This window comes from Deltaproteobacteria bacterium, assembly GCA_016874755.1.
In the GTDB taxonomy this organism is placed as follows: domain Bacteria; phylum Desulfobacterota; class Binatia; order UBA9968; family UBA9968; genus DP-20.
The window spans coordinates 1-56,901 of the sequence record VGTH01000025.1; the positions used below are offsets into that span (position 1 = coordinate 1).

Consider the following 56,901-nt stretch of genomic DNA (forward strand, 5'->3'; position numbering starts at 1 on the left):
ACGAACAGCGGCGCTGACCAGTCGCCGGGTCACCCGCTCGATTATACCGCCCCAAACTGCCGCCCAGCATCCGCGTCTACGTATGTGCCGTTGACCGTCGGTGCGGAACCTTAGAGCGGAGTTATGGTCGGTGCCAATCGGTTGACTAAGTAAACATACGTAACTTATATTGCGGTTTCTCAAAACAAACCTGACCACGACAGCAACTTGGGAGATCCTATGCAACCGCCTCGCAGATCACTCCTGTATTATTGCTCGTCTTGACGGCTTTGATTTTGCAGAAACCACTTTTGGAGCGGCGACACCTACGATGCAACCGGAACCTTACATCTTGATTCTACTGGGCGGAGTGCTCATTGTAGTCGCGATCGGTTTGCGCTACTTGATCAAGCGAAAGCACCACGATTCACAGTGATAAGTAGTTGTACTTACTTGGTTTTGTCGATCGGTGCGAGCCGGCGCCTCAGCGTGACAGTGCGTCGACGAAGCCCTCGTCATCGAGCTATTTTACCCAGTGTAAATCCCAAAGAGACATGGGGTTGATGCCTTTACAGTCATATCGCCACCTTTGCTTGGCGCGCAGAAAAACGTGATCTTTTGTCCCTGCTTTGCTCGTTCGTAGACTAACTCCAAGTGTTCGATCATCACATCGGACGCGCCGTTGAAGAGCGACTCCTCAAACTCCGGCTCAGGGTGAATGCGGATCACGTTGACATCTAGGTCGTAATGGCGCTTGGCCATCTCGCGAATGGCGAAAATCACCGGCCGGCGGTCGACGTCGCGGTAGGCTAATTTCAGGCTTTGCATGGCATTCAGTCCGTGTGTTTTTGCGCTGCAGCGAGCTTCAACTTGGAGTCGGTAATCCGCGTGGCAAAACTGATATCGGGACGAACTTTTAGGACGTCGCCTTTAGCCACATGAACGGTTCCGGTCTTGACGCCGCGCGGCTTCTTTACAAAGCGCGCCCGCGTGCAGTGCACCGGCGCAAGCCCCGAGTTGCGCGCCTTACTGTGGTATAGCGCCACTGCCGCTGCCTGGCGCAAGGTCTCGCGGCTTGGTTCTTCGTTGTCTTTAGCTCGTAGAATGACGTGGCTGCCGGCCACGCTGTCAGCATGAAACCAGTAATCGTTGTCGTCCGCCAACTCCGTGCTTAAGAAATCGTTGTCCGCGTCGGTGGCGCCGGCCAGCACCGTCCAACCACCCGGCAGCTCGTAGTGAAACAATCGTGGTGTGAATTCTTTCAAGCCTATTTGCCGTAGAGCTTTTTGAAAAACCCTTCGTCTTCCATGCTCTTCAAGAGCGAGATATCGAGAAACTCGCCGGCTTTTCTGCCTTTGAGATAAGGGTACTGGTTGCTCAAGTCTTCAATGTCGTTCTGGATCGCTTCTTCCATCGGAAAGGGCCGCGCCGGAATCGATCCGAGCAGATAGTTTTTGTGCATCGAGTCGAGCATCTTGGGGTCTTCAAATACTTGCGATATGTGTTAAACCGAGCTTGGGCAGCAGGCGTTGCAGGGCGAGTCGGTGCCGGCACCGGTACGCCTCGAGCCGATGATCTTGCCTTTTAAACCTTGCACCGAGGTAATGCTTTGATGCGCGATCAGTTTGTAAGCGATGTGGCCCAAAATGAACCGCGCGTATCACGTGCGTTTCAGCCATTCTGTGTAGAAGCGCCACAGCGTTTCTGCGCCGCCGCCGCCCATGCCGGTCGATTTGCGCGTAAGAAATTGGTGTTGGTCCTCCGGCGAGATCGCCGGGACTTTGCCGAGTAGCGCGGCTTGCAGATTGAATTTCGCCAGATCGTCGAGCTTGATCGCTTTGATCGTCGCATCCTCGACGCTGCTGCCGCAGACGACCACGCCGTGGCCGCGCAGGATGCAGATGTCGTTGTCGGCCATCACGGCCATCATTTCGCGCACATGCTCCACCTTGTGCAGCGTCAGACTGCTCTGATAGACGGGAATCCCTTTAATCGCCATGCGCATGCCGCGCGGGTCGTAGCCGCCGTAGATCGGCCGCAGCTCGATGCCCGCCTGACTGGCCAGCACGATGGACGGCGGATGGGCGTGGACGATGCCGCCGACGTCGGGGCGCGCTTTGTAAATTTCGCCGTGAATCACCGACTCATTGGGGGTTTTTAGAACGATTTTAGGATTTAGCTTTTGGCCGTTGAAATCCGCCAAGACAACTTCGCTGGGTTTTGTGAACAGCAGCCCGCTTTCTTGTTTGCCGCGGCCGCGAATCCACATGTTCTTGCCGTCGGCGCTGCGCGCGCTCACATGGCCCGTGGTCTCTTTGAACTGACCGAGCTTGGCGAGGATTTGGCAGGAGAGCGCAACTTTTTTGGTGAGGTCGGCGTCAACCTTGGAATTTTGGATTTTGGATTGCCGATATTGGATTGTCGCCCGGCGATAGTTGGTTTTGGTTTTCATGTTCAGTGAACGACGTAGCACGCCGGTTTTTGCCCGTCAACGCGAAGCACGGTAGGGGCAGTCCCCCGTGTCTGTCCGCCTGGACGAGGGGCTGTGAAAAAATCAAATCCCCCTGTATCCCCCTTTTCCAGCTGCGAACTTCGCCAAGCGGACGATCAAGGCGTCGATCCGCAATGGCAATCGCAAGTCGAGGCGCAACGCGAGAGAAAATGGCAGCGGCTTGTCCCCTTCGAGGTCGAAGGGAAGACGCTGGGCATTGTCGGTCTGGGAACCGTGGGTGATGCGCTTTCGCGCGGCAACCGCTGCCGCAAGACTCTGAGCTGTGGAATTTGCCGAATGTGATCGTACGCGGCGCAACGCCGGTATCACCAGCCAAAAATGGCCGGCGGTTTTGCCGGTGTTTAAAGACAATCTGCGGCGTTTTCTGGCGGACGAGCCGCTGAACAATCTGGTCAACAAAGAGTTGGGTTACTGAAGCGCCGCGCCTTGTCGGCGCCAACGGCCTGTAGTAAGTAGAAGGCAACAAAACGCTCAAGGGTAAAACTATGGCATCGATCCTTTATGTCGCATCTGATGAAGGCGTGGTGACACTGAAAAGCGAAGATGGGCGCAATTGGAAACAAGAGTATCATGCGCTGAAAGACTGGCAGATTCCGGAAGTCGCGGTGGCGCCCAACGCGCCGAACAAAGTCTACGCCGGCACCCGCGGCGACGGCGTGTGGATGAGCGAGGATTTTGGTGCCACCTGGAAGAAGCCTTGTTACGGCAAGCGCGGGCCGGGCAAAGTGCGCTGCCTGACTTTCGATCCGCACGATCCCAACACGATCTATGCCGGCACGGAACCGATTGACGTGTTTGTCACCCACGATGGCGCCAAAAACTGGGAGCGGCTCGACTCGGTGTGGAATATTCCGTGGGTGTCGACGATCACGTACCCCGTCGCTGCGGTGGAGCCGCACGTGCGCGACATTACCATCGACCCTAAAGATCCGAAGACCATGTACGTCGCGTTGCAAGTGGGCTACATGTTGAAGACCATCGACGGTGGCAAGAACTGGGAGCTGCTCAATAAGAATCTTGACTGCGACGTGCACACGATCGTGCTCCATCCCGACGACGGCAACAAAGTTTTTATCGCCACCGGCGGCCATGACGCTCGCAAAGCTCAAGCGCCGGGCCGCGCGCTCTACAGCAGCGCCGATGGCGGCAAGAGTTGGGCGCCGATGGCGATGGAGTTCAAAGAAGAATACTCCGTGCCGCTGGCTGTGCATCCGACCAAACACAACGTGCTTTATTCGGCGGTGGCCAATGGCCAACCGGGGCAATGGCGCAAACGCAACGGCGACGCTCAAGCTTTCTTGATCCAATCTACCGACACTGGTAAAACCTGGAAGAAACTGGACGGTGCGGTCTCGCAGGCAAGCCAAAGTTTCGTCGAGAGTATCGCCTTCGATCCAGCCAATGCCGACCGGCTCTACGCCGCCCAACGAAGCGGCGACCTGTTCGGCAGCGACGACAGCGGCGCGAGCTGGTTCAAGCTGAACCTGGGGGTGCCGGAACTCTCCGACATGAAGACGGCGCACGCATAATAAAATCGTTTCGGGTTCCGGGTTTCGAGTTTTGGGTCTTCAGACTCGATCCGGAACCCGGATCAGTTAACCTGAAACCCAATGCGAGACCTTGCCCGATCGACTTAGTCAAGACGAAACCCGAAACGCGGAACTACTATTTATGGCAAATCTCGTCGGCTGCGTGGCCATGTCCCACGCGCCTCAATTGATGCTCGATCCGAGCCACTGGCATTTATTGAACAATCGCCAGCGGGAAAATCTCCCCGACAAGCCGGAGCTCGCCGGTGAGACCGATGATGTGAAGTGGACCAAGTGGAAGGGCTGCATGAGCGCCATCGAGCAGCTCCGGCAGAAAATCGAAGCGCTCAAGCCCGACGTGCTAATCGTCGTCGGCGACGATCAACATGAAAATCTTGTCGACGACAATATGCCGCCGTTTACGATTTTCATGGGCGCCGACGCCGAAGCGAGCCTTAGCTTGCGTTACTTAAATCAAGCCAAGTCGGAGAACCGCACCAAGTACAACATCGACGCCAAGATGGCCGAATCGTTGGTTCACGGTTTGATGGATCAGGGCTTCGATCCGTCCTATTCGAAAAAGACGCGCTACGATGGCGGTTTGGGCCACGCGTTTGCCCGCGTGCTCAAGTTTCTCGTGCCGAAGAACGAATGCCGGGTCATCCCGGTGATGGTGAATACTTATTATCCGCCGGCACCGTCGGCTAAACGATGCCTGCTCTTTGGTCAAACCTTGGCGAAGTTGATTCGCGAATATCCGAGCAACGATCGCGTCGTCATCGCCGCATCGGGCGGTTTAAGCCACACGAAGATCGACGAAGGGCTCGATCAAAAATTCCTCACGGCGCTCAAATCGAACGACACCGCTTACATGGGCGCCATGCCGTCGTCGGTGTTCCGCGAAGGCACATCCGAGATTTTAAATTGGATCGTCATCCAAGGCGCCGCCGATCGACCCGGCAAGCTGGTGGAATACTCGCCGCTCTACAGGACCAAGACTGGGGTCGGTTGCGCTATGGGATTTGCTTACTGGGAGTTGAACTAAGTTTAAGTTTAGCTCCCCGTGAGGTTGCGACAGCCCTCCGTGCTTTCATTTCCTAATCTGGACGACAGCTTTTGCCGAAAAAACCCGAAGAATGCTTCGACAAGTTCAGCATGAACGGATTTTGACGAGCAGGTTTTCTGATTCCGTTCGTCCTGAGATCGTCGAAGGACTCCGGACGGGTTTTCGGGAGAATCGAATACGGAAACTCCAAAAATGAAAAAGAAAATCATCGGCACTCCGACAATCCGTTCCGAAGGCCGCGAGAAAGTTTCCGGCACCGCCGTCTACGCAACCGACGTTGTGCTACCCAACATGCTGTGGGCAAAAGCGCTGCGCAGTCCGATTCCCTACGGCCGCATCAAACGCATCGACACGAGGAGTGCCGCGGTGCTGCCGGGCGTGCATGCGATCGTCACGGGCGCGGACTGTAGGGGCCAGATTATCGGGCGCAAAATCTATGACATGCCGGTGTTGCCTGACGCAGTCGTGCGTTTCGTCGGTGAGAAGGTGGCCGTGGTCGCGGCGGAGAGCGAAGAAGTCGCCGAGGCGGCTTGCGAGCTGATCGACGTCGAATATGAGGAGTTGGAACCGTTGCTTGATCCGTTCGCGGCGGCGCAGCCGGACGCGAATTTGCTCCATCCCAACCTGCAGAGCTATCGCGGCCTTTTGCACGAGATCAAAACGCCGAGCAACGTTTTCGTCGACATGACCTGGACTAAGGGTGACGTCGAAGCGGGCTTTCGCAGCGCCGACATGGTCGTCGAGAACACTTTTACGACGCAGCCAATGCACCAGGCTTACATCGAGCCGCACTCCTGTGTTGTTGCCATCGATTCGAAGGGCCGCGCCGATGTCTGGCACTGCTCAAAAGTCCCATTCGCGTTGCGCGAACAAGTGGCCAGCGCGTTCAAGAAAACCACCGAAGATTTTCTCATGCGGCCTTGCTACATCGGTGGTTGCTTTGGCGGCAAGGGCGATTTTATGGACGTGCCGGTGTGCTACATGTTGGCACTGAAAAGCGGCCGCCCGGTGAAGATGGTGATGGATTATTCAGAGGAGTTTATCGCCGGCAATCCGCGCCATGCGGCCATCGTCAAAGTAAAGACCGGCGTGAAAAAAGACGGCCGCCTCGTCGCGCACAAGATGGAATACCTCTACGACAGCGGCGCCTATGCGGCGTTCAAGCCGCAGGGATATCTGGTTGGGCCGAAGGAAGCCGCTGGGCCGTATAAGATTCCCAACGTCTACGTCAACGAAAAAATCGTCTACACCAACAAAATTCCCTGCGGTCATATGCGCGCGCCGGGCGAGCCGCAGGGCTTTTTCGCCAACGAATCCCAAATGACCCAACTGGCGGGCCACTTGGGGATGGATCCGATTGCGTTTCGCAAAATCAATTTGATGCACGATGGCGATACTTTACCGACCGGCCATGTCGTGCCGCACATTAGGAGCGATGAGACTTTAGCAGTGGCGCTAAACGCATCGGGCTACAACAAACCGAAGCGAAAAAATGTCGGTCGTGGCTTGGCGCTGGCGCAGTGGCTGCCGCTCGGCGGTGAGGGCCACGCGTTTGTCGAAGTGGACATGGAAGGACACATCACGGTTTCGACCGCGATGGTCGATCAAGGCGCGGGCACCTACACTTCGATGCGCCAGATTACGGCGAATGAGTTGCAGGTCCCCATCGAAGAAGTAGGGTGTCGGATTCTCGACACCAGCCGGGCTGCGGCTGACACTGGCGTGGGGGCGAGCCGGGCGACGCGGATTTTTGGCAACTCGACTCATGGCGCTGCGGTGCAGGTTAAGGAGAGACTCTTGCAGGCTGCGAGCGAAATGCTTGGCGCGAGCAAGAATGATCTCACTTTGACGGGAAGCGGCGCAGTACGCGGCATTGGCGGCAAGCAGATCTCCTATCGCGAAATCGTGCAAAAACTCGGCGCGCCGGTACGCTTCGAGGGTGCTTACAAAAACTTCGAAAACGGTCCCGAAGCCGCCCTGGTCGTGCAAGTGGCGGAAGTGGAGGTCGATGTTGAAACCGGACAGGTCGTTCTGAAAAATTTCACGACGACGCACAGCACGGGCACGGTGATCAATCCGCTGATGCATCAGGGACAGATCGATGGCGGCGTGGTGACCGCGATCGGTTATGCGCTGATGGAACAGCTGGTGATCGAACAAGGCAAGGTCGTGACGACCAACTTTGGCGAGAGCAAGATTCCGTCGATTCGTGACATTCCGCCGTTGAAGACCGTCATCGAAGAATTCCCGGTGGGCAATGGACCCTACGGCGGCATGAGCATCGGCGAGCCGCCGGTGCTGGTCGCTGCCGCGGCGATTGCCAATGCTGTGGAAGATGCGGTGGGCGTACGGATTAGGGATTTGCCGATCACGGCAGAGAAAGTGTTGCACGGCTTACTCACCACGAAGAGCACGAAGGACACGACGTTGCCTTCGTGATCTTCGTGCCCTCCTGCGAAAAGAGCATGGTCCGGTTACCGGCAGTGACCGATAGCCCCTTCCGCCGCCTCGGCGGAAGGTTGGGGTGGGGGGCACACGCTTCAAGACGTCCCCACTCTAACTCTCCCTCGAAAACGTGGGAGAGAACCGAATTTTTATGATCCGTTGGCGTGCGTCAGCACATGAATCACTTCGTGGTGAATCCTTCCTTTATGACTCGGCTGCACGCCCGCGCCGTTGCTACGCTGCTCCGTACCTGGTAATGCACTCCCATCTATGAAAGACGAACTTGCCAAACGGCTCGTCAAGAGTCTCAAAGATGCCGGCATTAACTTTGTCACTTATCTCCCGGAAACTAGGTTGAGTCAGATCATTCCTCTGATTCGCGACGATCCTGAACTGGAGCTGATCGCCGTCGCCAACGAATCCGAGGCGATCACCATAGCGGCTGGCGCGACGCTGGGCGGCAAGCAGGCCGCCGTGTACATGGAAAACACCGGTATCTACACGGCCTGCTATCCGTTGGTGACCGTCGGCAATCAGCTCGGCGTGCCGATTCTTTTGGTGATCGCCTATCTCGGCGGCGTGCCCGATTGGCGCAACAGTTTTCTCTACGCCACCATCGGGCGTCACTCGATTCCGGTGCTGAACGGTCTTGGTCTGCAGAATCAAGTGCTCGAAGACGGCGACAAGTTGGAAATCAGAATCAAAGACGCGGTGCGCGCGGCCAACTCGCAGCGCCAGCCCTATGCGCTGCTGTTCGCCGGGGAGTTCTCCGAATGATTCGCTACGAATGTTTGCAACTGCTCGCCAGCAAAATGACCAATCAACTGGTCGTGACTTCGCAAAGCGGCCAGCGCATCGAGTGGTCGCATCTGTCGAAGCATGAAGGCAACTTGCTGGTGGGCATGATGGGCTGCGCCATTGGCGTGGCCACCGGATTGGCCCTGGCTTTACCGCATCGTAAAGTGATTGCGTTGGATTCCGATGGCAGCGTGCTGTTGTCGTTGTTCAATTTGGCGACGCTAGGAAACTTGCGGCCAAAGAACTTGGTCGTCTACGTCTTCGACAACGGCGTCTACAGCGGCAGCCGCATCAGCTATCCGACGGCGACGGCCGGGAATACCGATTTGGCGGTGATGGCTAAAGGCGCCGGTGTCGTTAACGCGCACACGATTCGCGATTTCGCAGACTTCAAAACGCAGGGCATCGAAGCGCTGAGTAAAAACGAATTGTCGTTTTTCGTCTGCAAAGTCGAGGAGAGTTTGATGCACCGTGAGATTCCGCGGCCGGTGACGGATTTGGCGGAGAATAAATATACCTTTGTGCGCTATCTTGAACGGAGCGAGGAGAGAGTGATCCCGTTTGTCGGACGGGGATGAAGAATTGACCGCAAAAAGCGCAAAACGCGCAAAGAGCTGAATATGAAACTGCGAAATCTCTTTTCCTACGGGCTGCTGATTTTTACTGTCATTGTCTCAGCATCCGTCGTTCGCGCCCAAGACTACAAGGACAAAACCCTAACCACTATCGTTGGCTACTCCCCCGGCGGCTCGTTCGATCTTTACGCGCGCGTGCTGGCGCGCTACATCGGCCGCTATCTGCCCGGCAATCCGACGCGCATCGTCGAGAACATGACCGGTGCCGCTGGGATCATCGCGGCGAATCATCTCTATAACCGGGTGAAGCCCGATGGGTTAACCATCGGTGCCTGGGCATCGCCGTTGATTCTGCAGCACATCATGGGGAACGAAGCGGTGCAGTTCGATGGGCGCAAGGTTGGTTATCTGGGTATACCTGCAGAATACGACACGGTCTGTACGTTCAACCAACAGAGCGGGGTCAAGACTTTCGACGATTGGGTGAATGCCAAACGGCCGATGAAGCTTTCGACCATCGGTCCGGGGACGAGCACATCGGATGTTCCCAAGCTTTTGAAAGTGGCGCTCAATTTGCCGATGGACGTGATCGATGGCTACAAGGGCGGCGCCGACGCGCGTTTGGCCGTCGAGTCGGGTGAAGTCGATGGCTATTGCGGTTCCTGGGGAACCGTCGATTCGGTGTGGCGCAGCGCCTACGAAAGCAAAAAGATCGTGCCCATTGTGCAGGGGATGATGAAACCCAACCCCCGACACAAAGATATTCCGGTGGCGGTCAAGTTTGCCAAAAGCGACGAAGCGCGCGAGCTGCTCAAGATCGCCGACGATGTCCATATCGCGCAATTTGTTTTCACTGTGCCGCCCGGCATGGCAAAAGACCGATTAGAATTGCTGCAGCGGGCGTTCATGCGCGCCTTCAAAGACCCGGACCTGCTGGCCGAAGCAACTCGTGCGCAGCTCGAGGTCGCCCCGGTGGACGGCCCGACTGTCACGAGAACACTGACGGGTCTTTACGACCTCAAACCGGCGACGGTGGCCAAGCTGAAAGATATTTTGTTGCCCAGAAAGAGATGAGCTGACCGAAGGGAGCATCCTTCAACAAGCACATGAACGAGTGGCGGTTGTGCTAAGGTCTGTTTTTGTCCGTTCGTCCTGAGCCTGTCGAAGAACTCCGAGTGCATTTTGGAGATCCCATGGCTGACCACAAAGAAAAGAAATTCGTCTTCGACACAGTCGAGCGCAACAGCGAGTCGATCGCGCTTCTCTGCGATAACATCTTCTATTTCGCCGAGCTGGGCATGCAGGAGTTCGAGACGTCCGGACTCATGATGGAGCTTTTGCAGAAGGCTGGCTTCTCCATTGAAAGAAATCTTTCCGGCATGCCCACCGGGTTTGTCGCGACCTACGGTTCTGGCAAACCCGTGGTGGCGCTGCATACGGAGTTCGACGCGACGCCCGCGTGCTCGCAAAAAGCCGGAGTGACAGAACCGACGCCGATCGTCGACGGCGCGCCGGGCCATACCGAAGGACACAACGTCAACGGCGCCGTAATGATCGGCGCGGCGTTCGCGATCAAAAAAGCCATGGATGAGTTCGGGCTCAAAGGCACGCTGAAAGTTTTCGGCGCGCCGGCGGAGGAACAGGTGGTCAGCCGGCCCTATTTCGTGCGCGACGGCTATTTCAAAGACGTCGACGTCGCGCTGCACGATCACATCGGCGTCGGCTTTGGCACGACCTACGGCTTGCGCCAGTACGCCATGATCTCCGCTGAATTCACCTTCAAAGGCCAGAGCGCCCACGCGGCGACGGCGCCGTGGAAAGCGAAGGATGCGCTCGACGCGGTGGTGTTGATGGATTTAGGTTGGGACAAGCTGCGCGAGCATTTAGAACCGACGCAGCGCAGCCACCGCGTCATCACCAATGGCGGCGATCAGCCCAATGTCATTCCCAACAAGGCAACCATCTGGTGGTTTTTCCGCGAAGCGACGGCGGAAAAGACCCGCGCGCTGTTCGACAAAGCCAAGCGTATCGCCCAAGGCGCGGCGATCATGACCGACACGACCTATTCCGTTAACGTGCTCAGCGCGGTGTGGCCGACGCGAGCGAACCGGACATTGGCGGAAGTGATTCAAGCGAACGTCGAGCAGATCGGCATGCCGCAATGGAGCGAAGGCGAGCAAGGCTTGGTGGGCGAGCTGCAAAACAAGTTGAACGTCAACGCGACCGGCATGCCGACCAAGATCACGCCGTTAAAAGAATGCGTGCAGGCGGTCTCCGCCAACGATTCCGGCGAAGTGACGTGGGTCGTGCCGACCGGTTTAATTACATTTCCCTCGAATATTCCCGGTGTGTCGTATCACCACTGGTCGGCCGGTGTGTCGCTGGCAACTTCGATTGCCCACAAAGGCGCAGTGGCTGGCGCAAAAGCGATGGCGGCATCGGCAGTGGATTTGTTCATCGATCCGCAGCTGGTCGCGAAGGCCAAAGAAACCTTCAAAGAAGAAATCGGCGACACAGTTTACGAACCTTTGCTGCCACCCGATCAAAAGCCGCCGCTGGAACTAAACCGCGACATCATGGAGCGTTATCGTGCGGTGATGCGTGAACACTACCTGAAAGACAAGCCGGTGTTTAGTTGAGAAGGTGAAGCGGGGCGACGCTTATACTCCGCGTTCCTTCCCCGATTTTGAGGCGATGTCTTTCTCCGCGCGATTTTCCCAGGGCGCCAAGGCGGCGATTCCGATCTGGATTGCGTTCGTTCCTTCTTCTCTTGCCTGGGGCATCGCGGCTCAATCCCACGGCCTTACCCTCCAAGAAGTTTTCCTGATGTCGGCTTGGGTTTATTCTGGGCCGGCGCAGTTTGCTGTGCTGGTGCCGCTGGCCGAGGGAAAATCGGCTGCCACCGTGTTGATCGCGGGTTTGCTGATGAACTTGCGTTTCTTGCCGATGAGCACGGCGTTGGCGCCGTTTTTCCGCGGCGTGAAACGCTTGCCGCTGTTAATCGCTTCGCATGTTGTTAGCGCGAGCAGTTTCATCGTTCCGTATCTGCAATTCCAAAAAGAGCGCGAGGCGAGCGGTGGCGCGTCGGTGGCAGATGGCTACGGCAATCTTGGTTTTTTCGTCGGCATCGGTGCGACGGCGTTCACCGTTTGGGTCGTGGGGACAACCGCTGGCTTCACCGTCGCGTTGGGTTTTCCGCCGGGGTTCGAAGAGGCGCTCAAGTTCATCCTGCCGGGATACTTTGCCGGCCTATTGGTAGCGGAGATGAAAGGCAAGACAATGCCGTTGATTTGTTTCGTCAGCATCGTCACTGCGATTCCCGGCGCGTTGCTCAACCCCGGTTGGGGTTGGTTGGCGACGGCGGCATTGGTCGCGATCATTGGTTGGGGTTTGGAAAAATGGCTTTCTCGCGCCTAGAGCTGATCTTTATTCTCGGCGCCTCGGCACTGCTACTCCGGGCACTGCCGCAGTTGTTTCTCGTTGGCAAGAGTTTCCCCGAAACTTGGGATCGGCTGCTGCGTTATCTTTCTTACGCGCTGCTCTGCGGTTTGATTTCGATCACGCTGTTTATGTCCGGCGCGCGCTTCGAATCGGACAGAGCACTTTACCGCGGCGTCGCGTTGGCGGTGACAATCGCGATTGCCTACAAGACCAAAAGCGCGGTTACGGGGATGTTGGTGGGAATGGTGCTGGTATTGCTGTTGTCGTGGCTGGGATAAGAAAATATCTCGCGCAGAGGCGCAAAGGACGCAAAGGTTTCAGAATTCCCTTTTTCCGAACTTCGTGCTCTTCGCGTCTTCGTGGTGAAAACCCCCTATCGCCCCTGCTCGCGAACCGCGCCGATTAGAAAGCCATAAATCATCAGCGGCACAGTCGTCGTCAGGATCATCGCCAGAACAATATCGCCGGTGCCGGCGATGACTTGCGCGGCTATGAGCGGGGCGACGACGCCGGCGAAATAGTGCAGCGACATGATGATGCCGCTGGCGGTGCCGGCGTTGCCGGGTGGGGCGGTTTCCTGGGCGAGGGCGACGACGAGGGCCGGCACTGAAGCTTTGATGATGCCGAAGATGGCGATGCCGATGGCAATCGCCAGCGGTGTGCGCAGCCAATAGAAAACGATGAACGCCGCGAGCGCGGCGGGGAACGCGCTCAGTGCGACGACGCGCTTGCGGCCGAATTTATCGGATAGATTTCCTAAACAAAACGAGCCGAACATGTTGGCGATGCTCAGGATGCCCATGATCCAGCCGGCTTGGTTGAGGTCGAGTCCCTTGTCGGTGCGCAAGAGCGTCGGTGTCCACGCCGCCGAGGCCCAGAATACCGAGCCGCCGACGAATTCAGCGAGCGCGAGCAGGAGAATGGAAAACGATAGGGCGCTGCGAAACGAGCCGGTTTGCGCGGCGGTTTGTTTAACATGTTTGTCGCGAATCCAAATGAGCTGCAGCAGCATGTCCGCCGCGGCGATGATGCCGACGCACACAAAAGCCGTGCGCCAGCCGTAGGCGGCGGTGATGCGGCTCGCCAGCATCGCGCCGATGGCGCCGCCGATGCCGTAGGCCACCGAGACAAGACTCGCGCCCAGGCCGCGGCGATGCGGCAGCAAGTCCGACATGATGGCGTAGAGCGACGGCGGCGTGAAGCCGTAGCCGATGCCGGTAACGCCGAGACACAAAAAGTGGAGCAGATGATATTCGGAAAGGCCGGCGCCGGCGAAGCCGATGGCCAATAAGCTCAAGCCCGTGATCAGCACGGTTTTGCGGCCGATGCGGTCCGCCAAGCGGCCGGCGATGCTGCTGGTGAGCGCCGCAATCAGCATCATCACCGAGAACAAACTGCCAGCGGCGACTTCCGAGAGCGAAAAAGTCTGGCGAATCTCCGGCAGCGCGATGCCCAGCGTCGCCACCATCATCGACGGCATCAAGTTCGAGCAGGGGACAATGGCGACGGATAGACGATCGCGTCGCTGCGACTCTGGCGCGCTTGTGGGGTTGATGGAAAATCCTTACTTCAGCGGAATGAAAACGTAGTGGCGCGGCTGGCCGCCGACGACTCTGGTGATGTGCCCATGGCCGGTGGTGTCCTCCGCAAGCATCACATCGCCCGGACCGAAATGGCGGATCGTGCCGTCGCCGGTTTCGATCTCGACTGCGCCCGAAAGCGTGATGACGTACTGGCGGTTGGGGGCAGAGTGATAGGTGCTGTAATGGTCCGCCGGCGCGGTGCGAAACATGATGCCATGGGCCGGTTCGAGCGCCGATGCCATCATGTGCTTGACGGATTTCAGTTCGACTTCGACATCTTCAAAATGGGATTCGTTATCAGCGCCGGTATAGAGTCTGACGATCTTCATGTGCCGGGTTGTAGGAGAAACGCTGTGGAAAAGCAAACACCGTGGACACGCGTTGCGTTACTCGGGGGAACGGGGTGATCTGAACGTTTGAGATTTATTTGATCTCGCCTCGAAAAACTTTAGCACCGTACTCGCGGTTCACCGCCTGCATGATGCCATTGTCGTAAAGCCCATCTTGGGTCGGCCCTCAACAGTTTCGCCCGTACCAAAGATCATAAACGTCCCGATGCGCCGGTTCCCTCCATCAAGAAATCGTGGAGAGTGATTCCTCGAACATGGTCGGTTTCAAAAGGTGTGGAACAGACAACGGTCAACTGGCGTTTGGGAAATATGCCTGGGAACCAGGTGAAATCCATTGGCCCAGCCGTTCCCAATTTCACTTCAATCATCTCCTCGGTATCTGGGATGATGAAATCGATCTCATGCTCAGCCGATTGCCAGAAGCCGATGGTTTCCTCCCATCGCGGCTGACGAAGCGCGGCGCGGCGAAACAATTCTTGAGCTACCATCCACTCCATCAGCTTTGCTTGCTCGGACGAAGGCAGCGTTTCAAAGTCATGGACCTGCCGGAGTCTGAATGGAGAAAACGCAATCGCTGCAGCGAGATTAACAAAGGCAAACTTGGCGGGCTTGCGAAACAGCGCAATGTTGCGGTGCATATCGCGCGGTAGCAGCGAAACCACGCACATCAGATCAGACAACTGTTCAATGTAGCCACTGGCAACCGTGTTGTTCGCAAGTCCGGCTTCGCGGGCCAGCTTCGCAACCCCCACCGGCGTTCCGGCAAAACGAAACAGTGTGGTAAGAATCTGTCCAAGCGCTAGACGGCTGCGCCCGGTGGAGACTAATTCGCCGATCACCCAGTCCCGGATCAGTTCGATAAAGTACTCTGGAAGTTGTTCGAACTGGCAGATGTCGTTGCACGCCAGTGGCACGCCGCCGGACAGGAGATAGGCCATCCACGTCTTGTCGCCGAATACCTCGGCGCAGTTCTCGTAAAACTGTCGATACGAAATCGGCAAGAAGACAAATTCCGTTTGTGGAAGCTTGCCTTTTCGCCCGGGCAGTCGTTCTTTTCCTTTCCGAAGATCGTGTGCTTTGGAGCCCGTCGTTACGACGAGGATGTTGCGCAGTGGGCCTTCGTCCCACGCGCGCTTGAGGGCACGTTCCCAGTCCGGGATGGCGGTGACCTCATCGATAAAGATGGGCCGAACTTTGGCGTTCTTTGCAAATGAACTCGCTAGCTGGACAAGTGCTTAATAGAAGTCGTCGGTTCGGTAAATCGCGTCGCCATTGAGGTAAGCCGCGGTACCTTTGCCAAAATCTAGAATCGTGTTTCGAAGTTCGAGGTCGAGCCAAGTGCTCTTTCCATACTGGCGCGGGCCGCGGATCATCAGTATGGCTGGCTCTATTGGCAGTTCGCGAAGGCCAAACTCGAAGCGAAACGGATGCGCCTTTGACTCGTAGGCGACGATGCGTGGCCACATGTCCTCTCGATCGACTTCACCCTCCGTGAGCAGGGCATTGAATTGCCTAACGTCCACAACGTTAATACACCTAACGTTTAGAACGTTAGCAATTCAAATTTGCGGGCAGCAGGCTGCCGACCCCATCACGCCCACCCAGTGATCGCAGGTCCGCCGGATCTCTTTTTAGGTAACTGCTTACTTAATGCCTAACTCCTGATTCACTTCGCGCTGCAAACTGAAATCATAAATCTTTGCCGGCGACACCGGCTGCGGCAGCTTCAGCAGCTCGGCCTCGGAGCGCAGGAACTCTTCAACTTCCTTGTCAGTCGGGATGCTGTTGGTGGTGAAGGCGGGTTTGGCCAAATGATAGGATTCGAGCGCCACCGACATGTCGACGCCCAAATACTTGGCCAAAACCTCGGCCGCGCCGCGCTCGTTCTCAAACAAGTAGCGCGCGCCTCGCGCTCTGGCGCGCAGCATGCGCTTGACCAGATCGCGCCTTTCGCGCAGCAGTTTCTCCGAAACCGCCAGGCCGTTTTGCAGGTTGGCCGCGTCGTCCAACGTATTGGCGTGTAATTTTAGCTTGAACTTATCGCGCGCCAGAATAACCGTCGGCGGTGAGAGCGCAGCTAAATGAATCACGCCGCTCAATAAACTTTGCAGCTGCGCCGGCACGTCGCCGCCGATGATGACGGTTACGTCTTTATCAGGATCGAGGCCGGCTTTTAGCAAATGGCGGTTGGCAGAGGAGTGTTGTGAGCCGCCGAACGTCGTGATGCCGAAGATTTTGCCCTTCATTTCGCTGAGCGACTTGATGTCCGGTTTGGTCACCAGCCAGAACATATTTTTCTTGAGGCTCTGGGCGACCACTTTGGTCGGCAGATCGCTGCGCTGCATGGCGCGGGTCAACGTGCCGACGTTGTTGATCGCGTGGGTTTCGCCGCTTAGCAGAGCCGTGACTGCGATATTGCCGCGCACTTGGACGACATCGGCCGCGAGGTTTTCCTGGCGAAAAAAGCCGCGCTCCTGGGCGATGTACAGATCGATGGAGGCGATGCTCCGGCTCGGATAGGCGATGACAATCTTGTCCTGCGCGACCGAAGCGCTGCTGAGAAACGTTGCCAAGGCGATAAGCAATAAGCGAAAAGCAGTGAGCATGCGAATGGTTTAGATGATCGGTCCAGCCGCGTCAAGCCGATTGTTCAAGGTTCAAAGTTGAAAATCCGGTTGGTTGGAGGGGGAGGACCTTCAGGGTCTCACGTAGAGCGTTCGGGAGTCTGACGTTCCACAAACATCTCCAGCTTGCGGAGCGCCTACGCGAGTCACTTATCACTCGTACCGAATACTTTCCCCTGCGGAGGAACAGCGTGCGTCTTGGCTGAGGCGGTCTCCTGATTTCGCATGGTGAACATTTGCCGGTAACTGTGGCCCTCGATCCTAAAAATTCCCAGATGGGGGCGGACCCCGTCCCCGCCAACCACCAGTTGAACGTACTCGCCTGACGGCAACATAATCTCCTTCTCTCCAGCAATCGGGATGTCGAACTTATGCTTGGGCTGCTGTCCGACGATCTGCACGGCTATGTTTTTGCCCGAATCGTTAGAGATCTTTAACGACGTACGTTCCGCCTTTTGCAAGGACTCGACAGCGACGATGGGTGGCGCTGCCGCGGTATCTTTTAGCTCGACGTTGGCGGGAACGTCGAAGACTTTCGCCATGTAACCAGCCTCGATTTTTTCCATTGCCTTCGATTGGAAGCGAGCTACGTCTTTTTTTGCGGCGGCAAGCCAGCGAAACAGCGAAGGGTAGTCTTTTCTCGCGAAATATTCCTCAGCCGGAGCTTTGACCGTGCTGTCGATGAGCGTCTCGGCTCTTTGCCGGTATTCGATCGGGATTTCGGTATCCAGTTCACGCAGTGAAACCAGAACGGCGGTCACTGGTCCCTTCTTCAAGGTTTCTTCGGCTTTGAGAATGCGCGCGCGGGCATCGAGCGCCTTGACACGCAACAATACCTCCTGTTCTTTGACGTACATCTTGCGCATGCTCTTAAGCTCCGTGATCGCCGTGTCGAGTTTGCCGTTGTCGACCAGATCCGTGACCCAATTGATGTGGACTTCAGGGAGGCGCACGCTTAGCGTTGCCGCCTCTGCCTTGGCGCGACCGTCGGCGTCCTTGGACAAAGAGTTTAGATAATTAATGGCGAGATTGAAGTCTTTATCCGCGATCGCTTGCCGCGCTGCCGCCACGATCGCGCGATCTCGGCAAGCCGTGATCGTCTTGGGGTTGGTGAAGAGAACATCATCGGCGCTGCTGCGATCGGCCAAGATCTTCGCATAACCGCCTTCACCGTCACGGGTGAGCTTGCCACAGTTGAAAGAATCCCAGGTTTCGCTTCCGTAGTTGAACGCGGCGGCCGCACCTAAACCCATCAACGTCAACGCAACCAGTTTTTGCATAAAGTCCCCCTCTGTTTTCAATGAACCTAGCAGCTCGGTTTTGTTAACCTTACATCTTTTTAGTTTGGCCCAACCTGGCCCAGTGCCTTGACCGCGGACGGGTTGCGCGAGCGGCCCAAGAAAGCCGCGACATCGACTTGGCCCGCGTGCTCGAAGGGCACGAGCAAGATTTTCTTTTGATCGGTAAATCCCGCTTCCGCCGCCATTTTGGTCAGAGCATCCTCCACACCTTTGTGAATGCCGACAAACAGAATGCGATAGTCGGCGGCGATAGTACCGCGTTGGGTTTTTGATTCGGTCGGTTTGCTCTTTTTGTCTTGAACACCGTCGGCGATGCAGACCAGGACGTACTTTGCGCCCTTGGAGCCATTGGCCTTTTCGTTCAGCTCGATCTGCTGGCGCGCGTGATCGAAGATGGCAACAAAATCAGACACCGTATCGTTGCGTTTGTTCTGGGGGATTTCTTTAATGTCTTTGAAGATCTTCGTGACCTGCGGCTCGAAACGAGACAGCCGGCTTTCTAATTGGACTGAAATCACATCGAGGTCATCGACCCTTAAGATCGCCAGCCGGTCGCCTGGGGCGATAAATTCGAGGACCGAGGAGCGGGCGAGGGCGGGGTAATCCTTAAATTGTTTGCGAGCCACCGATGTGGTGGTGTCGTAGCACATGTTCCAATCGACCCTGCTGGCCTGCGCCACACCAGCAAACAAAGTCGATGCCGTTAGGGTGATACCTATCAGAATGTTTTTTGAGCGTGTCATTGTAAGTGCCTCCTTTTGTTTATTGTTTACGCCCGAACCATCTGCCCAAGCTCTGCTCAATTGAGCGGAACGGATCGAACACGGCGATATCAGTGTAGGCACCGATGTAGGTAAGAATGCCGGGCGCATCGTGGTCTTTTTTCTTTGGTGGTTTTGCACTGGTTCTTCGGGCCGTCAGTCGAGTTGCCAAGCGCTGTGCCGCACGGATGGGCGCAACCAGCGCCCAGAAGATCGCTTTGATCAGAGGCACGGCCAACAGATGAATGCCGCGGTAGCCCGAAATGAGCTCGACGCTGCAACAGACGTGAGCCAGTAAGCCGTTGATGCCGGCCAGTACCAGACCGCCTAAAACGTAACCGCGCCAAGCGGAGACAAAATCTTCGAGTAAAACCAGTGGCACCGCTGCGCCGAAGAGAATGAGCCAGCGCATGGGGCTCTTTTCCTTGAAACGCTCCGCTAGTTCTGCGCCGAGCAGAAACTGGGCGATGCCGAGAGCCGCGCCGTAGAGCAGTAGATCGGTAATGTCGATCGATTGACCGAGCACCTGAAGGGTCAGCAAAACGTATCCGGCGCGATCGAGAACGACTTCCATAGCTTCGCCGATCAGCTTACTGTTCAAACCCCAGAAAACGATCGCCGCAGGCGCCATCAACATGCCCAAGGCACCGCCTTCGTTGATTAGCTGCTTCAAGTGATAGGCTGCTGTTTGTGTCTCAGGGATTTCGGGTAAAGGATGCGTAGGTTCCAAGACCGGCGGCGGCGCGTCAGTCACGGAGCCGAGATCAAAAGCTTTGCCCGACTCGTCGCAGCGATTACTTGGATGGCTCGCCAGGACCCGTATCGTGATCTGTCGCCCTGGATGACCCCGATCACGCCGGTCAAAACACCGACGACGATCAAAACGATTGCCAAACACCACAAGATTGTGCGTCGCGACGAGCGTTACATTCGCGAGCTGCGCCTCGAAGTGAGCGGTGGAGTGACTATGGCGCCAAAACTCGAACTGGAGCCAGGAGGTGAGGTTTTAAGTCAACTGCAAAACGCGGTGATTGCGGCGCGCTCCGCGGCCCTTGAAGCAATCTGGAACTTCAAATTCAACGGTTGATCCACACGGGAGGGTTGTCATGAAAGCAAAAATCTTAGCAATCATCTGCGGATTCGTAATTGTGCTCTTTTCTAATCATGGCTTAGCGCAGCCATTTGATGCCGAGCGCATGCGCAGAGCCATTATCTCGGGGAACTGGACCGAGGTCGATGCCGCGGTGGAAGAGTGGCTCCGAAACCCAACCGGACGGGCTGTGGCTTCGATTATTCGTGGTTACGCAGCTTTGGCAAAGGGCGACGAGACAGCCGCTGTAGCTTATTTTCTTCGGGCGAACATGGGCAAGACCGATCCGCGAACCGCCAAGTGGTTTGATGAGTTGGCGACCAAAAACCCGAACAGTGCCATGGCGCAATTCTTTGCCGGTGACTTTGCGGCACGGCAAAACGACCGCGCAGGCGCAATTGCGCGGCTTGATAAAGCAGTGAAGCTTAATCCCGAGTTGCACGTAGCGATGCTCGCGCGCGCAATGCTGCGAGTGTCAGGAAGCGAGGGTCATCTGGCTCTAGCGGACTTGGAAGCGCTTGAAAAGACGGCCCTCGCAGCCGATGCGTTGGTGATTCGTAGCTCCCTCGACTTGGACAACGGTTACCTCGCGCGCGCGCAGGATCATCTCAACCGCGCGCTACAGCTTGCGCCCGGGCATGCAGTGGCCCTCAATACGCTCGGCCTCTTGCGGGTTCATCAGAACAACCTTAGAGAAGCCAAGGATGCATTCGCCGCCGCTTTTGGTAGGGCGCCAGAATTGACCGAAGCCCGAACGAACTATCAGATCACGGAAGCTGCCATGAAACACGGGTCGGTCATTGCAACGAAGAAGATAACGATCGTCGTGGCCAATGACGAGCAAATGAAAGAGGCAACCGGGTTCGCGGGGGACGTCCTGAGAGCGAGATCTGGTCGCGATCCGATCGTCACGAGGGATGTCAACCAAGCCGCTGCCCTCGCAGGCAAATACGACGTTATTCTGCAGGTGCCCGACGGTGGCGCAAAGTCCGTTCTCGGCGGCAGAGTGCTGGATACCCTGAACAAAGTTAATGAGCTAACCAAAGGGAATAGTTCGGTGAATATTATCAGTCAGTCCCACGAGGCGTCTCAAAACGCGGTCTCGGGAGTATCGCGGTTCACAAGCGGACCATCGAACGGCAATCGGACCCGGGTCGAAGGTATCCAGATGATGGACCCGAGTGAATTGTCCGGCCTGGTTGGCAAGACTCCAATGGGAGTTACTGATAACCAGGGGTTAGCGAGGGATTCCGCTCGCCTCATCAAGGAAAGAAATATCCCTGTAACACCGTACATCACCGAGAAAATAGGCATACAACATCTCAATAACGGGAAGGCTTTCAAGGATTACGGTGTGCCATATTACTCGACGCCTTCGGAGGTGAAATTGGAGCTTACCCCGCGATTGAGTCTGACCAAAAAGGAACCGACCTTTGGCGTCGGATTGAAGGACGCAGGAGATCGAGGCGGAGAACGTATTGGTATGTCGGAACGGGACTGGACACTGCATGGCTCCGTCGACCGACTCTCTCGCGGATCGATGAGTGACCTTTTGACGAAGAACTTTGGCCGTGGCGTAAACATCGCATCTTTACCTGATCTGTCAAGTCGCCAGTCCACCTGCGCCTGCGATTCCGGTGGAATTGAATTGGCGTTGATGGACTTTACACGCGGGAAAGGAGGGACGATTCGTTATAACAAAGGCAGCGGCAAGTTAACGGTCGTTTACACGTTGTTTAATTACGAATCTCTCACACAGATTGCCGTGGCGAAAAGATAGGTTCGTTGGCTGAAGAAGAATCACTCGTCGTTCATCTGCAAGGTAACGCCGTTCGAAGCGGCGCAGCGGCTCTTGAAAAGGCGTCTCCGGCTCAGTATACAAAGGAAAAATCAGGAGGGCGGCTATGAAAATCAAACAGATTTATCACATTGGGTTGCCGTGCAACGATCTGGAACGTGGCGTCAAGTTCTACACCGAAGTCTTGGGCATGAAGTGCACCAAGGTCGGCTACGACACCGAGAGCGGCGGGCCATATAAGGACGTCTACGGCATGTTTCCGGCGATTGCCCGGTTGTTCTTAGAAGACGGCATGTGCCTGGTGCTGTTCCAGCGGCCGCAGGAAGTGAACCGCGGCGATTTCGATGAAGGCACCAATCATTTGGCGTTGGAAGTTAGCCCGGAAGATTTCGACAAAGCCAACGACGAGCTCAAGAAGGCTGGCGTGAAGGTTTTGATCGACAAGCCGGTGGTGCGGCCGACCGGCAAGGCGATTTATTTCTTTGACACCGAGCAGAACTACATCCAGCTCTGGTCGAAGCCGTAGGGCGCATCGCTTGGCGATGCTGTTCCGGGTTTCGTTGTTCCGCGTTTCGGGTTGAAAGACATCTGACGTTAACTCGAAACCCGAAACCTTCGACATACCCCGTGCGCCCTCAGGGCGCACGGGGTATGTCGTTTTGGCCGTCGGCCAATCTTCTGGCGGTCGTGAGAAAACCGGTGTGCGCCACCATGCGATGCTGCGGGCGGGCGCTCAGGCCTTTGAAATGCCAGCCGCGCATCAATGTCTCGGTGGTTTCGACGCAGGCGAAACGCCGGTCCTCTTTCAAAGCGTCCACCAAGCTTTTGATCTGCAACACCGTCGGCAAATAGCACAATAAAATGCCGCCCGGCCGCAGCACGCGCCAGGCGCGCTCGATCACTTGCCAGGGCTCTGGCAAGTCGAGAATCACCCGGTCGATGTCGGTTTCTTCTAGCTCCGCCGCCACGTCGCCATGTTTGATAGTCCAGTGCGGCGCCGGGCCGAAATATTTGGCGACATTTTTTTTCGCCAGGTCGGCGAAGTCTTCGCGAATCTCGTAGGAAATCAGTTGGCCGCTTTCACCGATGGCACGAAGCAGCGCCATGCTCAGTGCGCCGGCACCGACGCCGGCTTCGACGACGCGTGCGCCGGGGAAGAGATCGGCCCAGATCAAGATCGGCCCGATGTCCTTGGGATAGATGACCTGGGCCGTGCGCGGCAGATTAGGAATTAGCTGCGGCAGGCTCGGACGAAAGACCAAGAACGGTTCGTTGAAAGATGAACGCACCGCGATGCCTTCCTCCTTGCCGATGATTTCTTCCGGGTTGATCTTGCCGCCGCGAATCGCAATGGCGCGGCGCGCGTCGAGGCGGGTCAGATATTCGCGGTCTTTGCGGTCGAGCAAGATAACCGGTTCGCTTTCTTGCAGCGGCCCGCGGCGGTAGGCAGAGTCCATGGGCGATTTCGAGGCGTCACTTTATGGTGAACGAGCCGAAACCTTTCTTGTGCAGTTCGTCGACGACTTCGCGAACTTCTTGGGCACGATTGATATCGCCGACCAGCAACGCGTCCGGCGTGTCGACGACGACGGCGTCTTTGATTCCCAGCAACACGACGAGGCGGTCGGGTGCGTGCACCAGGCAATTGCTGGCGCCGTAGCCGAGCCACTGGCCGTGGCCGGCGTTGCCGTTGCCGTCGCGGTGCAGCATGCGATGGACGGCGGCCCAACTGCCGACGTCGCTCCAGCCGAAGTCGGCGTCGACGGTCAAAACTTTCTGCTCACCGCTGGCCGGCTCCATCACGCCGACGTCGATGGCGATGCTGGGCATTTTCTTGTACCCCGCGGCGATGAGCTTTCTTAGCCGCGGGTCGGCGCTGGCGAGCGATTTGCCGCGCGCGCCCTGCGCGATGTTCTGCAAGCCCTGGTAAAGCTCGGGCATGTAGCGCGCCATCAGTTGCAGCAGGGTCGCCGCTTTCCAAATAAAAATACCGCTGTTCCACAAAGAGCCCTGGCGCATGAGCCGCTGCGCCATTGCGAGCTTGGGCTTTTCGGTAAATCTCTTGACGCGGTAACCGGCCGCGCCACCACCGAGTTTGTTTCCTTTCATGATGTAGCCGTAGCCGGTCTCGGGGTAGGCCGGGCGAATGCCAATCGTCACCAGTTGGTCATGCGATTTCGCCAGCGCGACCGCTTTGTCGATGGTTTTGCGAAAGGCTTTGGCGTCGGGCACCCAATGGTCGGCGGGCAAGACGATCATCACCGCCTCGGGGTCGCGGCGCACGACTTCGAGCGCGGCTAAGCCGATGCAGGGCGCGGTGTTGCGCCCCTGGGGCTCGGCGAGAAAGTTGTGCTTGGGCAAATTACCCAGCTCTTTGCGAGTGGCCTCCAACTGATCGGCGATGGTGACGACGAGCGTTTGTTTGGCGCCGCTGAGCGGTGCGACGCGCTCGGCGGTTTCGGCGATGAGACTTTTTGAGCCGAAAATTTTCAGTAGCTGTTTGGGTTTTTGCAGCCGGCTGAGCGGCCAAAAGCGGGTGCCTTTGCCGCCGGCGATGATGATACTGTAGCAATGTGCTTTCATCCGATATATTTCCGTCCGCAGAGTGACAGCTATAGTACGGTAGGAGCTATGACGGATCAAGGCGCGGTTGAGAAAGCACACCGTTGGTCAGTGCCGCCGGACCTGCAAGGCATTCGGCTCGACGCCTTTCTGCGCCGGTGCCTGCCGCAACTATCCCGCCGCGTACTCGAAGTGGCCATCGCCGAGAGATTATTTCGGATCAATGCGAAAGTGGGGCGCAAGGGCGAGGCGCTGCGTGAAGCCGATGTCGTGACTTATCACGGCGACGCCGCCTGGCTGGCGGTGCGCCCGTTGCCGGATGCCGATCTTCCTGTGCCGATTGTCTACGAGGATGATTTCCTATTGGTGCTCGACAAACCTGCCGGCATGGCGACCCACGGATTTTCCGCGCGCGACCGCGGCACCTTAGCCAATTTCCTGAGCGCGCGCTACCCAGAGCTTGCATCGGTCCACGCCAAGCCCTGGGAGTTTGGTGTGGCCCATCGCCTCGATCGCGAGACTTCCGGTTTGGTGCTGGTAGCAAAATCGGCTGAAGTCTTCGCCCAACTGCGCCGGCAATTTCAGCAGCGGCAAATTAGCAAATGGTATTGGGCGCTGGTCTGGGGCGAGACGCCCAAAGAAGGGTCGATCAACTTGCCAATCGCCCATGACAGCGCCGACAAGCGCAAGATGCGCGCGCTCGCAAAGCGAGGAGGACACCGTAAGAACCTGAAGTCCTGGCAGGCAGCGACGCATTATTATCGCTTGGGCGAAAGGCAGGGCACAAGTTTGCTTGAATTGGAGATGTTTACCGGCGTGACCCATCAGCTGCGGGTGCATTTGGCTGCCATCGGTCACCCGATCGTCGGCGACTCACTCTACGGCGCGGACTATTCAGAGCGCTTTGGCCTGCAGCGCCATTTTCTCCATGCCCAACGCCTGCAGCTCCACCATCCGCAGACCGCCAGGGTGGTGGAATTCGTAGCCCCGTTGCCGGCGGAGCTTTCCAGCTTGTTAGAAAACTTGCAAGTTTCCTGAGCACCGGGGCCTTATTCTTGCCTGTTTTTGCCGCTTTCTTGATTGACCTCTCTAAAACCCGTTAAGATCGATGCCATGACGGAGTTTGTCATGGTCTATGTGACCGTCAGCTCGGCCGCCGAAGGGGAGCGCATCGCTCGCGCGCTGGTCGAGGAGCGGCTGGCGGCCTGTGTGAACCGGGTTGCCGGCGTGCACTCGACCTATCGTTGGCAGGGGCAAGTGGAAGAGAGCGCGGAAGAGCTGCTGCTCATCAAAACCCGTCAAGAGCTGTTCGCGGTGCTGGCGCGCCGGGTCGAGGAACTGCACAGCTATGAGGTGCCCGAAGTCATTGCGGTGCCGGTGGCGGCCGGCAATGACAGCTATCTGCGCTGGCTCCATGATCGGGTAGCGCCGAAAGACAGCTAGAACCCCATGCGCGAAAAACGCGAAGTCTCTGCCGGCGGCATCGTCTACCGGCGCAACCACGATAGCGTCGAAGTGGCGTTGATCCGCTCGCGCCGGCGCTGGGGTTTGCCCAAGGGACATCTGGAGCCAGGCGAGACCGTGCAGCAGGCGGCTTGCCGCGAAGTTTTCGAAGAGACCGGACTGCGCGGCGAAGTGGTCGACAAGCTCGGCGAAATCACCTATCGCTTCATGAACAAATGGACCGAAGGCAAACCGGTGCGGGTTTTCAAGCGCGTGCACTTCTATCTGATTCGTTGGACCGAGGGCGACGTCGATGGCCACGACTATGAAGTCGACGAGGCGCGTTGGTTTGCCATCGAGACGGCGTTGGAGACCTTGTCCTACGCGACGGAAAAGAAAATGATGCGCCGCGCGCAAGCTTACATCGAAGCCGAGCTAAACAAAGCCTCCGAGCGCCGGACCGCTCTAAACCTGCCTGGGTAATCGTTCCTCGCGAATTCGGAAAGAGCCTTGCCGAATTCGGTTATCGTGATATATCGAAAAACAAATCGGCCTCGGCTTGAAAGTTTGTTGAACCGTGGGAGGAGCTAAACCGTGAGTCAAGTTGCACTTATCACCGGAGGAGGCGGCGGCATTGGCGGCGCGGTCGCCCAGCGCATGGCGGCGGCGGACATCACCGTGGTCATTGCCGACTATGACGGCGGCGCCGCGGAAAAAGTAAAGGGCGAAGTGGTTGCTAGCGGCGGCAAAGCCGACGCGCTCGCCATCGACGTCACGGTCGCGCGCGAAGTCAAAGCGGTGGTCACCGACGTTGCCAAGCGCTATGGCCGCATCGACATTCTCGCCAACATCGCAGGCGGCAGCCGCTTCACCAAGCGCATCGAAGAGTTTACCTGGGCCGAGTGGAAAGAAGTCATCGACGCCAATCTCAAGGGAACGTTTCTGATGTGCCGCGAAGTGGCGCCGATCATGCAGAAGCAAAAAAGCGGGCGGATCATGAACACGGCGTCGAACTATGGCGTCACCGGCTCGGCGCTGCGCACGCCCTATGCGGCGTCCAAAGCCGGCATTATTACGTTTACGAAATCCTTGGCACTGGAGCTGGCGCCGGACAATATCCTCGCCAACACCGTGGCGCCGGGGCCGACCGATACGCCGCGTGTGATGGCGCACGAGTCGCCCGAGGCGCGCAAGCAGCGCTGGTGGCCGAATATCCCGATGGGCCGCACGGCGCTGCCGGAAGATTTGGCCGAGATGTATTACTTTCTAACGACGCCGGAGAGTGCCGCGATCACCGGACAGGTGTTTCACGTCAACGGCGGGGTGGTGATGCCATGAGACTCAAGGACAAAGTTGCGGTGATTACCGGCGGTGCCCAGGGTATTGGCCGGGCAACGGCACTGATGATGGGGCGCGAAGGGGCGAAGATCGTCGTCGCCGATTTGCAAGGCGAAAAAGCGCAGGCGGTGAGCAATGAGCTGAAGGCGCTCGGCGCGGAGTCGCTCAGCGTCGCCGTCGATGTCGCCAGCGAGTCGTCGGTCAAACAAATGGCCAAGGCGACATTTGACCGCTTCGGCCGCGTCGATATTCTCGCCAACATCGCCGGCATCTACTTCCCGAAAAAATCCGTGGTCGATCTAACCGAAGAAGACTGGGACCGCACGATGAACATCAACCTGGGCAGCAATTTTCTCTGCTGCCGCGAGTTTGTGCCCGCCATGCGCCAACAAAAAAGCGGGCGCATCATTAGTGTGGCCTCCGGCATCGGCCACTATGGCATGCGCCAGTTTTCCCACTACGCGGCGTCCAAAGCGGCGATCATGGGCTTCGTCAAATCGTTGGCCCGTGAAATCGGGCCGGACGGCATCACCGTCAACGCCATCTGCCCGGGCTCGGCCAACACCGCCATGCCACGGCAGCATCGTTCGGAAGAAGAGGTGCTTGAGCGGCTCAAGGCGACGCCGCTGCCGCACATCCTCGAACCCGAAGACATCGCCGGCTCGATCACGTTTCTCGCCAGCGACGCCGCCAAGTTCATCACCGGGCAGTCCTACAATATCAACAGCGGCAACTACATGTTCGGATGATGCCAGCGCGCTAGGCCAAAGCGAAATTCGAACAGGGGCGCGAATCAATAGCGCCTAGGCCGCGAACGATTCATGAACTACATCGTCGGCGTCGATATCGGCGGCACATTCACAGATTGTGTTGCGTTGGATGACCAGGGCACGGTGACACTCGGCAAGGCGCTCTCGACGCCGGAGGACTTCGCCGTCGGCGCATTGAACGCCGTCGCCGATGCGGCGCGCCATCTTGGGCTGGCCAGCGACGCGGAGCTGTTGGCGGCGACCAAACTGTTCTTTCACGCCTGCACGGTCGCCGACAATACATTGATCACCCGCAGCGGGCCGAAAACCGGACTACTCACCACCGAGGGCTTTGGCGATACGCTTCTGATCATGCGCGGGCGGACCACCGAGGGGCTTACCGAGAGCGAAGCGTTTCGCGCCTCGACGCAGTCGAAGCCCGAGCCGATTGTGCCCCGGGCGCTGATCGAAGAAGTCGCCGAGCGCATCGACTACAAAGGCGCGGTGCTGGTGCGTCTGACCGAGCAGGAGATCGGCCGCGCCGTCAAAGCGCTGATCGAGCGCGGCGTGGAGTCGATCGCCATCGCGCTCCTCTGGTCGCTCGTCGATGACCGGCACGAGCGCGCGCTGGCCGACTTCATCCGTAAAAACTATCCGTCAATCTATCTCAGCCTCTCCAGCGAAGTGGCGCCGTTTCTCGGTGAATACGAGCGCACGGCGACGACGGCGTTCAACGCCTATGTCGGACCGAAGATAGCCGCGTATCTAAAGCGGTTGGGCGAGCTGCTCGCAGCCAAGGGGCTCAAGCGCGAGGCGCTGATCATGCAAGCCTACGGCGGTCTGCTCGGCATCGACGATACTTGCAAGAGCGCGGTGGGTACCATCGAGTCCGGACCGGCGGCCGGGGTCATGGGCAGCCGTTTCGTCGGCGCGGAGCTTGGCATGGGCAACCTGCTTGCCACCGACATGGGCGGGACCACTTTCAAAGTCGGTGTGATTCGTGACGGCGCGGTGGAGACCGATCACCGGCCGATCTTCATGCGCTATCAACTGTTTCTCTCGAAAATCTGGGTGGAGTCCATCGGCGCCGGCGGCGGCAGCATCGTCTGGATCGACGGCGAAAGCGGTTTGTTGAAAGTCGGGCCGCAGGGCGCCGGGTCGAGCCCCGGACCGATTTGCTATGGCCTTGGCGGCACCGCGGTAACGGTCTCCGACGCGGACTTGATACTCGGCTACTTGAACGAAGACTGCTTCTTGGGCGGGCGCATGAAGTTGGACCGAGAACGGGCCACGAAAGTTCTCGAGGAGAAAATCGCCCGGCCCATGGGCATGACGGTGGCGGAGGCCGCCAGCGGCATCTACCGCATCACTAACGGTCATATGAGCGACTCGATCCGGCGCGCCACTGTCGAGCGCGGCTACGATCCGCGCTCATTCACGCTGTTTGCTTTCGGCGGCGCGGCGCCGGTGCACGCCGGCCGCTACGCCGCCGAGCTTGGCATCAAAGAAATCGTCGTGCCGCTCACCGCCTCGGTGCACAGCGCCGCCGGATTGGTGAGCTCGGATGTGACTTATCATTTCGGCCGCTCCGAAAGGCTGGCGGTGCCGGCCGATGTGAAACGGGTGGGCGCGACTTTCGCGGCGCTCGTCGCAAGGGCGCGCGCCAGCCTCGGTGCCGCCGGTTTTGCGGATGGCGCGATGAAAATTATTCGCAGCTTCGACATGCGTTACCGCCAGCAGGTGCACGAATTGAACATCGCGTTTCCTGCGGGCGCGACTGAGCTGACCGAAGCCGATCTCGCCGCGATCTATCGGCGCTTCGATGAAGTTTACGAGTTGATCTACGGCCCGGGCGCGGGCTACCGCGAAGCGGGCCAGGAGATCATGGCCTTTCGCGTGGTCGCCATCGGCGAGTTGGGCAAGCCGCGGCTGCGCCAATATGCGCTGCAGAAAAATCAGGCTGCGGCTGCCATCAAGACCGAGCGCCGGGCCTATTTCGAAGAAGCGCGGGATTTCATCCCGGCGAAAATCTATGACTATGACCGGCTGGCACCGGGCAGCGAGTTGGCCGGGCCGGCGATCATCGAGACGCCGATCACGACGATCGTCATCAATCCCAACGACCAGGCGCTGATGGATGGCTATCGCAACATCCGCGTGCGCCTCGGAGACTGACATGTTCGACGGCAACATCGACCCGATTACTTTCGAAGTGCTGTCGCACCGGCTGCACCAAATCACCCGTGAAATGGGGATTACGCTGGAGCGCACCGGCGGCACGGTGACGACAACCCAACAGCACGACTACAACGCCTCGCTCTACACTCCCGACGGCGAGATCATGGCGGCGGGCGAGACCTATGGCCATCATGTGGTATGCGCCGGTTTTGCGGTCAAGCGTATCATCGATAGCTTCGGCAAAGACGAGATTTACCCCGACGATATTTTCCTGCTCAACGACCCCTATCTGGCGGCGATCCACAATCCCGACGTTTACATCATCGCGCCGATTCATTTTCATAGTGTTCTGGTCGGCTGGAGCGCGACGTTTGTGCACGTGAGCGACGTCGGCGCGATCACACCGGGCGGCGATTCGCCGGACGCCACGGAAATCTTCCAAGAAGGGTTTCGCATCCCGGGCGTGAAGCTAGTCGAGCGCGGCCAGATTCGTAAAGACGTTTTCAACGCGATCACCCACATGACGCGCCAGCCCGATGCCGTGGCATTGGATTTAAAGTGCGAGATCGCCGCCAACAACGTCGCCAAGGCGCGGCTGCAGGAGCTGTATCGCCAGTATGGGCCGGAGTTGATGAACAGCGTGTCGGCGGAGATGATTCGCTACACGGAAACCGTGCTGCGCAAACGGCTCAGCGAGATCGCCGACGGTGAGTGGCGCGAGACGCTGACCATCGAAGCCGACGGCCCCTGCCGCTTGGTGTTGGCGCTGCGCAAAGCGGGCGATCGATTAATCTTCGATTTCACCGGTACCGATCCGCAGGTGCGCAAAGGAATCAATCTGCCGTTTCACGGGACATTCGGCTTCTGCTTCGGCGCCCTTCTTTATTCCATCGCCTACGATTTGCCGAAGAACCAGGGGGTGATCAAGCCGATGGAAGTGATCGCGCCCAAGGGCACGCTCGTGCATGTGCAGTTTCCCGGGCCGATTTCGATGAGCACAACGTCATCCGGCTTTGGCGTGGGATTTCTCGCCAGCTCCGTGCTGATGCAGATGATCGCCACCAGCGAGCGCTGGCGCCAGGAGATCGTCGCGCCAAGCGCGAGCCACCGCAATTGCCGCCACTCCGGGGTTAATCAATACGGCCGCTACACGCCGTTTATCAACATGGCGCACGGCGCCATGGACGGCAACGGCGCGCGCATCGACCGCGACGGCGTCGACTCGGGCGGCAGCTACATGAGCTGCCCCAATGTCGAATGGATGGAGATGCAATATCCGCTGCTGTATCTGTTTCGCCGCCACGCGCCGGACAGCGCCGGCGCCGGCGAGTTTCGCGGCGGCGTGGCGGTTGAATCGGCGCACACGCTGCACGATGCGCCGCAGGGAAAAATCGCCGGCGTCGCCTATGGCGTCGCCGGCAAAGAAAACTCCGGCCATGGCATGGCCGGCGGTCAGAACGGCGCTTTAAGCGTGATGCAAAAATTGGCCGGTACCGAAGTCGATCGGCTGCTCGCCGATAATCGGCCGGCAACTAAACTCAATGAGCTGGGCGGGCGCGCCGAAGAGCTGCCCTACTGCAACTTCGAGCTCGCCGCCGGCGACGTGCTCTACATGCGGGTGGCGAGCGGCGGCGGCTACGGCGATCCGCTGGAGCGCGAGCCCGAGTTGGTGCGCAGCGACGCCGCCAATCGGATCGTCTCACCCGAAGCGGCGCGCGCCGTTTACGGCGTCGTGCTGACACCAGAATTGCAAGTAGACTTGGCGGCAACCCAGCGGCTCAGAAATGACCTGCAAGCGCGGCGCGGAGAAAATAGATGAAGCGCGATGCTCTAAAGTATTGTGGTGTGTTGGTGATAGTGGCCTTGTTCGCGGTGACAGGATTCGCCGCCGAAACTGACTACTATCGCGGCAAGACCGTGCGCATCGTCGTCGGCCTGTCGGCGGGCGGCGGCTTCGACGTCTACGCGCGCACGTTATCGCGCCACATGGGCAAGCATATTCCCGGCAACCCGACTTTTGTCGTCGATAACATGCCCGGAGCCGGCAGCATGATCGCCGCCAACCATGTCTACAAAGCGGCCAAGCCCGACGGCCTCACGCTCGGCCACTTCGTCGGCGGTCTGTTCATGCAGCAGCTACTCGGCCGGCCGGGCGCCGAGTTTCACGCGACCAAATACGAGTTTGTCGGCGCACCGATACCGGAGAAAACCGCCTGCGCGCTGACCAAGGCGAGCGGCATCGCGAGCATGGAGCGCTGGATGGCCGCCAAGACACCGGTGAAGCTCGGCGCCACCGGCTCGGGGCCGATCGTCGACGTGCCGAAAATTCTCAAGCACGCCATTGGCCTACCCATACAACTGGTCTTAGGTTTCAAAGGCACCGCCGACATTCGTCTCGCCGCCGAGAGCGGCGAGCTAGCCGGCGCCTGTTGGAGCTGGGATGGCATCAAATCGACCTGGACGCGCGGCCTTGAGTCCGGCGAAGTTAACGTCGTTCTACAGGCCCTCGCCAAACCGCTGCCCGATCTTTCGAAGGTGCCGTTGGCGGTCAGTTACGCTAAGACCGCAGAGGCGCGCCAGTTGATCCAAGTGGGCGTTCACGACGCCGCCGATATCGCCCGCCCGTTCGTCATGCCGCCGAACACCCCTAAGGATCGTGTGCAAATCATGCGGCAAGCTTTTCTTACGACACTAAAGGATCCGGCATTTCTCGCCGAAGCGGAGAAATCCAAGCTCGACGTCGACCCGGTGACCGGCGAGTCTTTGGAAAAAATCGTCGCGGCGATCTACCGGACCAACCCGGCGATGCTGGCGAAGCTTAAAGAGGTGTTGGAGTAGGTTTGGGTTTGTTTAGCGTTCGCTCAACTCCGCGACTAACGAAACCGTCGAACGCACATCGACGGTGCCCGGTTCCACCGGCGTCGGTGCCGCGGCGGCGGCCATTTCGGCGCGGGCCATGGGCGCTTGGCGCAAGACGGGCTGGAAGCCGCGCTCGCTTTCACTGACCGAAAGAATTTTCACCAACACGAGACCGAGGGATTTGGCGATCGCTTCGGCTTTGGCTTTCGCCTTGGCCGATGCCTGCTTGAGCGCTTCGAGGCGCGCGCCTTCTTCGTCCTTCAACGTGAAAGCCAGGCGATTGATGTTGTTGGCGCCGGCGCCCATGGCGGCGTCGATGACTTTGCCGACGTCGTCGAGCTTGTGCATTTTGATGCGCACGGTGTTGCTGGCGTTGTAGCCGACGATTTCCGGTTTGCCGCCCTGCGGGTAGCGGTATTGCGGATTCAACGAGTAGCCGCTGGTTTTGACCTCGTCGCCTTTGCCGAGAATCTTTTTCACCTCGGTCAAAACGCGATTGAGCCGCTCGGCATTTTCGCGCGACGCGTCGGGCGCGGTGCGCGCCTGGGTGACGACGCCGATGTCGATCTGCGCCTGGTCGGGCTCTGCCTGGATCGTCGCTTCGCCGCTGACGCTCACCGATGGCACCCGCGGGCGGTCTGAGACGTTCTGCGCGAGCACGGATCCGGCAAATAACAATGCAAGGGGCAAAGAAAGTAGCAATTGAGTCATAGATTTCCTTTCGTGGGACACTATCAAGGCTAACGCAAATCGCGCAGCGCTGCCAGGCTTGACCTTTGGCGCCGATAATCTACAACTTTAGACGCGATGTCGATGAAAACGTTCATAGCCTTGGTGTTGCTCGTCGCACTGTCAGGCTGTGCCACCGCGAGACGCGAGCGAATGGTGTGGCGCGTGAAAGACGTCGTGCTCGCCGAGAGCCCGGTGGTTAACTTCGGCGGCGCCGGCGACACCGTCATGGCTTCGATTCCGACCCGGCTGCTCCAGGAGCTCATGCTGGCGCACCTGCGGATTAGCCGCTCGGCGGGCATTACGGCGGAGTTGCTGCTAACCGACGGTGACGACCCCAACGCGTTTGCCGGCATGTTAAGCGATCGGCCGGTCATCGGTATCAATCTCGGCATGGTCAAGTTGATCGGCGAGAATATCAACGAATACGCCGCCCTGCTCGGCCATGAGGCCGCCCACTGGGCCAAGGGCCACATCGATGCCACGCGCTTGAGGCGGAGCACGCTGGAAGTCATCGGCACGGTGGTCAGCGCCGGTCTGGGTGCCGGCGGTGTGCTGGGAGCTGGAACACTTGCCGGTCTTGGCCTTAGCATGATCGATGCTTCGTACAGCCGCGATCAAGAGCGCGAGGCCGACGCCGCGGGCATCGACTACGTTGTCGCTAACAACTACGACCCTACCGGTGCCGTCACGCTCTTCGAAAAAATGATCCAGCAAGCGAAAGGGCCGCGGGTGCCGTTCTTGGCTAGCCACCCAAGCGATCAGGAACGCTTGGAAAATATCAAGGCGCTGATCGACGCGAAAAAATCGCTGGCGGGCGCGCCGGCTCCGTAGCGTGCAAGTCTTCCAGCGCCGTTGCAGCGTTGCACCTGCGGCGCGATTCCTGCTAAAGCCTGGATGTGCAATCCACCAGTGAAGCGGCGCAGAGTCCCGTCAAAACGAAAATCTTCTACGGTTGGTACATCGTCGCCGTCGGCTTTCTCGCCAACGTTGCCTCGTCCTTCGCGCTGGCGAGCACGATGAGCATATTCTTGAAGCCGCTGACCGCCGACCTTGGCGTGTCGCGCGGCGTGTTCTCGCTGCTGCGCTCGGGCGAGGGCATCATCGCGGCGTCCATCGCGCCGCTGATCGGCACCATCGTCGATCGCCATGGCGGCCGTTGGTTAATGGTCGTCGGCACGGCGATTGTCGGCGTTGGTTATTTCATTCTGGCCCACGTCGACAGCTTCGCCCAGTTTGCCGCCGTGCGGTTAACGCTGGTCACTTTGGGCGACGCGATGATGGGCTACATGGTGGTGAACGTCGTCATCGCCCAGTGGTTTGTGCGCCAGCGCAGCCGAGCCCTGGCTTTTTCCAGCATGGGCGTCGGCTTCGCCAAAGTCTGCATGCCGGTATTGGCGGCGTGGCTGATCTTGTCGTTGGGTTGGCGTCACACTTGGTTTATCTTCGGCATCTTGACGTTGGCGTTGCTGGTGATTCCCGCCCTGTTGATTATTCGGCGCTCGCCGGAGGCCATGGGGCTGTTGCCGGACGGCCTAACGGAGCCAACCGGTGTCGAGGGCGAGCTCAAAAAGCAGGTCTCCGAGCGTGAAGTCGGCGCCCAAGAAGCGGTCTGGACGCGCGCCGAAGCGATGCGCACCTCGGCGTTTTGGCTGCTGGTGATCACCTTCGGTATCTCCAGTATGGGCGTCACCGGACTCAACCTGCACGTCTATTCCTACGTGACCGATATCGGCTACACGCCGGTGGTTGCGGCAACGGTCATGAGCATCATCGCCTCGATGCAATTGGCGTCGCCCCTGGCGTGGGGAGTGCTCGCCGACCGTATTGGCGCCAAGCTTGCGGCCATGCTGCGCTTTGTAATCCAGGGTCTCGGATTGGGTCTCGCGATCCTTACAGGGAACTGGTTTTGCCTCTATGCCGGGTTTTTTATCTATGGCATCGGCCTCGGCGGCAACATGGTGATCCCTGATACATTGTGGGCCAACTACTTTGGCCGGCGCTCGCTCGGCAAAATTCGCGGCATAGGACTCTTGATATCGCATTTTGTCTCGGCCATCGGTCCGCCATTTTTCGGTTTTCTTTTCGACATCACCGGCGGCTACGGCTTGTCGTTCGCGATCTTCGGTGCGGTGCTGGCGATCTCGGCGGTGTTGAGCTTGCTACTGGCGCCGCCGCGCCACCCGGCGCGCTCTGGAGTGTTGGAGTGATGGAGTATTGGGTCGCCGCTCCATTTCCCCTGAGTCTGGTTCTCTGCTAGGTAAAGGAACGATTCACTCATAAGGAGTCGTTCATGATTATCGATATTCACAACCACGTTGTCGCCGGCGAGCAGCTTTTGAGTTTTCAAGCTGGTTTGATCAATAGCGCCGGGTTCCACAAACCGCGTGGTGTGGTCGTTACCGAAAAACATATCGAGGCTGCCCGTTGGAATGGCAACAAACATTCCGATGTATTGAACCAGGTCGGCACTGACTATGCGTTCATCTCGCCGCGGCCGTACACGATGATGCATTCGGCGAAACCGGAAAAGATCGTGCATTGGTACTGTGCCGCGGTGAACGACGCGTTGGCGTTGCAAGTCAAAATGGATCCGAACAAGTTTCGCGCCATCGGCGGCCTGCCGCAAAACGCCGGCGTGTCGCCGAAAAATACCTTCGATGAAATCGACCGATGCATCAACGATCTCGGTTTCGTCGGCATCATGATCAACCCCGACCCCGGTGAAGGCGACGGCCAGACACCGCCGATGGGACATGAGCACTGGTATCCGCTCTACGAGAAAATGGTAAAAATGGATATTCCCGGGCTAGTGCACGCGGCTAGCTGTAAGAACCCGCGTGAGTCTTTTCACGGCCACTTTATCACCGAGGAGAGCATCGCGATCTTGTCGCTGATCGACTCCAATGTCTTCAAAGACTTTCCGAAGCTAAAACTGATCATTTCCCACGGCGGCGGTTCGGTGCCGTATCAAGTGGGTCGTTGGCGCTCTCAGCTGCGCGGACCGAACGATACCGAGACTTTCGATCAGCGCTTGAAGCAACTTTATTTCGACACGGCGCTGTACAACGTCGAGTCTCTGAAGCTGTTGTTTCGCATCTGCGGCCCCGAGCGCTGCTTGTTCGGCACTGAGCGTCCCGGCGCCGGTTCGAAAAAAGATCCGCGCACCGGCAATTGGTACGACGACGTGCGGCCGAATATCGAGAGCATTGCGTGGCTGAATGCCGAAAGCAAAGCGCAGATTTTTGAGAAGAATGCGTTGTCGGTGTTTACACGATTCAAACAGTAAGACTGGAGTGATGGAGTAACGGAGTGTTGGGTCCGAACCCTATTACGCCAATACTCCATCACTCCAATTTCCCCGGCATGGCCATCTCGCTCGATCTTTCATCGTTCTCGGCCGACCAGCAGGTCGATGAGCTCAAGCAGCAGTATCTGCGGCTGCGCGGCCAAGGCGCCGAGGTGCGCGCCCGTATGGGCGCGCTGCCGGTGCGGCAATATGTGTCGCTGTTGGAGCGCGGCTATCGTGTGGCGCTGGAGCGTGACGGAGATCGCCACACGCTGGTGTTGCGGCCGGATGGTTCGACGCCGCGTCTGGGCTTGCGTGGCGCCCACTCGGTCGCTTGCCATTCGGATGGCCGAATTTACGTCAACACGACTGAAAATCGTGTGGCGGTAATCGATGGCGCGAGCCGCAACGTGCTTCGGCACATCGCAGTGGGCGACGAACCTTCGCATCTCGAATTAGCGCACGATGGGTCGCGGCTCTATGTTGCCAATGCCGATTCGAATGATGTGACGATTATCGATACCGAAGACGACCATGTGATTGCGACCGCAGCGACGGGAACGCGCCCGTTGCTGCCGTGCGTCGCGCCGGACGGCCAATCGGTTTATTTGCCGAGCGGTCCCGACAGAGCCGTAACGATTCTGAGCGCAGCCGGTGAATTTAAAGCAACCGTTCCGGTCGGTCTTGCGCCCCACGATGTCGCGGTTGCGCCCAACGGTCGGTGGGCCTATCAACCGAACTCGGCGTCCCACACGGTGACCGTGATCGATGGCGGCGATTATTCCACTCGGGCGGAAGTCAAAGTCGGGTTGGCGCCAGGACATATCGCTTTTGACCCGGAGAGCCGCTACGCCTACGTGGCGAATACCGTCTCGAATGATGTCACCGTCATTGACACGGCGAATCACGAAGTGGTCGCAACGATTCCGGCCGGTGTGGGAGCCCATCTGCCGGCACTGAGCCCGGACGGTCGTCATGGCTACGTGGCCAATTTTGCTTCTGACGATCTGACGGTTTGGGATTGTAAAAATCATCAGGTCGTCGCGACTATTCCCGTCGGCATTTACCCGCATTTCTTTGCGCCGAGTCCGGATGGCAAGTGGATTGTCGTGTCGAACACTGGCGAGGCCAGCGTCGACCTCATTGACGCGGCTAAATGCGAAACGCGGGCGCGCTTGCCGGTCGGTGCCGCGCCGGCGCACATCGCGTTCAGCGCTGACGGCGAACTGGCCTTTGTCGGCTGCGAGAGCGCCGACCAGGTGGCGGTGATCGATTTACGTCGCCAGGCCGCTGTCGAACTCGTCCGTGCGGGAGTTTGTTGATGTCCGTCGGGAAGGTTTTTCGCACACCAGCTTACTGCGGAGAGGAGCAACTATGGCTCGGTCCCACTCTGGCTTCGATGCCTGCGCCGACTTGATCTGCGGCCAAAAGTACGGCGCTGCGCTGCGGACGTTTCAGCAGGCAGTGACGAATTTTCTCGAATCGAAAAGCCCGCCGCGCCGCAATGAGATCGCGCGCCAGCTTTTTCAAATCGGCACGGCACTCGATGAAACCTTGAAGAAAGCCTACGGCGACAAATGGGAAGCCGTGGTGCCGCGGGTCAAAGACGATACGCAAATGGCGGTGTGTTCGTTTTGCAGCAAGACACAGAACGAAGTGCGCAAGTTGATCGCCGGTCCGTCGGTGCACATTTGCGATGAGTGCGTCGATCTTTGCGACCAGATATTGGTCAAAGAAAACCTCAAGGAAAACGACCCACCGGCCGCGTCCACTGAGGAGCGCTTGTGCGGTATCTGCATGGAAGAGCGCGAGAGCGATGAGCTGGTATTTTTGCCGCACGCCGCGTACATGTGCGTGGGCTGTTTGGAGGCGGTCCAGGCCGTGCGCGATCGCAACGGCGAATCATAAGCGCCGCGAGCCGGCTAGAAGCTCGGGCGCGAGCGCGCGTAGCGCTTGCCCCAGACCAACCAGCGAAACCGGTAATGGCAAGAGCGGCAGACGAAGGGGTAAACGTAAGCGGCGCTGAGCATTTTTTCCGTTACGCCGATGCGCGGCGAGCGCGTAACCCGGTTCTTCGCACAACGCGGACAGCTGATGAGCGACTGATGCCAGATGTGAGTCTGCAGCAGATTGTCCGGCAGATTGTCGGTGCCCGCGCTCGGTCCACCCAATCTGTTATATTGCGGTTCGATTTCCGACGTCCTGTTGGTGTCAAGCGATGAAGTGTGACTGAATCGTTCGGTGAAGACCGCGACGACATGCGCCAGTCGGGGAATGTACATGGGGAACCTTCGTGATTTCTTTGTGCTTTAAAGATGGCAAACGCTGTGCCAGCGCGGCCGTGTGCTGGATGTTCCGACAATTCTGATAGTTGAGACGTATGGGTAAGCAAACCCGTACACGCGGTGCAGTCATTTCCCTGCATCTCGTCTCGTGTATAACAACAATTTGGCTACACTTTGTGATTTAGATAAGCTCGCATGTCGCAGTTTGTCGCGACTTGTGCTGCGCTTCATTTAGACGTTGTAGAGCCTCGCGGCATTGTCGCGGTTGAGTTTGCGTTTGATGTTAGGCGCGATCCCCTCACAGTTCTCGTCGACGGTTTCCTTGGAATACGGCCAAGTCGTTACCCCATGCGGATAGTCGCTCGCCCACAGAAAGTTATCTCCGCCGTAGACTGAAGTCGTTAGCACGCCGGCGCGATCGTCTTGGTAGGTGAAATAAATATTGGTCTTGAAATATTCGCTGGGCGGCAGTTTGTTAATGTTTTTTTCCGCGTCGAAGGTGCTCTCGCGGCCGAACCAGTAGTCGACTTGCTGGACGAGATTGGCGACCCAGCCGACGTCGAACTCGGCGCAGACGAGTTTGAGCTTGGGATGGCGGTCGAGATTGCCGGACAAGATCATGTTGCCGATAAATTGCTGCGCCGGGGTCTGTTTGCGGGCAAAGCCGATGGGCTCTTTGATCGGATCCTCTTCGCGCGGTCCTTCGTAATGGGTGCGCGCGACCCCCTGCATCACGCTGGTATGAACGTTGACGACCATGCCGGTTTCTTCCAGCGCCTGCCACATGGGCTCGTACTTGGGTTCGTAGTAGCCGCTGTCTTTGATGCGCGTGGGGATTTGCACACCGCGAAAACCGAGCTTGGCGTAGTGATGGATATCCGCGACGGTGTGCTTCATGTCAAGAATCGGAATGAGCGCCAGGCCGATCAGCCGCTTAGGACTGTAGCTGCAGAACTCGTGCAGCCAGGCATTGTATGATTGAAAAATCGCTCGCTGAAATGGCTCGTCGACGATGCTGTAAAGCTGGCGCACGGCGCTGGAAAAAAGCACTTCCGCCTCGACCCCGTCCGTGTCTTGGTCCTTTAGCCGCGCGCTCGGTTCCCAGCCGCCGGGGTAATCTTCGTAGCGAAATTTCTCGTTGAAGCTGATCGTCGCGAAATGTTTTTCTTGCTCGACGGCCGAGATGCCGCGGTTCTTGCCCACGGCGAGGCCTTTGGAATAGTGCGACAGCCCCACCGGCGGCAGGTCGCCGGTGACGAGCCAAATTCCCTTTGGCTTGCCCGGCGGGTCCTTGACGACTTTGGGGGCGCGCTCGCCGTACTCTTTCTGCACGCGCTCCCAGGCAGCGGGCGGCTCGTTGACGTGGCTGTCGGCGGAGATCAATTTGAAATCGGGCATGGCGTTTCCTCAACGTGCTTGATGGCAGCGACGATAAGAGAGGTCGCGCGGTTTTGTCAAGGCGAAGGGTGGCAAAGCGGAAACGCGGAAAGCGGAAAACGGAAAGTCCGACTCAAAGCTCCAGCTAGTCGTTGACAACGGGCCATCGACGGCTATGCTCGGGCATTGGAGAAAGCCATGACACGAAAGATGCTTTCGTTGAGTTTCCTTTACTTGTTGATCTGTGTCGCGCTGGGTCAAGCAGCGACCCCGGATCGCGACAAGGTGATCGAAGGTGCGAAGCGCGAAGGCCGCTTGGTTTTATACACCGGCATGGAGACCGATGAGGCCACGGTCTTCACCAAAGAGTTCACCCGGAAATATCCATTCGTCAAGACCGAGATCTTTCGCTCCAGCGGCGAAAGAGTTCAACAGCGCTTTCTCGTCGAATATCGCGCCAACCAACATGCGGCCGATGTCTTTCAAACCAGCATCGTGCAGGTGTACCAACTCAAGAACGCCGGCACCTTGGCACGCTATGTATCAGAAGAAGCGGCAGTGCTTGGCGAAGGCTTCAAAGATCCGCAGGGCCATTGGAGCGCTTTTTACCAGATTCCCTATGTCATCGGTTACAACACCAAGATGGTGGCGGCCAAAGATGTGCCGGCGAGTTACGAAGATTTGCTGCATCCGCGGTGGAAAGGTTTGATCAGCCTGGAGACCGAAGAGTACCAATGGTTCTATCACACGCTGCAACTCATGGGGCGCGACAAGGGGCTCGATTCCATGCGCAAGTTTGCCGCGCAGAATCTGCAAATGCGCAAAGGGCACACGCTGCTAGCGCAGCTGGTGGCGGCTGGAGAGTCGGCGATTGCTACGGTGGTCTATTCGAACCGAGTCGAGCGCATGAAAGCCACCGGCGCGCCCATCGAGTGGGTGCGCTTCAAAGGGCCGACGATCACGGCCATCAATGCTATTTCCATTCCTGATAAAGCACCGCATCCGAACACTGCGCGGCTCTTTGTCGACTTCACGCTCTCGAAGGAAGGCCAGAATATTTTGCGCAGCCACCGGCGCGTGCCGGCGCGGCCGGATGTGCTGCCCGATCCGCCGAGTTTGACCAGGGGGTTGAACCTCTATCCGGCGCGGCCCGAAGGCATGATCGAGAATTACAACGACACGGTGGCGCGCTTTGATGAGATCTTTAACAAAGGTAAGTGACCGATGGGACGGCGCGATCGAATGAGCGCAAACGTGGGGCCGTTTGTTTGGGCGATAGCTGTCGTTCTGTTTGCGGCTTGCTGGAGTAGTGCGACGGCGTTGGCACAGGGTTATCTGGCCAAAGATCTTTTGGCCGGTCTTGGCAAAGATCCCTCGATCGGCGCCGCCGATGCGCCGGTGACGATCACCGAATTCTCCGATTTTCAGTGCGGCTACTGCAAAAAGTTCTGGGCCGAGACGCTGCCAAAGCTAAAAGAATCTTACATCGAAACCGGCAAAGCGCGCTTCGTTTACCGCCATTTCGCGATTTTTGGCAAGCCTTCTCAAGCGGCTGCCGAAGCTAGTGTTTGCGCGGGTGAACAGAATAAGTTTTGGCCCTATCACGACAAGCTCTTCAGCAATCTCGGCAAGGGCTTTGTCGCGGAGAAAAATCTCAAGAAAATAGCCGATGAAATCAAGCTAGAGCCGGCGGAGTTCGCCAGATGTTTGCAGTCGACCAAAATCAAAGAAAAGGTCGAGCGCGAGACCATGACGGCATCCTATCTTGGCGGGCGCGGCACGCCGATGTTTTTTGTCAATGAAAAGCTTTTGATCGGCGCCCAGCCGTTCGAAGTCTTTCAGCAGGTTATTGAAGCGGAGTTGAAAGCGGTTGCGCAGCCGAAAAAGAAATCGCCGGCAAAGTAGCACAGCGCTACGCCGGCAACCCCGTGTTCTCGGCCACCCTCAGCATCAAATTCAAGTTCTGAATCGCCACGCCGGCGGCGCCTTTGCCGAGATTGTCCAGACGCGCCGTCAGGATCACGTGGCCAGAGGAGTGCGGCAGCACGCGCAGGGAAATACGATTGGTGTCGTTGAGCTCCTGCGGGTCGAAGCTGAATTCGTCAGACTCCGTCGCATCGGTCAGCGGCTCGACGTCAATGAACGTCTCCTTGTCGTAGCGCCCGGCTAAAGTTTCCCACATCGCCTTGCCTGAGTCTGATTTCGGCAGTGCCGTGGCCGGAATCATGATTTGCACGCGCATACCGCAGCGAAAAGGGCCGACGTTGGGGAGAAACTGCGGCTCAGTGGCGAGGGTCGTGTAGCGCATGATCTCGGGAATATGTTTGTGGAGCTTGCCGATGCTATAGGGCGCTTCGTGCGGCAGGTGAATGAGCCGGCCTTTGCTGTCTTCCCATTTCTCGATCATCGACCGGCCGCCGCCGGAATAGCCTGACAGTGCGTGAATCGATAGCGCTGTGTCCGGCGTGAGAAGCCCGGCATCGACCAGCGGCCGCGTGAGGAGAATCACCGCGGACGCATAGCAGCCCGGGTTGGCCACCCGCTTGGCTTTGGCAATCTGCTCGCGCTGACCTCTGATCAATTCCGGCAAACCATAAACCCAACCCTCGGTGACGCGATGGGCGGTGCTAGCGTCGAGAATCCGCACCGGCGTATCGGCGAGCCACTGCGCCGCCTCCTTGGCTGCGTCGTCCGGCAAGCAAAGCAAAACGATCGCCGCATCTTGCAGCGCCTTCTGGCGCGCCGCCGCATCTTTGCGCAGCGCTTCGGGCAGCGTGATGACCTCAAGATCGCTGCGCCCAGCGAGCCATTCGCGAATCCGCAGCGCCGTCGTGCCGGCCTGGCCGTCGATGTAGATTTTCGGTGGCATGAGCCAAATTCTACGCTGAAATTTCTTCCTACGCAAAAACCAGCTTGAAATGCTGAGAGCAACTATGCGGACCGGAATGTCCGCGCTTCTTTTCCTTGATTCTCACCCCGCCGAGGGATAGAACCACAAAGTCATGACGATCCGGTCTTTTGAGCTTTTGCAGCCGCGCTCGCTGGTTGAGGCGAGTGAGCTTTTGCGCAAGCATGGCGATGACGCGCGGGTGCTTGGCGGCGGCACGACGCTGGTTATTCTGATGAAGCAGCGCGCGCTGCATTATCCCTATCTGGTCGATTTGCAGACGATCCCCGCGCTCAATCAGATTACTCGTGAAGCCGATGGCGTGCGCATTGGCGCCATGGCGACGCATCGGATGGTCGAATTGTCGCCGGTGATTCGCGAGTTGTTTCCCATGGTCGCCGAGGCGTTCAGCAAGATCGGCAATGTGCGCGTGCGCCAGACAGCGTCGGTCGGGGGGAATTTGGCCCACGCCGATTATCGGCTCGATCCGCCGCCGCCGCTGCTCGTGCTTGGCGCTGAAGCGACCGCACATGGCGCGCGCGGCGCGCGCAAGATTGCGCTTAAAGACTTTTTTCGCGGCATGTACGAGACCGCATTGGAGTCTGGCGAGATTCTCGCGGATGTCAAAATTCCCAATGCACCGGCGAACAGTAAGACCGCTTATCTGCGCTTTAGCTCGTTGTCGGCGAACGATTGGCCTTGTCTGAGTGTGGCGGGATTGCTGACGAAGCAAAATGGCCGCGCGGCGGAATTGCGCTTGGCAGTGGGCGGTCTGGCGGCGACGCCGCTGCTGATTTGCGGGCTGGAATTCGTCCGCGATCAAAATCTTAGCGCAGACGTGGCGGAAAAGATCGCGGATGTTGTCGACAGCCAAATCTCGCCGTCTTCGGATATTCGCGGCTCGGAATGGTACAAGCGAAAAGTTGCGCGAGTGTTTGTCAAGCGCACCCTCGCGGAGTTGAACAGCTAAGAGTGGAACATGCTTCGACAAGCTCAGCATGATCACATGAGAGAAGCGGCATGGCAAATCTGAACGTTGTCGGACAGTCCGTCTATCGCAAAGACGGCAATCCCAAAGTGCGCGGCCGCGCTTTGCACGTTGGCAACATCGAGATGCCGGGCATGCTGCACGTCGCCGTACTGCGCAGTCCCTATGCGCATGCGCGCATCACGCGCATCGATAAAGCCAAAGGGGAAGCGCTGCCTGGCGTCGCAGTGGTGCTGACCGGTGCTGAGATCGCCAAGATGCCGGGCATCGATCCGCATTTTGGGCCGGCGTTTCGCGATCAGCCGATTCTCTGTGTCGAGAAGGCCTGCTATGCCGGTGACCCGGTGGTTGCCGTGGCCGCCGTCGATCAGCGCACGGCGGAAGACGCATTGCAGTTGGTCGAAGTCGACTATGAAGCATTACCGGCAGCGCACGATGTCCTCGACGCGGTGAAACCCGGTTCACCGCTGGTGCATGAACAGCACCGGCCGGCCAAGGCCTTTGCCGATCTCGCCCATGTAAAGGCGGGGCAGGCGTCGAACATCTGCTATCAATTCAAACTCCGACTCGGCGATGTCGACAAAGCCTTCGCTGAAGCCGATCGGGTTTTTGAAGACACGTTTAGCTCGCCACCGGCGCAGCATGTGCCGATGGAACCGCATGTCACGCTGGCTTACTTCGATGAGCATGAACGGCTGAATATTTGGACCGCGAGCCAATCGCCGTCCTACGTGCGCACGGAGATTTCGGCGACCTTTGGCATTCCAATGAACCGCATTCGCGTGCGCGTGCCCTATCTCGGCGGCGGCTACGGCGCCAAGCTATATGCCAAGCTCGAGCCGCTCTGCACGATCTTGGCGTTGATCACCAAAAAGCCGGTGCGCTATGCGCTGACGCGCGAAGAAGAGTTCTTGACGATCACCAAGCATAAGGTGGTCAGCAAAATCAAAACCGCGATCAAGAACGGCGCCATCACCGCGCGCAAATGCGAAGTCTTCTGGGATACCGGCGCCTACGCCGAGATCGGCCCGCGCATCGGCCACAAGTCCGGCTACACGTCGGCGGGGCCGTACAAAATTCCCAACGTCTGGATCGATTCTTACTGTGTTTATACCAACAAGGTTCCCGCCGGCGCGTTTCGCGGCTTTGGTGTGCCGCAGGTGATCTGGGCCTACGATTCGCAAACCGATTTGATTGCGCGCGAGCTTGGCGTCGACCCGGTGGAGTTCCGCTTGAAGCCGGCGCTCGACGAAGGCGAATCCTTCGCCACCGGCACGGCGGTGCGTTCGTTCGGCATCAAACAAGCGATTCGTGAGGCGGCCAAGGCGATCGATTGGGGTAAGCCGCAATCGCCGCAGAGCGGTACCAAACGGCGCGGTAAGGGCATTGCCGCGGGCGTGAAGGCGGTGCTAACGCCGTCGATTTCCGGCGCCATCGTGATTCTCAACGCCGATGGCAGCGCCAGCGTTTTGAGCAGCACGGTGGAAATGGGCCAGGGCTCCGAGGCGACCATGAGCCAAATCGTCGCCGAAGAGTTGGGCATCTCGTTCGAGCAGGTGCACATCGTACAGCCCGACACCGACGTCACGCCCTACGACACCATCACCGCCGGCAGCCGGTCAACTTATCACATGGGGAACGCCGTGCGCATGGCAGCGGCAAAAGTCAAAGCGCAATTGTGTGAAGTCGTGGCGTCGAAGCTGGAGGTCGCGCCCGACGATTTGGTCGCCGGCAAGGGACGCGTCTACGTGCGTGGTTTGGAAGAGCGCGGCATGAGCGTCGGCGAAATTTTTCTCGCCAAGTTCGGCAGCATGGGCACGACGCTCGCCGCCGAAGCGGTGTGCCAGCCAACCGCGGCGCACATGGACCCAGAGACCGGCCAGTCGGAGAAATGCACGGAATATTGGTTCCCCTCCGCCACTGCGGCGGAAGTCGAAGTCGACACCGAAACCGGCCAGGTGAAAGTTCTCCAGCTCTGGAGCGTCGGCGACACCGGCACCGCGATCAACCCGCGCCACTGCGAACAGCAGCTGCAAAGCGCGGCGATCATGCACATGGGCCTGTCGATGTTCGAAGAGATGATTTTCGATCAGGGCCAGTTGATCAACGGCTCGCTGCTCGATTATCAATTTGCCTCGTTCAAAGACATGCCGGAATTCATCAAACCAATCGTCGTGCAGGTGCCGCACGAAGAAGGACCGTTCGGCGCTAAAGGCGCCGGAGAAACCGGCGCCCTGACGGTTGCGCCGGCGCTGGCGAACGCGATTCACGACGCCGTCGGCGTGCGCGTGCGCGATTTGCCGCTGACGCCGGAGCGCGTGCTGCGGGCGCTGGCGGAGAAGAAATGATCTCGCGCTGAGGCGCAGAGGCCGCAGGGATTTTTGACCGCAAAAAGCGCAAACAAGAGTCCGGAATTGTAGGTGCGCGCACGATTTAGCGAATTTGTATGAAACGCGAGATCACTCTTAGGGTAAACAAGATCGAGTGGAAACTGACCGTCGACGATGCGGACACTCTGCTCGAAGTGCTGCGCGACCGGTTAAAGCTCTACAGCGTGCGCGAGAGCTGCGGCGTGGGCGCGTGCGGCTCCTGCACGGTGTTGATGGACGGCGCGCCAGTGAGCTCGTGTTTTTTGCTTGCCGTGCGCGCGGTCGGCAAAGAAATTACCACGCTTGAAGGCCTGGAGCAGGGCGAGAAACTGCACTACATTCAAGAAGCGTTCGTGCAGGAACGAGCGCTGCAGTGCGCCTATTGCACGCCGGGGTTTGTGCTTGCGGTGAAATCGCTCTTGGAGGAAAACCCCAATCCGAGCGATGATGAGATCAAAGAATATCTTTCAGGAAATCTATGTCGCTGCGCGGGCTACGAAGAAATTTTACGAGCGGTGCGTGTGGCGATAGAAAAGAGAGCCGCGTTGTAATGTTGTAATCGCAAAGGGAGATTCGGAAAGCACCACGAAACACACGAAAATCACGAAAAAGAAATTCTTGCGAATCCCATTTCGTGAGTTTCGTGCTTTTCGTGGTTTATCCCTCTTCGGATTGGACGATTCATGAATCGCCGCTATTGCTGGATACTCACTTCGACGCGGCGTGCTTCCGCGTCGTTGCCCGTTCCCGTTGTTTCCTGGGGTTTTTGCATGACCACTCGGTCCTCGCCGATGCCGGCTTTTTGAAGGGCTTCACGCACGGTCTTGGCACGGTTCTTTGCCAGCTCTTCATTTTGCGCTTTGTTGCCAGTCGGGTCGTGGTAGCCGGAAATCACCGCTTTGCTTGCAGTGTTGGTTTTCAGATACGCGACGATGTCTTTCAACGTGTCCGGTGTTCCTTTAGGCACCGCGGCGGCGCCTAAAGCGAAGTAAACTTTGGCGGCAGCCGGAATCGCCGGTGCCGGCACTGCTGCAACCGGCTCGGGCGCCGGGGCAGGGGTGGGCGCGGGAGCAGGCGCCGGAGCCGGTGCCGGCGCGCTGGCTTGCTGCGGCGGGTGGCCGTCTCTACCGCACATCGCTGCGAGCCATATCAGCACCGCAACGCCGACTAACCAGGGAATCCAGCGCATCGGGCCGGTTGCTTCGTTACCTTCGTGTTCATCCGCCATTAGCACACTCCTCCACCGTAAATGATTTGCTTTACGCCTGCGCAGGGATGCGCAGCATCTGCCCCGGATAGATCTTGTCCGGATGGGTCAACATCGGCCGGTTGGCCTCGAAAATAGTATTGTACTTGTTCGGGTCGCCGTAGTAGTCCCGGGAAATTTTCGAGAGCATGTCGCCGCTGACCACGGTGTAGTATTGTGCTTCGGGTTCGCTGCTTTCGACGGTCATGTTGTCATCGACTCCGGCTACACCCGCGACGTTGCCGCAGCAGAGCAAAATCTTTTCTTTGGTTGCTTGATCGGGCGCGACGCCGGCGACATTGACGTAGCCGCTGGCGCCGTCGAAGCTCACGCTAAGATCGGTCGCCGTAAGATTCTGCGATTGGATATATTTTAGAATCGCCTCGCCCGCGGCGGCGTTCAACTGGTCTAAGTTTGGGCTCGAATCGGCAGCCGCCTTTTCAACTTCTTTATGGCCGAAGAGCCGTTGGCCGGCGTCTTTGATAAAAGATAACAGTCCCTTGGGTCCTCCTTGGTTTTGTCGCCACTGGATGGCGGTTAGTGTGAACTCGCTAGGTTCGCGGCATGCCGAGATTGAAGGCGATCTGATTGATCGTTTGCTTCTCGGCTTCGGATACCTTCTGGCCGCCGATGCCGAAAAAGCCGCCTTCATTGGAGGCCTCGGCGACACGCTGAGCGACGGTGACGAGCCAGCCCTTAAATTCACCGGCATCTCCCGGCGCCTTTTTATCAAGCAATGCAGCTACGCTTTTTAACTGCGCTAGCGCGGCTTGTTTGCCCTGCTCCGGATCTTTGATGTCGGGTGGGGGCTCGGGTTTGGTCGCACGCTCTTTGATGTCCGCGATGAGCGCCGACAGCAGCGGATTGGCGCTGCCTTTCTGCACGAGCTCGGCCAAAGCCATGCCCATCGAAAACATTTCTTTCATGACGCCCAATGGCCCATTGGGGCTCGCACAGGTGACTGCCAGCCCCGCCATCGGTGCCGCAGCGACCAGTGTTTTCCATTCATCGGGAGAAAAGTCGGACTTCGTCGCCATAGTTTACCTCCTTGGAAAATATTTGCTTGGACGATGTGGCAGAGACGTTTCTTCACTTATCATGTCAGCAACGCCTCGTCCACGCGACTTGAAAAAATTCACTAGCGGCGCCGCGGGCAGGCCTTTACCGGTGTGCCGCGATCATGTTAGGAATCGGAAACAATCGAGGAGCGTGCGCACATGCGGATCATCGAGAAATCGTTTACCACGGCAAAGGACGGCGTCGCCGGCTATCTATCCATGCCCGAGCGCAGCGAGCCCGGACCGGCGCTGTACATGATTCATCCTAAGGGTGGATTGGGTGAGTATATCAAAACCGAAACCCGCAAGTTCGCCAGGCTGGGTTATACGACCTTCGCAGTCAATGTGTTTGAACAACTGGGCTTCCCATCGGAAACCCACATTGTTACCGGCTCACAAATTCAAGCGAAAACCGCCGACCCGGAGTTTACCCGCGTGCTGACGGAGGGCTGGCGATTTCTCTTGAAACAGCCCAGCGTCAACAGGAATCGCGTCGCGGTGTGCGGCTACTGCATGGGTGGGCGGATTGCGATCCACTTCGTTGCCTCGGTTCCTGAAGAGGTGCGCTGTTTCGTGGGCTACTATCCGACCGTGCGCATGGAGCCTGATAGTCCGATGCGGCCGGTGCATCCGAGCGTGGCGGTGAAAAAATTTAGATGTCCATCGATCAACCTCTACGGGGCCGAAGACGTGACAACTAACATGGAAGCCCAGGAATGCATGTGGCAGGCGTTCAAGAACAACGGGCAGTCGAGCGAATGGCATTTCTTCCCATTCGGCGGTCACGGCTATGTCGACCCTGGCGCACCCGGCTACAACGCGCACACTGCCGAGTTGTCGTGGCCGTTGGTAAGCGATTTTCTCGAACGGCATTTGCAGTGGAGCTCGCCCGAGGCGACTTGAGTTAGTGCAAATGGCTGCTTTGGATCGGACCGATCAGAACTAATGGGAGGTAACAACATGGCAGACAATATCGCCGTCTTCGATTGTGACGGACACATCATCGAGTCGATTCCGGAAATGGTCCCGTTCATGGACCCAATCGACCGCGAAGTGGCGCTCCATCCGACGCGCAATCGCCAGGGTGTGTTCGCGAGCTTGGACAATATTCACTATCCGCGCAATGTGAAAAAGTCCGGCGAGGTGGAAGCACCGCGCCGCCCGCGCGTCGACGCGAGTAGTCACCGCAAGGGCTCGGGCGAGGATTGGGTCGCGTTCTTGGAAAAAGCCTCAGTGGAGCAGGCGGTCTTGTTTCCCTCGGAAGGGTTGGCGGCCGGGTTCTTTCAGCAAGCGGACTACGCAACCCGCATCTGCCGTGCTTTTAACGACTATGTGTCCGAGCGCTACAGGAAGGTCGACAAGCGGCTCCATCCGATGGGTTTGATCGCGATGCAGGACGTCAAAGAAGCGAAAAAAGAATTGCGCCGGCTGGTGGTCGATTTGAAACTGCCGGGCGCCATGCTGCCGTCGCGCGGCTTGCCGCTGCATCTTGGCCACGATTACTACTTGCCAATTTATGAAGAGGCGGCGAACCTCGGCTGTGTGTTGGGCATTCACGGTGGCTCGGGCATCGGCCTGGGGCAGGACACATTCACCGATCCTTGGGCGTCGCGTGTGTTGCGCCATCCGATGCCGCTGGCGTTGGAGTTTGTCGCGCTCGTCTATCACGGCGTGATGGACCGCTATAAAGACCTGCGCATCGGCTTTTTCGAAGGCGGCTGCGCTTGGGTGTTGCTGCTCAAGGACCGCATGGATCGCGACGACAATGTCTACACGACCAGCACAGGACATGCGCGCAGTTTGAACGACTATCTTTCGAGCGGCCAAGTTTTGGTCGGCTGCGAAGGCAACGAGTGGATACTGCCCTACGTGTTGCAGCAATGCGGTAACGACGCATTCTCGTACGCTTCGGACTATCCGCATGAGGTCGACTTGGTCGCCGCCAAGGAAATGATCCACGGCACCGTCGAGCGGCCGGATTTAACAATGGCGCAGAAAGCGGCGGTGTTAGGCGGCAACGCGAAGAGATTTTTCCGGTTGTAGTCAGGATGAAATCCCTTCCCCCGAATAGCGCAACGCGTCTATCGAGGGGTAGCGCCAAGACAAAGAAGGCCGGCAGAGCACAGTCTCTGTCGGTTTTCCTGCGTGTTGATTCCCACAATCCGCTGCAAATTTCTCGAACTGTCTTGCTGCTCCATGGATTTCTTTGGCAGCTTAATTTTCGCCCGTTTTGACCGATCTTCATCATTGAGGAGCTTTCTCAATGATGAATCAGTCTGCCCGTCAAGCCTTTGAATCCGAGACCGTTAGCCAACGTCCCAACGAAACCCCGCCCGACCGCTGCAGCGAAATAAGACGCCTGCTGCTCGATATCATGGCGCAGGGGCCGTGGCAGCTCGAACAGCGCATCGACGCACTAGGGATTCTCCGCGAACTGAGCGATGACGAGCGCGACGTTGTCCATCAGATCTACCAGACGTGCTACGATGCCGCCGAGCGAGAGGCGGACGAAAAGAAAATGTGGCGCTATCAGCGTTTGCTGCGCGGCATGGTATTGCAAAAAAACGCCGCGCCCGCGGTGGACCACCGGCGTCCCGACCCGTTGTTCTGCCTCGAACCACGGATGGAGTTTGCCGTTGAAAGTGAAGATGCGGTCATTCCATCGAGCGATCATTCGCCAACACGGCCCGCGGTAGAAGCGGTGCAACGCAGCGCGCCACTCTACGATGCGGTATTCCCCGCGTGTCTGTTCGCCGCTGCCGTCTTCGTGTCCGTGCTAACGTTTACCTCCGGTGCTGTTGATCCATCCACAATGCCGGCGACGCTGGCGAGTGGGCCGGGTTCTGAAAAGCAAACCGCGGTGTCAACTCGCCCTGAACCGACTACTTTTATGCCCACGGAGTTGCAGGTCGCAGACGCTGTCGCCGCCAGCGAAGCGGAGAAGGTAACCACGGTAGTGGAGCCGGCCGCGACTGCCACGAATAATGGCGCGTCAAAAGAGCCGCCAAAACCCGTATCGGTACCGCCGCGGCAGGAGCCAGCGCCGGCCGCGGCCATTTTGCCGAGGCCGACACCCATTGCGATAGCCAATCCGCCAATGCCTAAACCAGTGGAGCCGACGAAGCCGACATCTGAATCGACGCAGACCGATCGGGAAGTAGAGCGAACCGCCGCGCCGGCACGACGGTCCCTTGGACCAAGTCTAGCGACGCCAGAATTGGAGGCGCAACTCGAAGCATTGAAAAACCAAAGGGTGGGCGAATCACGAGAGTAGTTTGCCGCGGCGCGAGGCTAGTTAACCTTGGTCTCCAACGCCGCCAGGGCTTTTTCCAGCAGCGCCACACGCCAGCGTTTTTCTTCCTCGGGCGGCAATTCCGGTTGTCCCACCGGGTAGTGAAACTTGTTTCCTGATAGCACGCGGCCGACGCCTACCTGGGCGGCGACGTTGGTTAAGCACGTGACAAGCACCACCGGGATGCCTTGCTTCTCAATCTCCTTTGCGATCGTAGCGCCGCTACGAGTGCCGGTCCCTCACGTGGCTGTTAAGATAACAGCATTCACTCCGGAGCTGACTAGCTCACCTGCAATGCCGGCGCCGAGCTCGGCCATTTTGCTCGGCATGGCGCCGGTGCCGGTGGTGACGTAATATTGGTCGTGCAGTGTTTTGAAGCGCTGCGATTTCTCCAGCGCGCGCATGGCATCGAGCGGCACGATGCGGTCCGGGTCTTGGTCGACCGTGGAGGTGTCATAGCCGGTGTGCATGGCTTGATACTGCCCGGCTTTGAGATCGTCTATCCCGGCGACCGAATATTTGAAGTAGCGCGAGCCGCGCGAGCTCTCCAACCGATCCGGATTACCTCTAGGAACTAACCCGCCTTCGGTGACGAGTGCGATTGTCGCGTCCTTGAGACTGCCGGTGAGATTGGGAACCTTATGCGCTTCGGATTTGAACTGCGGAATCTCACCCTCATAGGGCTGACCGGCGAGTTTGGCCATCATGACGTCGACGGCGCGCGCGTAATCGGCTTTGTGGGTGCGCACGGTGAAACGGCGCGGAATCGACAGGCAATGCTCGGCACGGAAATCCTCTGTGGCTTTGTTATCTTTCTTGATTACCAGCTCCAGCAGCGACGAAATCCGCTTGAGAGTCTCCGCCATGGCCGCTGTCGATGCGCCGGTTTGCAGAACGAAAACCTGCCGGCCGATCTCCTGCGTGCCGGGGTTGCTCTCGTGCATGCCGGTGATGGTTGGAATCTGCCAATAATCGCGCACCCAGCTACAAACTTTGGCGCAGGCGATGCCGTAGCGGCCGGCGTTGAACGCCGGCCCGGCGATGAAAAAGTCCGGTTTGAATTTGTCGATGGCCGCGCCCATGGCATCTAGGGCAGCGTTTTCCTGCTCGTGAAAATAGTTGTCGCCGCAGATAAGCGTCGCGTAGTCGACGCCGTGCGCTGGCAGGCTCCTTTCGATCTCCGCACCGATGCCGACGGCGTGGGGGCGAAACACGACATCCTGGCCGGCCTTGTCTTCGCCGCCGATGCCACCGAAAAACTGATTTAGATAGTGGAGGATTTTTGTCATCGGCAATTCTCCTTCGGATAGTCGCGCGCAGAGGCGCAGAGTTTCGGAGCAGAAATATTCTCGCGCAAAGGCGCAAGGGACGCCAAGTGCCAGAGACTAAAACTAGTTAATCCTCTTTACTCTGCGGTCTCTGCGCCTGTGCGCGAGAATATTCTTGCTCCGAACTTGGTGTCCTTCGTGCCTTCGTGGTGAGTCATTCTTCTCCAAAACTCTGCGCCCTCTGCGCTCCTGCGAGAGATTATGCTTATCCGAACTCTGTATTCTCCGCGCCTCTGTGGTGAGTCCTAGCTCTCATACGCCGCGCGAAAGCCACTCATGCCCATTTTGCTATAGGAGCCGAAGAAGATCGTCGGGTCGAAGAGAAACGGTTCACGGGCGTCGTGGGTGGCTTTCAAATGCAAATCGATCAGCGGTCCGCCGATGACCGTTCTTAACGGCGGAATGTAAATTTTCTCCGACACGTTGCCGCGGCTGATCATGCCGTCGGCTTCCTGCGGATGATCGACCAGCGGCCGCTCGTAGCCTTTCGGCCCGTTGGACTCGTGCAGCACGGCAGCGGTCTTGATGCCCTGATCTTCGCAGGCTTTGACGGTCTGCATGAAGTCGACGGTGCCGTTGCCGGTGCCTTCCATGAATGCGACGGCGCCTTCCGCGCCAAGATTCTTCGCCAGGCGTGCCACCCACAATCCCATCTTCTTTTTCTGCTCGAGGCTGTCGTTGTAGCCGCGCGACAGAATCACGCCGCGAAAGTCGAGGGCCTTGCCGTGGCGATTTAGCAGCTCCCAAATGAACAGATTGTCGCAATGCAATGAAGTCGGCAGCTTGCGCTCGGTCTTGAAATTGCCGCTGACGATGGCGCCGTCGAAGAATTCGGCCGGATGGACGAAGGTCGGCAGGGTGCGCGAAACTTCCTCGCCATAGTAAAAAGTGCGCGCGCCCATCACTTGGCTTTGCACTTGATAGATCAAGACGACCTTGGGCAACTTGCCATCTACCGAATTCAACGAAACGACGCGGCGCTCTGGCTGGCTGTCGATTTTTCGTGAGGTGGCGATGAACCGCGCGCAGCGGAGTGCCATGAGCCGCAGCGCGTTGTCGAAACCGGCATTAGAAACAGAAGCGTCGGGTGCTAGCGACAAGACCAGATGAAAGCAATCGGAGCCGTAGGAATAAGGCGCGCCAATGCCGCTCATGTCGAGAATGCCTTCGCGCTGTTTTTCGATGGGACTGAGGTCTTCAAAGTGAGGGAAACGTCCCGCGACGGTAACAAGCAAGTTCGGAATGCGAACGGTCTGGCCGGTGCCGACCAGTTCCGCCGCGCCTTCGAAGCCAGGAAAAGTTTCTCCTGTGCCGGAAAGTTTGGCGATCGGCATCACTGTGTCGAGCACGTGGACAATGCGCGTGGCTTCGCCCGGTCGCACCAATTGAACGTCGATGGGAATGCCGTGGGTGAGGTTTTGAATCTGCTGCTGCAGATCGGCGCGCGACAAGGTCAGCGTATTGCCGTCGAGCCGTGTGTGCTCGCCCCACTGCAGGGTCTGAATCTTGTAGTCGAGCAGCTCCAGTTCCATTGCGCAATCCTTTCGACGAGCGAAACGGCTGATGTTTACCGCGATGGCGCTCGTGCTGTCAACGGAAGTTCTTGAGCAGTGCTGCCAACATGCCTCGCCTATGTTAGTTTCTGGAGGAGGCATTTCGGAGATCAGCGAATCTTCATGATTGGCATAGCCACGCGCCCGGCACCTTTGCTTGTGCAGTGCGCGATGGGAAGATTTGCGCCCACATGTTACCGTGAATCTCAAAGCCTATAGGGAACAACGAGAACGATTTTGCCGAGCTGCCCTGCCTCTGCGGCACCGCTGCACGACCTGTCTCCAGCCCGAGTTTGCTTGCTATTGCGCGTGGATCGAGAAGGTCGATCTCAACATCGATTTCGTCATTTTGATTCATCCCAAAGAAGTCAAAAAACGGCGGATTACCACCGGACGTATGGCGCATTTGTGTTTGGAGAACTCGCGTCTGTGGATGGGGCATCGGTTCAATGACGATCATCGGGTGAACGCCCTCTTGGGCGACGCAAATCGCCATTGTGTGCTGCTTTATCCGAGCGCGCGTGCGGCCAATCTCTCGATCATGTCGGCGGACGGTCTGCGGAGTTTCGTTCCCAGCGGCAAACGACTCACGGTTTTTGTCGTCGACGGGACTTGGAGCACGGCTAAGAAGACGGTGAATCAAAGCCCCAACCTCAAAGGCCTGCCGCATTTTACCTTCGAGATGGCCGCTCCCTCGGCGTTCCGAGTGCGGCTGCAGCCGCGTCTGGAGTGTCTTTCAACAATCGAAGCGATCTACCAAGCTGCGCTGGCGCTGTCACCCGCCGTCGGTCTCGATCCGGCGGCTCAGTTGCCGAATCGACTGCTGTCGCTTTTCTCCAAAGTGGTGGAGCGGGAACTCCGATTCGCTGGGGCACGCGTGGCGCAGCGGCCTGAAATATTTGGCTAGCAATTCCATTGGCTCGGGAATATGGTCGGGTCGGTTGGAAAGGAAGCTATGAAAGCTTTGCTCAGTCTCATTTTTGGTTGTTTGTTGCTTTCCGGTTGTGCGACCACCGCCAATGTGCCGGTCACCTCTACTACCGGTGCTGCCGAGCAAATTCCCACGCAAACGTTGAAGCCGGATGGAGCAGGCCCGTTCCCTGCGGTGGTGATCATGTACGATTGCAGTGGCTTGGGGCCGCGCTCGAGCGGTTCGCCAATGCGCTGGGCGCGGGAGTTGGTGGATCGAGGATACGTCGTCGCGCTGCCGGACAGCTTCTCGACGCGCGGTCATCCTGGGGGCGTTTGCACTAACCCATCGCCGAGCAGAAACGATGTCGCGCCTGCACGCAGAGTAGCAGATGCCTATGCGATATTGGCTTTTGTCAGAACGTTGCCCTACGTCGATGGCGCGCGCGTCGGCATCATGGGCGGCTCGCATGGTGGCACGACGACGTTGTTCTCGATGGTCGCCGCGGAGCGGGAGAGCGAGCCCCTCGCACGAGAAAAGCGCGATGGCTTTACAGCGGCGATAGCGTTCTACCCCGGCTGCACAGGTCAGATCGGCCAGTGGCGCGCC

Annotated in this window: 58 protein-coding genes and 1 pseudogene (1 of these 59 only partly in view); 36 read left to right on the forward strand and 23 right to left on the reverse strand. The window is 58.3% G+C overall.

Annotated elements, in window-relative coordinates:
- Positions 1–507: 507 nt before the first annotated feature.
- The 4 genes from FJ145_15655 to FJ145_15670 all read right to left on the reverse strand — a co-directional run bounded on the left by FJ145_15655 (position 508) and on the right by FJ145_15670 (position 2,431).
- Positions 508–807, reverse strand: a complete 300-nt coding sequence (locus FJ145_15655; GenBank protein ID MBM4262851.1) for a hypothetical protein — start codon at positions 805–807, stop codon at positions 508–510.
- Positions 808–812: 5 nt separating this feature from the next.
- Positions 813–1,244, reverse strand: a complete 432-nt coding sequence (locus tag FJ145_15660) for a DUF814 domain-containing protein (GenBank protein MBM4262852.1) — start codon at positions 1,242–1,244, stop codon at positions 813–815.
- A 2-nt stretch (positions 1,245–1,246) separates the two neighbouring features.
- Complete coding sequence (locus FJ145_15665; GenBank protein MBM4262853.1) at positions 1,247–1,453, reverse strand: hypothetical protein; 207 nt, start codon at positions 1,451–1,453, stop codon at positions 1,247–1,249.
- A gap of 186 nt (positions 1,454–1,639) precedes the next feature.
- Positions 1,640–2,431 (reverse strand): class II aldolase/adducin family protein, encoded by a 792-nt coding sequence (locus FJ145_15670; GenBank protein MBM4262854.1) that lies wholly within the window; start codon positions 2,429–2,431, stop codon positions 1,640–1,642.
- Positions 2,432–2,976: 545 nt separating this feature from the next.
- Between FJ145_15670 and FJ145_15675 the strand changes: the two genes are divergently transcribed.
- From FJ145_15675 to FJ145_15715, 9 genes are all read left to right on the forward strand, one after another.
- Entirely contained in the window at positions 2,977–4,020 is a 1,044-nt protein-coding gene (locus tag FJ145_15675; GenBank protein ID MBM4262855.1) for a hypothetical protein, read from the forward strand.
- A 142-nt stretch (positions 4,021–4,162) separates the two neighbouring features.
- Positions 4,163–5,065: a hypothetical protein gene (locus FJ145_15680; GenBank protein ID MBM4262856.1), complete on the forward strand. Its 903-nt coding sequence runs from the start codon at positions 4,163–4,165 to the stop codon at positions 5,063–5,065.
- A gap of 213 nt (positions 5,066–5,278) precedes the next feature.
- Positions 5,279–7,525, forward strand: coding sequence for a xanthine dehydrogenase family protein molybdopterin-binding subunit (locus FJ145_15685; protein ID MBM4262857.1), 2,247 nt, complete (start codon positions 5,279–5,281; stop codon positions 7,523–7,525).
- Between the two features lie 276 nt (positions 7,526–7,801).
- Positions 7,802–8,308 (forward strand): hypothetical protein, encoded by a 507-nt coding sequence (locus FJ145_15690; GenBank protein ID MBM4262858.1) that lies wholly within the window; start codon positions 7,802–7,804, stop codon positions 8,306–8,308.
- Positions 8,305–8,907, forward strand: a complete 603-nt coding sequence (locus FJ145_15695) for a thiamine pyrophosphate-binding protein (GenBank protein ID MBM4262859.1) — start codon at positions 8,305–8,307, stop codon at positions 8,905–8,907. Before FJ145_15690 ends, FJ145_15695 begins: the two co-directional genes overlap by 4 nt.
- Before the next feature lie 42 nt (positions 8,908–8,949).
- Positions 8,950–9,978 carry a hypothetical protein gene (locus tag FJ145_15700; GenBank protein ID MBM4262860.1) on the forward strand — a complete coding sequence of 343 codons (1,029 nt, stop codon included), beginning with the start codon at positions 8,950–8,952 and terminating at the stop codon, positions 9,976–9,978.
- 119 nt (positions 9,979–10,097) lie between these two features.
- Positions 10,098–11,543, forward strand: coding sequence for an amidohydrolase (locus FJ145_15705; protein ID MBM4262861.1), 1,446 nt, complete (start codon positions 10,098–10,100; stop codon positions 11,541–11,543).
- Positions 11,544–11,598: 55 nt separating this feature from the next.
- Positions 11,599–12,321, forward strand: coding sequence for an AzlC family ABC transporter permease (locus FJ145_15710; GenBank protein ID MBM4262862.1), 723 nt, complete (start codon positions 11,599–11,601; stop codon positions 12,319–12,321).
- Entirely contained in the window at positions 12,303–12,623 is a 321-nt protein-coding gene (locus tag FJ145_15715) for an AzlD domain-containing protein (GenBank protein ID MBM4262863.1), read from the forward strand. Before FJ145_15710 ends, FJ145_15715 begins: the two co-directional genes overlap by 19 nt.
- 95 nt (positions 12,624–12,718) lie before the next feature.
- Here FJ145_15715 and FJ145_15720 read toward each other — a convergent pair whose 3' ends face one another.
- From FJ145_15720 to FJ145_15750, 7 genes and pseudogenes are all read right to left on the reverse strand, one after another.
- Positions 12,719–13,825, reverse strand: a complete 1,107-nt coding sequence (locus tag FJ145_15720) for an MFS transporter (GenBank protein MBM4262864.1) — start codon at positions 13,823–13,825, stop codon at positions 12,719–12,721.
- Positions 13,826–13,909: 84 nt separating this feature from the next.
- Complete coding sequence (locus FJ145_15725; protein MBM4262865.1) at positions 13,910–14,257, reverse strand: hypothetical protein; 348 nt, start codon at positions 14,255–14,257, stop codon at positions 13,910–13,912.
- 212 nt (positions 14,258–14,469) lie between these two features.
- Positions 14,470–15,744: pseudogene (locus FJ145_15730) on the reverse strand (ATP-binding protein).
- A 177-nt stretch (positions 15,745–15,921) separates the two neighbouring features.
- Positions 15,922–16,884, reverse strand: a complete 963-nt coding sequence (locus FJ145_15735) for an ABC transporter substrate-binding protein (protein ID MBM4262866.1) — start codon at positions 16,882–16,884, stop codon at positions 15,922–15,924.
- A gap of 164 nt (positions 16,885–17,048) precedes the next feature.
- Positions 17,049–18,182, reverse strand: coding sequence for a hypothetical protein (locus tag FJ145_15740; GenBank protein MBM4262867.1), 1,134 nt, complete (start codon positions 18,180–18,182; stop codon positions 17,049–17,051).
- 59 nt (positions 18,183–18,241) lie between these two features.
- On the reverse strand, positions 18,242–18,946 hold the full coding sequence (locus tag FJ145_15745) for a hypothetical protein (protein ID MBM4262868.1): 705 nt from the start codon (positions 18,944–18,946) through the stop codon (positions 18,242–18,244).
- Positions 18,947–18,965: 19 nt separating this feature from the next.
- Positions 18,966–19,637: a hypothetical protein gene (locus FJ145_15750; protein ID MBM4262869.1), complete on the reverse strand. Its 672-nt coding sequence runs from the start codon at positions 19,635–19,637 to the stop codon at positions 18,966–18,968.
- A gap of 129 nt (positions 19,638–19,766) precedes the next feature.
- Here FJ145_15750 and FJ145_15755 point away from each other — a divergent pair, with 129 nt between their 5' ends.
- From FJ145_15755 to FJ145_15765, 3 genes are all read left to right on the forward strand, one after another.
- Positions 19,767–20,051, forward strand: coding sequence for a hypothetical protein (locus FJ145_15755; protein MBM4262870.1), 285 nt, complete (start codon positions 19,767–19,769; stop codon positions 20,049–20,051).
- Positions 20,052–20,070: 19 nt separating this feature from the next.
- The gene (locus tag FJ145_15760; protein MBM4262871.1) at positions 20,071–21,834 is read left to right on the forward strand and encodes a hypothetical protein; all 1,764 of its coding nucleotides are present in this window, start codon (positions 20,071–20,073) and stop codon (positions 21,832–21,834) included.
- Between the two features lie 124 nt (positions 21,835–21,958).
- The gene (locus FJ145_15765; protein MBM4262872.1) at positions 21,959–22,378 is read left to right on the forward strand and encodes a VOC family protein; all 420 of its coding nucleotides are present in this window, start codon (positions 21,959–21,961) and stop codon (positions 22,376–22,378) included.
- 109 nt (positions 22,379–22,487) lie between these two features.
- On the opposite strand, the gene FJ145_15770 is transcribed toward FJ145_15765, so the two are convergent.
- Positions 22,488–23,309, reverse strand: coding sequence for a tRNA (adenine-N1)-methyltransferase (locus FJ145_15770; protein MBM4262873.1), 822 nt, complete (start codon positions 23,307–23,309; stop codon positions 22,488–22,490).
- Between the two features lie 16 nt (positions 23,310–23,325).
- Positions 23,326–24,435, reverse strand: a complete 1,110-nt coding sequence (locus FJ145_15775) for a mannose-1-phosphate guanylyltransferase (GenBank protein MBM4262874.1) — start codon at positions 24,433–24,435, stop codon at positions 23,326–23,328.
- On the opposite strand from FJ145_15775, the gene FJ145_15780 reads away from it, so the two are divergent.
- From FJ145_15780 to FJ145_15815, 8 genes are all read left to right on the forward strand, one after another.
- A complete protein-coding gene (locus tag FJ145_15780; GenBank protein ID MBM4262875.1) occupies positions 24,424–25,452 on the forward strand; it encodes an RluA family pseudouridine synthase in 1,029 nt (342 codons plus the stop codon). The genes FJ145_15775 and FJ145_15780 overlap by 12 nt on opposite strands.
- 75 nt (positions 25,453–25,527) lie before the next feature.
- Positions 25,528–25,857 (forward strand): divalent-cation tolerance protein CutA, encoded by a 330-nt coding sequence (locus FJ145_15785; GenBank protein MBM4262876.1) that lies wholly within the window; start codon positions 25,528–25,530, stop codon positions 25,855–25,857.
- A 6-nt stretch (positions 25,858–25,863) separates the two neighbouring features.
- Positions 25,864–26,340 carry an NUDIX hydrolase gene (locus FJ145_15790; protein MBM4262877.1) on the forward strand — a complete coding sequence of 159 codons (477 nt, stop codon included), beginning with the start codon at positions 25,864–25,866 and terminating at the stop codon, positions 26,338–26,340.
- A gap of 111 nt (positions 26,341–26,451) precedes the next feature.
- Entirely contained in the window at positions 26,452–27,195 is a 744-nt protein-coding gene (locus FJ145_15795; GenBank protein ID MBM4262878.1) for an SDR family oxidoreductase, read from the forward strand.
- Positions 27,192–27,944 carry an SDR family oxidoreductase gene (locus tag FJ145_15800; protein MBM4262879.1) on the forward strand — a complete coding sequence of 251 codons (753 nt, stop codon included), beginning with the start codon at positions 27,192–27,194 and terminating at the stop codon, positions 27,942–27,944. Before FJ145_15795 ends, FJ145_15800 begins: the two co-directional genes overlap by 4 nt.
- A gap of 72 nt (positions 27,945–28,016) precedes the next feature.
- Complete coding sequence (locus FJ145_15805) at positions 28,017–30,119, forward strand: hydantoinase/oxoprolinase family protein (GenBank protein MBM4262880.1); 2,103 nt, start codon at positions 28,017–28,019, stop codon at positions 30,117–30,119.
- Positions 30,082–31,941, forward strand: a complete 1,860-nt coding sequence (locus FJ145_15810) for a hydantoinase B/oxoprolinase family protein (GenBank protein MBM4262881.1) — start codon at positions 30,082–30,084, stop codon at positions 31,939–31,941. The genes FJ145_15805 and FJ145_15810 overlap by 38 nt, the downstream gene beginning before the upstream one ends.
- Positions 31,938–32,960: a hypothetical protein gene (locus FJ145_15815; protein MBM4262882.1), complete on the forward strand. Its 1,023-nt coding sequence runs from the start codon at positions 31,938–31,940 to the stop codon at positions 32,958–32,960. The genes FJ145_15810 and FJ145_15815 overlap by 4 nt, the downstream gene beginning before the upstream one ends.
- A 12-nt stretch (positions 32,961–32,972) precedes the next feature.
- On the opposite strand, the gene FJ145_15820 is transcribed toward FJ145_15815, so the two are convergent.
- Positions 32,973–33,692, reverse strand: a complete 720-nt coding sequence (locus tag FJ145_15820; GenBank protein ID MBM4262883.1) for a DUF541 domain-containing protein — start codon at positions 33,690–33,692, stop codon at positions 32,973–32,975.
- A 96-nt stretch (positions 33,693–33,788) separates the two neighbouring features.
- Between FJ145_15820 and FJ145_15825 the strand changes: the two genes are divergently transcribed.
- The 5 genes from FJ145_15825 to FJ145_15845 all read left to right on the forward strand — a co-directional run bounded on the left by FJ145_15825 (position 33,789) and on the right by FJ145_15845 (position 38,907).
- Entirely contained in the window at positions 33,789–34,544 is a 756-nt protein-coding gene (locus FJ145_15825) for a hypothetical protein (GenBank protein MBM4262884.1), read from the forward strand.
- A gap of 65 nt (positions 34,545–34,609) precedes the next feature.
- Positions 34,610–35,920 carry an MFS transporter gene (locus FJ145_15830; GenBank protein MBM4262885.1) on the forward strand — a complete coding sequence of 437 codons (1,311 nt, stop codon included), beginning with the start codon at positions 34,610–34,612 and terminating at the stop codon, positions 35,918–35,920.
- 83 nt (positions 35,921–36,003) lie between these two features.
- Positions 36,004–36,999, forward strand: a complete 996-nt coding sequence (locus tag FJ145_15835) for an amidohydrolase (GenBank protein ID MBM4262886.1) — start codon at positions 36,004–36,006, stop codon at positions 36,997–36,999.
- 23 nt (positions 37,000–37,022) lie between these two features.
- A complete protein-coding gene (locus tag FJ145_15840) occupies positions 37,023–38,321 on the forward strand; it encodes a hypothetical protein (GenBank protein MBM4262887.1) in 1,299 nt (432 codons plus the stop codon).
- Between the two features lie 295 nt (positions 38,322–38,616).
- Positions 38,617–38,907, forward strand: a complete 291-nt coding sequence (locus FJ145_15845; GenBank protein ID MBM4262888.1) for a hypothetical protein — start codon at positions 38,617–38,619, stop codon at positions 38,905–38,907.
- A gap of 14 nt (positions 38,908–38,921) precedes the next feature.
- Here FJ145_15845 and FJ145_15850 read toward each other — a convergent pair whose 3' ends face one another.
- On the reverse strand, positions 38,922–39,281 hold the full coding sequence (locus tag FJ145_15850; protein ID MBM4262889.1) for a hypothetical protein: 360 nt from the start codon (positions 39,279–39,281) through the stop codon (positions 38,922–38,924).
- A gap of 234 nt (positions 39,282–39,515) precedes the next feature.
- On the reverse strand, positions 39,516–40,682 hold the full coding sequence (locus FJ145_15855) for an amidohydrolase (protein MBM4262890.1): 1,167 nt from the start codon (positions 40,680–40,682) through the stop codon (positions 39,516–39,518).
- Positions 40,683–40,859: 177 nt separating this feature from the next.
- On the opposite strand from FJ145_15855, the gene FJ145_15860 reads away from it, so the two are divergent.
- Both FJ145_15860 and FJ145_15865 read left to right on the forward strand, forming a co-directional pair.
- Complete coding sequence (locus FJ145_15860; protein MBM4262891.1) at positions 40,860–41,882, forward strand: extracellular solute-binding protein; 1,023 nt, start codon at positions 40,860–40,862, stop codon at positions 41,880–41,882.
- 3 nt (positions 41,883–41,885) lie between these two features.
- Positions 41,886–42,566, forward strand: coding sequence for a DsbA family protein (locus FJ145_15865; GenBank protein MBM4262892.1), 681 nt, complete (start codon positions 41,886–41,888; stop codon positions 42,564–42,566).
- Between the two features lie 7 nt (positions 42,567–42,573).
- Here FJ145_15865 and argC read toward each other — a convergent pair whose 3' ends face one another.
- Positions 42,574–43,530, reverse strand: a complete 957-nt coding sequence (gene argC / locus FJ145_15870) for an N-acetyl-gamma-glutamyl-phosphate reductase (protein MBM4262893.1) — start codon at positions 43,528–43,530, stop codon at positions 42,574–42,576.
- A gap of 133 nt (positions 43,531–43,663) precedes the next feature.
- Here argC and FJ145_15875 point away from each other — a divergent pair, with 133 nt between their 5' ends.
- The 3 genes from FJ145_15875 to FJ145_15885 all read left to right on the forward strand — a co-directional run bounded on the left by FJ145_15875 (position 43,664) and on the right by FJ145_15885 (position 47,456).
- Positions 43,664–44,518, forward strand: a complete 855-nt coding sequence (locus FJ145_15875; GenBank protein ID MBM4262894.1) for a xanthine dehydrogenase family protein subunit M — start codon at positions 43,664–43,666, stop codon at positions 44,516–44,518.
- 50 nt (positions 44,519–44,568) lie between these two features.
- Positions 44,569–46,884, forward strand: a complete 2,316-nt coding sequence (locus tag FJ145_15880; protein MBM4262895.1) for a xanthine dehydrogenase family protein molybdopterin-binding subunit — start codon at positions 44,569–44,571, stop codon at positions 46,882–46,884.
- 98 nt (positions 46,885–46,982) lie between these two features.
- A complete protein-coding gene (locus FJ145_15885; protein MBM4262896.1) occupies positions 46,983–47,456 on the forward strand; it encodes a (2Fe-2S)-binding protein in 474 nt (157 codons plus the stop codon).
- A gap of 143 nt (positions 47,457–47,599) precedes the next feature.
- On the opposite strand, the gene FJ145_15890 is transcribed toward FJ145_15885, so the two are convergent.
- A complete protein-coding gene (locus tag FJ145_15890) occupies positions 47,600–47,932 on the reverse strand; it encodes an OmpA family protein (protein MBM4262897.1) in 333 nt (110 codons plus the stop codon).
- On the opposite strand from FJ145_15890, the gene FJ145_15895 reads away from it, so the two are divergent.
- Positions 47,901–48,158, forward strand: a complete 258-nt coding sequence (locus tag FJ145_15895; GenBank protein ID MBM4262898.1) for a hypothetical protein — start codon at positions 47,901–47,903, stop codon at positions 48,156–48,158. The genes FJ145_15890 and FJ145_15895 overlap by 32 nt on opposite strands.
- 6 nt (positions 48,159–48,164) lie before the next feature.
- Here FJ145_15895 and lysM read toward each other — a convergent pair whose 3' ends face one another.
- Together lysM and FJ145_15905 are read right to left on the reverse strand one after the other, a co-directional pair.
- On the reverse strand, positions 48,165–48,803 hold the full coding sequence (gene lysM / locus FJ145_15900) for a peptidoglycan-binding protein LysM (GenBank protein ID MBM4262899.1): 639 nt from the start codon (positions 48,801–48,803) through the stop codon (positions 48,165–48,167).
- A complete protein-coding gene (locus FJ145_15905) occupies positions 48,703–49,188 on the reverse strand; it encodes a hypothetical protein (GenBank protein MBM4262900.1) in 486 nt (161 codons plus the stop codon). Before FJ145_15905 ends, lysM begins: the two co-directional genes overlap by 101 nt.
- 180 nt (positions 49,189–49,368) lie before the next feature.
- On the opposite strand from FJ145_15905, the gene FJ145_15910 reads away from it, so the two are divergent.
- The 3 genes from FJ145_15910 to FJ145_15920 all read left to right on the forward strand — a co-directional run bounded on the left by FJ145_15910 (position 49,369) and on the right by FJ145_15920 (position 52,483).
- Positions 49,369–50,112 (forward strand): hypothetical protein, encoded by a 744-nt coding sequence (locus tag FJ145_15910; protein ID MBM4262901.1) that lies wholly within the window; start codon positions 49,369–49,371, stop codon positions 50,110–50,112.
- Positions 50,113–50,154: 42 nt separating this feature from the next.
- A complete protein-coding gene (locus FJ145_15915; GenBank protein MBM4262902.1) occupies positions 50,155–51,252 on the forward strand; it encodes an amidohydrolase in 1,098 nt (365 codons plus the stop codon).
- A gap of 220 nt (positions 51,253–51,472) precedes the next feature.
- Positions 51,473–52,483, forward strand: a complete 1,011-nt coding sequence (locus FJ145_15920) for a hypothetical protein (protein MBM4262903.1) — start codon at positions 51,473–51,475, stop codon at positions 52,481–52,483.
- A 17-nt stretch (positions 52,484–52,500) separates the two neighbouring features.
- On the opposite strand, the gene FJ145_15925 is transcribed toward FJ145_15920, so the two are convergent.
- The 3 genes from FJ145_15925 to FJ145_15935 form a co-directional block, all read right to left on the reverse strand.
- A complete protein-coding gene (locus FJ145_15925) occupies positions 52,501–52,680 on the reverse strand; it encodes a hypothetical protein (GenBank protein MBM4262904.1) in 180 nt (59 codons plus the stop codon).
- Between the two features lie 60 nt (positions 52,681–52,740).
- Positions 52,741–53,790 carry a glycine/betaine/sarcosine/D-proline family reductase selenoprotein B gene (locus tag FJ145_15930; protein ID MBM4262905.1) on the reverse strand — a complete coding sequence of 350 codons (1,050 nt, stop codon included), beginning with the start codon at positions 53,788–53,790 and terminating at the stop codon, positions 52,741–52,743.
- Positions 53,791–54,074: 284 nt separating this feature from the next.
- Complete coding sequence (locus tag FJ145_15935; protein MBM4262906.1) at positions 54,075–55,484, reverse strand: hypothetical protein; 1,410 nt, start codon at positions 55,482–55,484, stop codon at positions 54,075–54,077.
- Positions 55,485–55,539: 55 nt separating this feature from the next.
- Here FJ145_15935 and FJ145_15940 point away from each other — a divergent pair, with 55 nt between their 5' ends.
- The gene (locus tag FJ145_15940) at positions 55,540–56,289 is read left to right on the forward strand and encodes a DTW domain-containing protein (GenBank protein MBM4262907.1); all 750 of its coding nucleotides are present in this window, start codon (positions 55,540–55,542) and stop codon (positions 56,287–56,289) included.
- Between the two features lie 21 nt (positions 56,290–56,310).
- Positions 56,311–56,901, forward strand: partial view of a dienelactone hydrolase family protein gene (locus FJ145_15945; protein ID MBM4262908.1) — the 5' portion only. The gene runs 348 nt beyond the window's last position; 591 of the gene's 939 nt are visible here — the first part of the coding sequence; it begins with the start codon at positions 56,311–56,313; the stop codon falls past the right edge of the window.

Coding starts and splice junctions, on each gene's coding strand:
- FJ145_15655 (MBM4262851.1), bottom strand. CDS start 807: ATGCAAAGCCTGAAATTAGCCTACCGCGACGTCGACCGCCGGCCGGTG.
- FJ145_15665 (MBM4262853.1), bottom strand. CDS start 1,453: ATGCTCGACTCGATGCACAAAAACTATCTGCTCGGATCGATTCCGGCG.
- FJ145_15670 (MBM4262854.1), bottom strand. CDS start 2,431: ATGAAAACCAAAACCAACTATCGCCGGGCGACAATCCAATATCGGCAA.
- FJ145_15675 (MBM4262855.1), top strand. CDS start 2,977: ATGGCATCGATCCTTTATGTCGCATCTGATGAAGGCGTGGTGACACTG.
- FJ145_15680 (MBM4262856.1), top strand. CDS start 4,163: ATGGCAAATCTCGTCGGCTGCGTGGCCATGTCCCACGCGCCTCAATTG.
- FJ145_15685 (MBM4262857.1), top strand. CDS start 5,279: ATGAAAAAGAAAATCATCGGCACTCCGACAATCCGTTCCGAAGGCCGC.
- FJ145_15690 (MBM4262858.1), top strand. CDS start 7,802: ATGAAAGACGAACTTGCCAAACGGCTCGTCAAGAGTCTCAAAGATGCC.
- FJ145_15695 (MBM4262859.1), top strand. CDS start 8,305: ATGATTCGCTACGAATGTTTGCAACTGCTCGCCAGCAAAATGACCAAT.
- FJ145_15700 (MBM4262860.1), top strand. CDS start 8,950: ATGAAACTGCGAAATCTCTTTTCCTACGGGCTGCTGATTTTTACTGTC.
- FJ145_15705 (MBM4262861.1), top strand. CDS start 10,098: ATGGCTGACCACAAAGAAAAGAAATTCGTCTTCGACACAGTCGAGCGC.
- FJ145_15710 (MBM4262862.1), top strand. CDS start 11,599: ATGTCTTTCTCCGCGCGATTTTCCCAGGGCGCCAAGGCGGCGATTCCG.
- FJ145_15715 (MBM4262863.1), top strand. CDS start 12,303: ATGGCTTTCTCGCGCCTAGAGCTGATCTTTATTCTCGGCGCCTCGGCA.
- FJ145_15720 (MBM4262864.1), bottom strand. CDS start 13,825: ATGCCGTCGATGATGGTGGCGACGCTGGGCATCGCGCTGCCGGAGATT.
- FJ145_15725 (MBM4262865.1), bottom strand. CDS start 14,257: ATGAAGATCGTCAGACTCTATACCGGCGCTGATAACGAATCCCATTTT.
- FJ145_15735 (MBM4262866.1), bottom strand. CDS start 16,884: ATGCTCACTGCTTTTCGCTTATTGCTTATCGCCTTGGCAACGTTTCTC.
- FJ145_15740 (MBM4262867.1), bottom strand. CDS start 18,182: ATGCAAAAACTGGTTGCGTTGACGTTGATGGGTTTAGGTGCGGCCGCC.
- FJ145_15745 (MBM4262868.1), bottom strand. CDS start 18,946: ATGACACGCTCAAAAAACATTCTGATAGGTATCACCCTAACGGCATCG.
- FJ145_15755 (MBM4262870.1), top strand. CDS start 19,767: ATGGCTCGCCAGGACCCGTATCGTGATCTGTCGCCCTGGATGACCCCG.
- FJ145_15760 (MBM4262871.1), top strand. CDS start 20,071: ATGAAAGCAAAAATCTTAGCAATCATCTGCGGATTCGTAATTGTGCTC.
- FJ145_15765 (MBM4262872.1), top strand. CDS start 21,959: ATGAAAATCAAACAGATTTATCACATTGGGTTGCCGTGCAACGATCTG.
- FJ145_15770 (MBM4262873.1), bottom strand. CDS start 23,309: ATGGACTCTGCCTACCGCCGCGGGCCGCTGCAAGAAAGCGAACCGGTT.
- FJ145_15780 (MBM4262875.1), top strand. CDS start 24,424: ATGTGCTTTCATCCGATATATTTCCGTCCGCAGAGTGACAGCTATAGT.
- FJ145_15775 (MBM4262874.1), bottom strand. CDS start 24,435: ATGAAAGCACATTGCTACAGTATCATCATCGCCGGCGGCAAAGGCACC.
- FJ145_15785 (MBM4262876.1), top strand. CDS start 25,528: ATGACGGAGTTTGTCATGGTCTATGTGACCGTCAGCTCGGCCGCCGAA.
- FJ145_15790 (MBM4262877.1), top strand. CDS start 25,864: ATGCGCGAAAAACGCGAAGTCTCTGCCGGCGGCATCGTCTACCGGCGC.
- FJ145_15800 (MBM4262879.1), top strand. CDS start 27,192: ATGAGACTCAAGGACAAAGTTGCGGTGATTACCGGCGGTGCCCAGGGT.
- FJ145_15805 (MBM4262880.1), top strand. CDS start 28,017: ATGAACTACATCGTCGGCGTCGATATCGGCGGCACATTCACAGATTGT.
- FJ145_15810 (MBM4262881.1), top strand. CDS start 30,082: ATGGCTATCGCAACATCCGCGTGCGCCTCGGAGACTGACATGTTCGAC.
- FJ145_15815 (MBM4262882.1), top strand. CDS start 31,938: ATGAAGCGCGATGCTCTAAAGTATTGTGGTGTGTTGGTGATAGTGGCC.
- FJ145_15820 (MBM4262883.1), bottom strand. CDS start 33,692: ATGACTCAATTGCTACTTTCTTTGCCCCTTGCATTGTTATTTGCCGGA.
- FJ145_15825 (MBM4262884.1), top strand. CDS start 33,789: ATGTCGATGAAAACGTTCATAGCCTTGGTGTTGCTCGTCGCACTGTCA.
- FJ145_15835 (MBM4262886.1), top strand. CDS start 36,004: ATGATTATCGATATTCACAACCACGTTGTCGCCGGCGAGCAGCTTTTG.
- FJ145_15845 (MBM4262888.1), top strand. CDS start 38,617: ATGGCGGTGTGTTCGTTTTGCAGCAAGACACAGAACGAAGTGCGCAAG.
- FJ145_15850 (MBM4262889.1), bottom strand. CDS start 39,281: ATGTACATTCCCCGACTGGCGCATGTCGTCGCGGTCTTCACCGAACGA.
- FJ145_15855 (MBM4262890.1), bottom strand. CDS start 40,682: ATGCCCGATTTCAAATTGATCTCCGCCGACAGCCACGTCAACGAGCCG.
- FJ145_15860 (MBM4262891.1), top strand. CDS start 40,860: ATGACACGAAAGATGCTTTCGTTGAGTTTCCTTTACTTGTTGATCTGT.
- FJ145_15865 (MBM4262892.1), top strand. CDS start 41,886: ATGGGACGGCGCGATCGAATGAGCGCAAACGTGGGGCCGTTTGTTTGG.
- argC (MBM4262893.1), bottom strand. CDS start 43,530: ATGCCACCGAAAATCTACATCGACGGCCAGGCCGGCACGACGGCGCTG.
- FJ145_15875 (MBM4262894.1), top strand. CDS start 43,664: ATGACGATCCGGTCTTTTGAGCTTTTGCAGCCGCGCTCGCTGGTTGAG.
- FJ145_15880 (MBM4262895.1), top strand. CDS start 44,569: ATGGCAAATCTGAACGTTGTCGGACAGTCCGTCTATCGCAAAGACGGC.
- FJ145_15885 (MBM4262896.1), top strand. CDS start 46,983: ATGAAACGCGAGATCACTCTTAGGGTAAACAAGATCGAGTGGAAACTG.
- lysM (MBM4262899.1), bottom strand. CDS start 48,803: ATGAAGGCGGCTTTTTCGGCATCGGCGGCCAGAAGGTATCCGAAGCCG.
- FJ145_15905 (MBM4262900.1), bottom strand. CDS start 49,188: ATGGCGACGAAGTCCGACTTTTCTCCCGATGAATGGAAAACACTGGTC.
- FJ145_15910 (MBM4262901.1), top strand. CDS start 49,369: ATGCGGATCATCGAGAAATCGTTTACCACGGCAAAGGACGGCGTCGCC.
- FJ145_15915 (MBM4262902.1), top strand. CDS start 50,155: ATGGGAGGTAACAACATGGCAGACAATATCGCCGTCTTCGATTGTGAC.
- FJ145_15920 (MBM4262903.1), top strand. CDS start 51,473: ATGATGAATCAGTCTGCCCGTCAAGCCTTTGAATCCGAGACCGTTAGC.
- FJ145_15930 (MBM4262905.1), bottom strand. CDS start 53,790: ATGACAAAAATCCTCCACTATCTAAATCAGTTTTTCGGTGGCATCGGC.
- FJ145_15935 (MBM4262906.1), bottom strand. CDS start 55,484: ATGCCTCCTCCAGAAACTAACATAGGCGAGGCATGTTGGCAGCACTGC.